We start from the raw sequence: 57,671 nt of genomic DNA, 5'->3' as shown, positions 1-57,671 counted from the left end.
TGGATCTGCCGTGCATTTTCAAAACCTTCTTGCGCATGCATTTTGGCAGGCAGTGCGGTGGCGAACAAAAGAAGGACCATGACCACAGGGGTAACCCATTTCGGGTCGGGTTTACTCATCCGTTCCGAACGTCCCTCAACCCATTGGTAAAAGATGGGTAGGATAAAGAGGGTCAAGAGGGTCGAAGTTATCAAGCCACCAATGACCACGGTGGCCAAAGGTCGCTGTACCTCTGCCCCGGCCGAAGCCGAAACGGCCATGGGAAGAAACCCTAAAATATCCGTAAAGGCCGTGAGCATAATGGGACGAATCCGTCTTTTGGTGCCTTCTATAATTCTACCTTTAAGATTGGTCACGCCTTCTTCCTTCAGTTCATTGAGACCACTTATCATGACGAGTCCGTTCAGAACGGCCACGCCAAAAAGCACGATAAAGCCGACCCCCGCGGAAATACTAAAGGGCATATCCCTTAACCAGAGGGCGAACACACCGCCAATGGTGGCCATCGGGATGGCGAGGTAGATCATCAAGGTCTGTGGAAAGGACTTTAGCGCAAAATAAATCAATATGAAAATCAGGAACAAGGCAATAGGGACCACAGTTTGCAATCTATTGCTGGCGCGTTCCAGATTTTCGAAAGCTCCACCATACCGAATGTAATATCCTGTGGGCAGGTCAAACTGAGCATCCAATTTTTCTTGGATATCCTCTACAACGGATTTTACGTCACGGTCGCGAATATTGATGCCCACATAGGTCCGCCTATTGGTATTGTCACGGCTTATCTGCATGGGGCCGGGTTCATAACTTACCTCGGCAATTTCCCGTAATGGGATTTGCGAACCATTGGGCAGGTTGATAAACAGGTTCTGGATGTCCTCGATGCCTTGGCGGTTTTCCTCTTGAAGCCTTACGACCAGGTCAAACCGTTTTTCACCCTCGAAGATTACGCCTGCCTTTCCTCCTGCAAAGGCGGCCTGTACCACTTTATTGAGCTGTTCGATCTTTAGACCGTACTGTGCCAATTTATTGCGGTTATAGTCAATGGTGATTTGTGGTAGGCCGTCCGTGGCCTCAACTTTCATATCTGCCACACCGGGAACGGTGGCAATGATTTCCCCCATTTCCTCGGCCTTGCTTGCCAATATGCCGAGGTCTTCCCCGAACAATTTAATGGCCACATCCTCACGAACACCCGTAAGCAATTCGTTGAAGCGCATTTCGATAGGTTGGGTAAACTCAAAATTCACACCGGGAACGATACTGATGGCCTCCTTCATTTTTTCCACCAATTCATCCTTGCTTTCTGCAGATGTCCATTCATCCGTTGGTTTGAGGATAACGAAGATATCGGCGATATCCATGGGCATCGGGTCCGTTGGTACATCGGCGACACCGATACGGCTGAGAACGGTTTCCGCTTCGGGAAATTCGGCCTTCACGATACGTTCAATCTTTGTCGTGGTTTCGATGGTTTCCGACAGGGAACTGCCGGGTTTCAAGATCGCGTGAAAGGCAATATCGCCTTCGTCCAATTGCGGGATAAACTCACCACCCATTCTCGTAAAGACGAAAATGGCAATGGCAAAAATGGCAATGGCAATGCTTACGACCACTTTGGCCTTGGAAAGTGATTTGGTCAACAACGGTTCATATTTCTGCTCAATCCAATGCACGAACCTATCGCCATAGGATTGTTTTTTGGATTTTGGCGGCCGTAGGAACAATGCCGAAACCATGGGCACATAGGTAAGGCACAATAGCATGGCCCCGATCATGGCGAAAATGAAGGTGAGGGCCATGGGCCGGAACATTTTCCCTTCGACGCCCTCCAAGGCTAAAATGGGCAGGAACACGATCAGAATGATCAGCTGGCCAAAGAAAGCGGCGTTCATCATTTTTTTGGAGGCCTTAGCGGCGATGTCATCCCGTGTTTCTGCACTAACGCCATTCTTTTTGACCACATAGGAGTACATTAAAAAAACGGTGCCCTCTACGATGATCACCGCACCATCCACAATGATTCCAAAATCGATTGCCCCCAAGCTCATCAAGTTTGCCCATACGTCAAAAACATTCATCAGAATAAAGGCAAACAAAAGGGATAAGGGTATGGTCGAAGCCACAATGAGTCCGCCACGCCAATTTCCCAATAACAAGGCCAACACGAAGATCACGATAAGCCCACCTTCCAAAAGGTTCCCCGTTACCGTGCCTGTTGTCTCGGCGATCAATTCGCTGCGGTCAAGGAAAGGTTTGATGGACACTCCTTCAGGAAGGGACCGTTGTATCTGTTCCACACGTCGGGTCACGTTCTCGATCACCTCGTTGGAATTTGCCCCTTTGAGCATCAAGATCATTCCGCCCACAGCTTCACCCTTTCCATCTTTGGTAAGCGCACCATAGCGTACTGCACTTCCCATGCTTACCTTACCTATATCCTTCACTTTGATGGGAATGCCATTAACGGCCTTGACCACCATGTTTTCAATATCCGATATGGTCCTGGCCAGTCCTTCACCACGAATGAAGTTGGCTTGGTGGTTACGCTCGATGTAGGCCCCACCTGTATTCTGGTTGTTGTTTTCAAGGGCCGAGAACACTTCTGTAATGGTAATACCAATGGCGCGAAGTTCGTCCGGGTCAACCGCCACTTCGTATTGCTTTTTGTTTCCGCCAAAGGCGTTTACCTCAACCACGCCGGGTACCATGGCCATCTGTCTCCGTACAATCCAGTCCTGCATCGTTCGCAGTTCCGTTGCCGAATATTCACCTTGATGTTCATCATCTACTTCAAGGGTATATTGGTAGATTTCGCCCAATCCCGTTGAAATTGGCCCCATAACGGGTTTGCCAAAGCCAGAAGGGATCTGTTCCTGAACCTCGGGCAGTTTTTCGGCTACAAGTTGTCTGGGCAAATAAGTGCCCACCTCATCGTCAAATACAATGGTCACCACAGAAAGCCCAAAACGGGAAACAGAGCGGATTTCCTTGACATTGGGTAGGTTGCTCATCGCAACTTCCACGGGATAGGTCACGAATTGCTCAATATCCTCTGTTCCCAGATTAGGTGATTGAGTGATGACCTGCACTTGATTATTGGTGATATCCGGTACGGCATCGATGGGAACTTGGGTCATGCTATAAACGCCCGCACCAATCAATGCGAGGGTCAGCAGACCTATAATAAATTTGTTATTGATTGAAAAATCAATGATTCTGTTGATCATATAAAATGTGTTTTAATTCAGTTGAACCAATGCAATAGGGTTGCAAGTATGAGGGAACAGGTCTTTGAAAAGTTCAAAGTCCATAAACCTCATAATCGGATATAGCTATCCTGTAAAACTGAATTAAACCTGTGGAGGTTGAAATAGTGGGTCGGTAAATTCCTTGCCCAATCCTTCAAAATGGGTGAAATCCTCTTCAAGGTAAGTCTCTTGAAGCGGCTGGAATCGAGCTATACCAAAATCCACCGTGTGCACATGGCAGCAATGGCAGTGGCAAAATGGTGAGCATAGTTCACAATTCTCGCTGTGTTCACCATCAAATTGAACCAGATAAACACCTTGGGAGTCTTCTGTTACGTTACCCGCATCACTGCAAGGAACCACATTGAGTGCCAACACGTAGATGGATAATATGACGGTAAAAAATTTCACTTTGCAAAGATAACAGAACTTTGGTGCAACTGCATTGCAAAATCCGGAAAGGACCTATTGAAGATTTAGTGTGTGGAACCAAGAGCATTCCATTTCAAATTTCAAAGGATGATCAAATGGGGCAATCCGGACCATCCAAAATTCAAGACAGGAAATTTCCAATCCATACCGACCCCCAAAAGGCTATGGCTTTACCAGAGTACGTCCCAATCCCAATTCGTCTGGAAAAAATCAAAGTATCCAAGAACGCTCATGATAGCCGAAAAAATAAATCACTGCTGGAACAAGCCACTACAACTGCCATGGATCACGAAACAAAGTACAGTTGGCAAGTGGAACAAGCAAACGTTCCTTGTAATGGACAGGTGTCCAACTGACCGTAATAAACGGTCTTAATCATAGTACAAAATGGTGGCCTAAAAGATTCAATTTATGTAGCGGGCAGTACTAAAGGCCACGTGGGATGTATAAAAGTCCTATTCAAAAGGGGGAAGTTGACCTGTAATGGGATGCTTCCTTGAAGGATAAGCCAGTCGTTCCATAAACCGGTCATAAAAAAACAATTTATTTAAGCATTTGCTTATATAATGATATAACCTTATCTTTAATAAAATTTTTATCATGGCCCTTGAAATAAGTTGCACCCGCGCCGAGGCAGACCAAAAGCAGTTGATGCGCTGTCGCGAGACACTACGGATGAGTTCGAATTCAATCAACACTATTGGTAAGGTACTGGCCCTAGCAGGAAATGAGACCAGATTGAAGATTCTTTTCCTGCTGAACAAGGAAGGTGAGCTCTGCCCTTGTGATTTTTCAGATATACTGGAAATGACCGTACCCGCAATTTCGCAGCATATCCGTAAGATGAAGGATGCTGGTCTAATTACCTCCAGACGGGAAGGCCAAACCTTGTATTACTCACTGGTAAAAGGCCAAAGCGAGGTGTTGGAAGGCATATTCAGCAGGCTTCAGGAAAACAAAAAAGTTGCATAGAATGAACATAGAAAGATCATCATATTCAGCAATGTTCACTGGAGTTTTTACAGCGATCACAGCTTCATTATGCTGCATCACACCTGTGCTTGCATTGATTGCGGGCACCAGCGGAATGGCATCTACCTTTGCATGGCTGGAAGCTTTCAGACCATTTTTTATAGGCCTGACCGTATTGGTACTTGGATTTGCCTGGTACCAGAAGCTAAAGTCAAAATCGCAGCAAGAAATTGATTGTGCCTGTGAAAATGATGTAAAACCTTCTTTTCTACAATCAAAAAGGTTCCTGCTGTTTGTTACCCTCTTTGCGGGACTGATGCTGGCATTTCCATATTTCTCAGGGCTTTTTTATGCCCAACCGACCAAGGAAATCATATATGTGCCCCAGGACAACATGGTAGATATAACCTTTACAGTGGAAGGAATGACCTGTTCCGGCTGCGAAAACCACATTGAGAGCGAGGTCAACAAATTGGACGGTATCGTTTCAGTAAAAGCAAGCTATGAAAAAAGCAATACTACAGTTAAATATGACCGTACCAAAGTTACGGAGCAACGAATCATAAAGGCCATCAACAATACGGGCTATAACGTTTCCGAATAATATGGATACAAAAATATTATCTACCATTACCTGTCCGAAATGTGGGTACCAAGAAGAGGAAGAAATGCCAACCGATGCTTGCCAGTACTTTTATGAATGTAAAAACTGTCACGAAGTAATTCGACCTAAAGAAGGCGATTGCTGTGTTTTTTGTTCCTATGGCTCTGTCGCCTGTCCACCCATACAGAATAAATCTTCCTGTTGTTGACGAGAATAGTGGTAGACCAACCTTTTCACAACCATATATTGCAGATAAAATATAAATTATGATACCAAAAGATTTAAGCCAGGACATCAAAACGAGACTTCAAAGCATCAATGGACAGGTAAACGGTTTGGTCAGGTTATTGGACGAAAGTTCCGACCCCGAGAAGATTTTGGTACAGTTCAAAGCAGTGAAGAACGCCTTGGACAAGGCACATCACCTGCTCCTCGATGAGACCTATCGAAAGACCCTCGCCATCAAGATATCTGAGACTGTCGAGGCCTGTCCAGGAAATTGCGGCAATGAAGAACGTATCGAATTTATACGAAAGCAATTTCCAGATTTGGAATTGGACAGCCTAACGGAAAAGATGAAGGAGATAGATGCGCTCAAGGCCAAACTCGAAAACCACAAAAATGCCTGACCTCCCCATAATCAGAACCGATTTGATGGCCTGCACGATGCGGGCTTTTTTTTTGAAATTTTATTTGGAGACCACCCTACCCATCATTCTACCTTTGATGCATTGTTTGAATTCCATGTCGTGTACAGGAAATTTTAAACTATTTAAAAAACAGAAACATGAAACGTCAAGTAGAAGTATTTACGGCCAATTGTCCGGTCTGTGACCCCGTGGTCAAAAAGATAAAGGAACTGGCCTGCGATACATGTGAGGTAACGACCTATGATCTGGTCAGGCTATGTGAGGACAAGACCTGTCTTGATAAGTTGGATGAATACGGCATCAAGAAAGTGCCTGCTGTGGTCGTGAACGGTGAGCTCTTGGAATGCTGTAAGGATTCGGCCATTACCGAAATGGAATTGGTGGAAGCAGGAATTGGGCAGTCATAATTGAAAAGTGTTTGCATATGATTTGCAGAATATCCCTGAACATTCGCTATGTCAAATTGATATTGCTATTGGCCATATCAGGATCGGTGATGGCCCAGGGCCACGGCCCCCTCTATGGGCTACAGACACCGACCCTTGCCAAAGGCGGTGTGGATTTGAACGTGGCCGGGATGAGCCTAGGCACAGAAACCGAAACCTCCTATATGTTGCGCTACCTATTTTCCTATGGCATTACAGAAGATCTACAGGTAAACCTTACCACGCCCACACTGATAGAACGGTTGGGCGAGACGCCAAGGACACGGGGCAATAGCAATATGCCCGCCAATGGGGATATCGAGGCTTCCCTTTGGTACCGTTTTTTCTCGAACGCCTTTGGTGTGGGAAAGCGGTTTGAGTCCACTGCCATCGTGGGTGTTTCCACTCCTACCGATAATGTCAGGGGACAGGTCAATGTCGGCAACGCTATACATGCAGCCATTTCCACGGGCTATGCCTCACGCACTTGGTATGCATGGATCGGTGGCGGTTACCAATATTATTTTGAAAGAGATGACGAACGATTGGGCGACCTGCCCTATGCGAGTGCCGTTGTGGGGTACCGGCCCAATATCTTTTTGGGTGATTACCCAAAACCCGATTGGCGCATCTTTATCGAATCATTGGCCGAATTCCCTGGAGTCAATAAAATTGATGGACAACTGGATTTGAGCGATACGCGCAGTACAAAGGTTTTGGTGGGACCTTCTTTCCTAGGACTTTACGGTGCTTGGGGCATATCCTTTGGTGCGATGGTTCCAGTAGTACAGGATTTGACACCCGGTTGGGTAAAAGAAAGGTATCGGATTGCCGTAAATTTAAGTTATTGGTTGTAAACACAGTATAAATTAAAAAGCACATATAATGAAAAACATCAAAATGATGGCCCTGATCGGTATTCTTGGAATAGGCACGATAAGCGGCCAAATCGCCAGGGTTGACCAAGAAGTCTATGGAATGGACTGCGCGCCCTGTGCCTATGGATTGGAACGCGGGTTGAAAAAGATGGACGGGCTTCAGGAGGTTCGCGTCAGCCTGAACGATGGAAAAGCGTATTTGGGATTGGCCGAAAAAAATGACCTTACCTTACGTAGCATTCAGGAAGAGGTCAAAAAGAACGGTTTTTCGGCAAAGAAAGCCGAAGTGGTTCTAATGGGTAACGCAACGAAAGAGGATGGCCAATGGTACATCGAGACCGATAACGAACGGTTTGCGGTATCGCAGGATACATCAATCGAATTGGTTCAAAAATTGGCGGTGGGCAGGACAACGCTAAGTGGCACGGTACAGGATGAAGATGATGATAATCTCTCGGACCAATGGGAGATCATACTGTCCAAAATAGAATAGGCCTTATGAAAGTAATTCTCAAAATGGTATTGGGCACCAGCTTGGTAGCGGCCCTTCTTCCGGTAATGTGCTGTTTGGCCCCGACCTTGTTGTCGGTCGTGGCGGGACTGGGTTTCTTGGGTGGGAATTTTGAATGGGTACATCCCGTGCAGCCCTATCTGACCACTATTTCGGCAGGAACGCTTGGGTTCGCCCATTTTAAAAACATCAAAAATGAAAGGAAATGTGGGAATGCAGGTCCTTGTCAAAACCATGGACAAAAGCACCACATTAATTCGTGGACGCTTTGGACCGTTACATTTCTGGTTTTAATACTTACGATAGTAAACTATGGATATGAATATTAGACCCGCACATATTATTCAGGTTGTTTTTTTACTGTCCCTTATGTCAAGTTGTGAGCAGCCCGAGAAACAATGGCAGTTCGAACGGAAGATCATGCTGCCCGAGAAAGCCCGACCCTTGGCTTTGGCCAAAGATGGTGATGCGATATGGTTTTCCGATCCTGATTATTTTAGGCTTTACAAGATCGACCGGGACGGAGAGCTGTTGGATTCGATTACTGGTATCCAGCGACCAATGAACATCCATACTGACAATGGCACCCTGTTTATTCCCGAATTTTTGACGGACACCATCTGGCAATATAGAGATGACAAAAGATGGCCTTTGAAACTATCCAAAAGACCACAGGCCCCAGCAGGGGTTTCCATTTACGGAGATACAGTTCTTGTAGCCGATTTTTATAACCACCGAATCATCGTACAGACACCGAATGAATGCTTCACTATTGGTAGGCAGGGGCACAAAGATGGGGAGCTGTACTATCCGATAGACGTAAAGATGAAGGATAACAGGATATATGTGGCCGATGCGTACAACAGCAGAATACAGGTCTTCGGGTTCGATGGAACACACCTAAAAACCATTGGTGGAAATGAAAAAATGAACGTCGCTTCCGGTATTGCAATGGGGGGAAGGGAGTTCGCAATTACCGACCAAGAAAATGGCCGGGTGTTGATTTACAACTTTGATGGATCATTGCGGCAAGTCTTGACCGAAAGCATCAAGTATCCAACGGATGTGCAATTCGACGGGGAATACCTATACAGCACGAATTTTAAGGAGAACGCAATTTTAATCTGGTCCAGAAAATAGTGGGGACATTGGACAATTCACTTGTTCCTTAAAAAGTTCGCTTTACAAAACGACCATCCTTTAAACTGAGCGGGAAACCGATTAAGCCATTACTGAAAACAAGATTCCCAGAATCATGTTTTTGTCCCAAATTTCAAGGTTCACTTTCCCGCTTGTTGTTTGAACAATCCAATCGAAAAACGTAAATGATCGAACCTTCATTGATTTAAAATATCAGAACCATTGTTCTACGTATACGGACCAGGACCCTTGACCTCTTTAATCAAAAAAATCCAATGTGTTTCTAAGTATGCCGTATCATCTGTGAGCCCTATCGTAGGGAGTCCGAACCATCATTCCATGAAGTCGGCATTGTATTGGGCCTGTTTGACCCAAGTAGGGTTTGACGTATGCCAATTGTTATATTACTGAAACAAATAATAAATCCTTAAATCTTAATTTTTATGAAGACCCTTTTGAAAAACTTGGGAATTATCTTTGGAACAATGCTTTTGATAGTATCCTGTAGTGACAACAATGAAAATGACAATGTAGAGAAGGAATCTTATCAAACAACCCTTAAAATGACCGATGCACCCATTGACAATGCGAACGTGGAAGCTGTGTTCATCACGGTCTCCGATGTAAAGGTGGACGGAAACTCCATTGAGGGGTTCTCCAAGACCACTTTTGACCTTTCGGCCTTGGTCAACGGGCAGACCAAAACTTTGGGCAATCTTGACATGGAAGCGGGAACCTATTCCAATTTGGAACTTGTACTGGACTATGATTCCGATATGGATGGCAATGCCCCGGGATGTTATGTGGAAATGGCCGATGGGACCAAGGACAAGATCGCGTCGACCTCACAGTCCATCAATATCACTGATAGTTTCGAGGTCTTTGCCACCAATACCAATGAGATCATCATCGATTTCGACCTGCGAAAGACCATAAAGGAAGAACAGGGGACCTTGGAATCAGACTTTGATTTCGTGACGCTTTCAGAGCTTTCCGCAGGTATTCGGACCGTAAACAAAGAAGCGACGGGAGAGATTTCGGGTACGGTCAACGATTCCCAAGATACTTCCGATAAAATTGTGGTGTATGCCTATGAAAAGGGCACATACAATGCCGAAGTGGAGACCCAGGGCCAGGGTGAGAGCAGTATCAGGTTCGCCAATGCCGTGACCAGTGCTGAAGTGGGCGGAATCAACAACTCCTATAGCCTTAACTTTTTGGCCGAAGGGGAGTATGAACTCATCTTTGCTTCCTATACCCAAGATGGTACTGAGTTTTATTTCAACTCACAATTGGAAGTGGAGTCCACCACAGGTCTCGACCTGGGGGCCATCAATATCACATCGGCCCTACAGTTGAGCGCCAATGTCACCGTGACCGGGACCGCTTCGCTATAGGCAATCCCATCGATTATAACAAGAAAAGCCCCAGAACGGGGCTTTTTTTATGGTCAAAGGTTTTATTTGCCACCATTGGCCTGTAAATCTGCCAAACAGGCTGCATCCAATCCTGGAATGGTGCCGCCACTAATCATATTGATGAGCCCCTCACCGGTTTCCGCTGTCCAATACATCAGACAATCCTCAGTGGTACAATGCTTTCCGTGTGTCTCATCCTGATGCGTACTTTGCAATGGGGTACCGGCATTTACCAATCCCAATAGATGTCCAAACTCATGGTCAAGGACCGTGGTCTCCAGAACCGTAGTGCTCGGGGCCAAGGGTTGTCCGCTAAATTCCCGGATGGTATCTGCAAAGATGACAAAGGAGGTGTTCCTGTAGGCTACCCCCAATACGGAACCGTTTTCCGTGTTCTCGGAATATTCCCCATCAATAAAAAGGCCAAAAACCTTTAGGATACCCTCTTGGTTATAGGCTGTACGTATATCATCCTCCAAGTTCCTGATATCCGTAATGGAATAAACGGCCTGCCCCGAGGATGAAATCTCTGTAAGCGCAATGGTAACCCCATCGGGTTTATGGAGCCGTTCCATCAAGAAGGACTCAAAATTGTCCAAGGTTGTTGCACTGGGCTTTAGACCTTCCACATAGAATATTTCAAGGTGCAGTGCTGGAAAACGGGAACCATCCAACAGATCTGCGGCCGAATCCCCGACGGACTTACGGTTCTGTGAAACATCCATTGTGTCGTTCAATCCATTTCCATCATCCGCTTGTCCCGAGTCGGCACTGCAGCCAAGACCCAAAATACCAAGCAATCCCATTAAACAAATGGAACAAAATCTTTTTCTTACATGTAATTCCATATTTACCCAACGGCAGATAAAAAAGGATAGTATGCCCTTGTCCCGTTTATTTTTAAACCATATTCCCTCGACCTAACGTTTCGAAAGACCTTTTTGGACAATCGCCTGAGCACCACCTTGCGGTGGCAAAATATCGATCTTTTGCTTTTGGGCAGCAAAGAGTAGCTTTCACGACCTTTGGGGAAGGGGAATTTTTTACCACCATCAAATATATCATTGTGGTGGACATAATTATCCCAAGTCTATCCTATACCTTCAGTAACGCAAAGAACAAATCGCGGTTCATTGATAGTGAGTTTGGCAAAAAAGAATTTTAAAAGTAATACCCTAGATAAAAAACATGTCCCCCACTCTTTTTTTGGTGTCCATGCCCATAATGGAACCATAGGTTTAATTAAGGGAAGGGATAAAGGAAGCTATCCCATTACCTTGGTCCATTCAGTAGAACCCTGGGAGCACAATAATCAGTTGGACATTATAGCTTACATAACGATGTAGATAAACAATGGATGTCCAAAAAAAAGAGACCTGGTGACAGGCCCCTTCCATCAATCTTTGTTAATCCTCAATTGCCTTGGCCTGCCGTTCCAGAACTATAATCCTTTCCTTGATCCTTGCTTCACGCTTTTGACGACTTTCTGCATATGTTTCTTCAATGGCCGAGATCTTTTTTTTGTAAAAGGATAGCATCGCCACATAGAAAGATTGGTTGGTCAGGTCATTGGTATGGTTGCTTTCCCCAAGGTGTACCTGCCGGGTCAACAAAAACCGTATCAGTTTATAGAAGGTCTCTTTCTTGAAGTTTTGTTTGAACCGGGCCACCAGCTCCTCTCGGGACAATTTGGAATCCTCCCCAATGAACCCCTCAAAATGTTCCCTTTGACTATAATATCCAATGTTGTTCTCGAACAGTGAGATGGAGATGGCCACCATTTCATCCGTGGTCAAAGGTTTGTTCCTATTGATGTAATCCGTTTCCCGGATCATATCCACCACTTCCTTGAACTGGTGGTTGTTCTCGATCTGTTTTTTCCTAAGTTCCCGTGCATGAATCTTGATGATCTGTTCCTCTGGGGAACATTCGGCCATCTTCCGTTCCTCCAAGGACTTGGCACCTGAACTTCCATTATTGGTTTCTTCCCTGACCTTTACAAAAATGGACTGTGTCAAGTAGGTATCCGTTTCCAGTAGAATACCCTTTTCAAATCCATTTTCCACGGCCTTGTCCCATGCCTCCTTTTCCTCGGTGAAGGATTCCAAAGCTTCGTCAAGGAATTCAGCCAATTCTTCCTCGGTGTATTCATAGTGCCGGTGCTCTTCTTTAATGCTTTTCATGGTAGGCTCAAGAGGCTCCTTTAAAATTTCCAGTTCATTGGTCAAATGTACCTCAAGACCTTCTTTTTCCATTTGGGCCATGACCCATTGGTTGTGTTCCTCATCCACCCAATATTTGCTGATGTTGGGTACCAGTTTCAGTCCCTCCTTTTTCACCCTTTTCAAGAGTTGCATAAATGTCTTGGTCTTTTTGTTCTCAAAACAGGATGTCCGGGTACAGACCATCTTCCCTTCCCCGAACAAGTTACCTTGGTTAGCGGCATTGAAGGGACAGACAACACATGCCCCTGCTTTGGGCACCAAAGTTTTGTCCGTTACATCAAAGCAGGCTTTGGTCAGGTCAAAGGTCCGGCTTTCAATCATCCGTTTGATCCGATGCCCTTGGTATTCTCCTTCAAGGCTTTCTAGCATCATCTGTTGTTCCCCAGGTTCAAAAAGGGCCACTGCCACCCCAAGGGAAATGGTCATTTCCCCATTTCGGACAAAGACCCTAAACCCTTCGATCAAGCCTGCTAGTTTGATGCGCTGGCGGATATAGTTCTCGGAACGACCCAACCGTTTGGCAATCTCGTTCGGTTCGTAGCGGTCCAACAGAAACTGGATGGCCTCTGCCTCCTCTGTGGGTTCCACATCCTTCCGTTGCAGGTTCTCAATGATCTGCACTTCCAGAACTTCCGTATCGACATAGTTCCTTACCATGGCAGGGATAGTGGACAATCCTGCCAATCTACTGGCACGGAACCGACGTTCCCCCATGACGATGATATAGCCATCATCTGATTTTCGTACCGTGATCGGCTGTAACACCCCATGTTCGGCAATGCTCTGTGCCAAATGATGGAGACTTTGCTCATCAAAGGTCTTTCGGGGTTGTGTCGGATCTGGAGAAACCGAACCGATTTCCAACATCTGGATTTGTGGAACAGCATTCCGTTCCTTCTGCGGTGTGGGTCGCTTTACTTTTGATGATTGCTTGGCGTTTCCCTTGCGTGTCGCTCTTTGTTTTGTTTGTGCTTCCATGATTTTTGGATTTTGGTTAAACAATATTTGAGCAAAAACCAAGCGGAAGACAAAATTTTGGGGTGGCAAGGAAACGGAATAAAAAGAGACTTACGGAACGGCTTTATGCCGTCCCTTGTCCGAGAAAATTATGCGAGCTTAACTTTCGGGAATATTGGTAAGAAAATAAAAGTTATAAGGCAAAATTCAAGCGTTGGTACCTGATGTGATTTATAATGGTTTCAAAAGCGCTCCTTGGGAACCCAATGGTTGCCCTTGCCATGCATATAGACAAGTTTAAGAATTTTGGCCCAAGAGCACACTGTTCATTAATTTGTTTATAACACACCGTCGACAAAGCCCCTACCCCATTGACTTTCTTCCTGGAAAAAACTAACTTCACTACATGGTAAACATCGGTGTTCACAATTCACTTGAAATATCAAAATAGCTCATGAACACCGATGTTTACCATGTGGAAAATTTGCCTAGTGCTGTTGGTCAAGACCAACAGCACTAGGTTTACACCCTCCATCTTTTGTGATTTTCACTCTTGTCTCCCCAAAAATTTATTCGTCACATTTTTTTACTAAATTTGTGACGGAAAATAAGTGACAAAATGCCCATACCCACTGAAAAACTTATAAAAAATTCAATTTCGAACCATAAGCGTGGAAAAATTTTTTTCCCGAAAAACTTTTCCAAATTCGGTACATCTGAAGCGATAAGGCAAGCATTGAAAAGGTTAGAGGACAAAGGTTTTTTGATCCGATTGGCCCAAGGCATTTATCTATATCCCAAAGAACACAAGCTACTTGGGACGTTATATCCGTCTTTGGAAGAAATTGCCAAAGCAATCTCTAAAAGGGATAAGGCCAGAATTATTCCCACTGGGATTCAGGCACTCAACCAACTGGGGCTTTCCACACAGGTACCTTTGAATTTAGTTTACTTAACGGACGGAACTTCCCGTACCATATCCGTTGGGGAAAATACAATAAAGTTTAAAAAGGCTTCCCCTAAAATTCTAGCCGTCAAGAGTGAGACCAATATCCTTATCATGCAAGCCCTGCGCCAATTGGGCAAACACAATATAGATGACAAAACCTTGGAAAAAATAAATATGATACTCCAAAAGGTTGACAGAGAATCAATAGTTCATGATATGAAACTAGCTCCTGTTTGGATTTCTGAAATTATGCAAAATTCACTATCAAAAAGGGAACCGACATGAAGGAATGGTTTGATTTATCCGAACAGGACAGAAGAGAAGTGATTGTTCAAACAAGTATTTTAAAAGGCCTTCCACAGGCGGCCATAGAAAAGGATTGGTGGGTGGTCGCTGTCCTTCGCACCCTATTCGAAACCAAATATTCAAACCATCTGGTTTTCAAAGGAGGTACATCCTTGAGCAAGGCATGGAGACTTATTGAGCGCTTTTCGGAGGACATAGATCTGGGTATGGATAAATCCTTTTTTGAATTTGAGGGAGATCTTTCCCGAAAACAGGTTAAAAAACTTAGAAAGGCATCATGCAAGTTTGTGAGCGAGATACTGCCACAAGATTTAGAGGATAAGCTTCATGAAATGGGCATCAAGGATTTTACCATCCATGTCCGCGATTTTGAAGAATCAGATACTGATCCCTTGGCCATTGAAATCCGCTATAAGTCATTGGTCGACAAGGTTCCCTATTTAGAACCCAGAATACTGGTTGAAATAAGCTCCAGGTCACTTCGGGGACCCTTTGAAAATAGAGAGGTTATATCGTTTATTGGGGAAATGTACAAAGGCCTATCCTTTGCTGATAAAGCCGTTTATATACCCACAGTTTTGCCTCAACGCACATTTTTGGAAAAACTGTTCCTATTGCATGAGGAATTTCAGAAACCAAAAGAACGGGGACCAATAAGAGGTCATCGAATGACAAGGCATTTATATGATGTATCCAGAATGATGGATACAGGATTTGGGGAATCGGCAATAAAGGACAAAGCATTGTACGACAAAATTGTGGCACACCGAGAAGTATATGCACGAATATCTTGGATCGATTATTCAAAGCATGGTTATAAAACTTTGAATTTCATTCCACCTGAAGAAGTTATGGCAGAATGGGAAGAAGATTATGCGGAGATGAAAGAGAGCATGTTCTATGGTAAAACGGAAAGCTTTAAAGATTTAATCAACAAGCTAACCGGCTTGAGAGATAGGTTTAATTCAGCCTAGTTCATTTTGATTCCAATTGTTCTCAAATAGCCCAGAAACAGGACTCAAATGTTAAAGTAGCGTTGAAGTAGAGTCCCTTTCCGCGACAGCTGACTTTTGACCCCTTGAAACTAAGTGTCCTGTCTTATCTGTTGAAGTCGAACTGCATTCGATATTGCGCATAAAACAACCCGCTCATCAGCAAAAACTGCTTTCCTGAAAGGTATTCTAAATAGAAATAACAATACCCCTACAGCTCTACCGTACAATTCTCAAATTGGGAACCCCACTGTTATCTTGAATTTTATGGCTGCTCTCATCCAATATGTTTTTCAATTGGGCCATGTCCTTACTGATTTTCTTTTCCACCACCCTTGCATACTTTTGGGTCGTGGAAAGCTTGGTATGCCCCAAGAGCTTGGAAACGGTCTCTATGGGTACGTCGTTCATAAGGGTGATTGTTGTTGCAAAGGTATGTCTGGCCACATGGAACGTTAGGTGCTTATCAATATTTGCCCTTTGTGCAATGATCTTTAGGTATTGGTTCACCTTTTGATTTGAGTACACAGGAAGAACAATATCTTCATTTTTGGGAAAATCCGCATACTTCTCCAAGATTTTCTTGGCTTTGGTCAATAGGGGGACCTTGACTTCGGTCTTGGTCTTTTGGCGCTTTACATCGATCCATAGTTCCCCATCGATGCCGGATACGATACCGTTGGGTTTGAGAAGTTTGATCTCAATGTAGCTCAGTCCAGTATAGCATGCAAAAAGGAAAATATCGCGGACCAGTTCCATCCCCTTTTCCTCGAATTTCAATTGGCCCAGTGCCAAGATTTCCTCCTCTTCCAGAAAAGCACTGTCATAATCCTCCATTTTCACTTTATAGAGGTTGAAGGGATTCTTGGGGATGCAATCAAATTTATAGGCCATGGTCACCAATTTCTTGAACCGTAGCATATGTTTCATGATGCCATTGTTGTTCAATGTTTGGAACGACTTGATGGGTTCGCAGTTCCGCAGGAAGTTTTCAAATTCAATCAAAAAGGCATAGTCAATGGAGGCCAACCCAATATCGGGCACCCGATATTTTTTGGCAATGAAACGTTTCAGGTAGGTCTCTGTAGAAGAATAGTTCTTGACTGTCCCTTTGGCCAGTTTGGGCAACTCATAGGTTCGGTTATACTCCAAAAGGTCCAATAGGGTGAGCATCACCTTGTCCTTCCCCAGATATCTAAGCTTGATGGATTGTGCCGTTATAAAGTTGCTCTCCGCACAGAGTTGTCGATGGCATTCCAGTAATTTTGCCCGGACGTCGTCCAAATATTTGTTGACAACAACGGATTCACTGGCCCTATGGTCCATTTTTCCCAAAATAGGACACCATCGTTCTTCAAAAGTTGATCGATGGACACTGAGATCTGCATTTTTTCCTTTACATCTGATTCGGACATAAATTGGAAAACGTCCATCTTTTTTTCTTCCTGATTTTTTCAGCCAAAAACTGATACTGAAGGCGTTAGAGGTATTCATGTGTTCTCGCTTTAAGTTAAACTTTGGATTAAGCGAAAGTCAAATCACACGAAAAATCAATTACAGAAGTACAATTTAGGGAATTTTTCCCGACAAAAATAGGACACTCTATAGGACATCCTCATCGATGGTTTCAGATGGAAATAAAAAAAACCAGAAAAAATTAATTTTCTGGTTTTCAATTAATTAAGGTTTTACTTAGTGTCATAAAACCATGGTTCGTCGGGATGACTGAATCATCGACTAAATCTTATTTCGCTGAAAATCATTGTTTTAACCCTGAAATCTTGAAGGTATTCCCGTTAAGAACACGGAAAGCAATAAACAACTTTTAAACACAAATTTTATGTGCTTTTACATAAGTAAAGTTATGAATAAAATTAATTTCTGTGATTACAAGAAATTATGGCCCAACATATCTAATGGATGAATAATTTCTATTTCATATGGAAAGCTGCAACATTGAAGTATTGGCGCAATATTGAACACAATATTTAAATGGAGTCTTGGAATATTGCCTACAACGAATTAAATGAATAAACCTACCTTTAAGATATAATTAGAGTTTAATGAAAAAGTTCAAAAAACTAAATAGTTTCTTAAAAAAATATCAACCCACTATACAAACATTAGGCATTCTTCTAATTCTAGCTAGTGTTCTTATTGCCATGTATCAAAACAAAATCAATCAAAATCAACTTGAGCTGACAATCCGTGAAAAACTCGAAGAGTCACAACCAAAATTAAGCATTTCGACCAAAGTTAAAAAAGGCTCATTTGTTGATGAATTAGTTATCAAAAATGAAAATCCCCAACATACTTTAAAAAACGTAAAACTTTTTTTTCTTGATGGAATAAAATTAATGTCAATCCCCTCTCTCAATAATATTATTAAAACTTCCGAATTAAAATTTGCCATCAAAGATGTTGCAATAGATTATGTCAAAGACTATGATATGAGCTTTGGTGAGTTCTCTCTTATTAAAACAAAGAGTGAAGTTCTCTCCTACCCTATTGTTATATCGTATAAATACTTCGAAAACAAACAAATCAAAATTTCTCAAAGTCTTTACCATTATAAGATGGAAATCTATTATTTTAGAAGTGGTTGGAGAATTAAGACCGTAGGCCTTGAGCTGATTAAACCAATTGACCCAGATTCTAAAAATATCTATGAAGCTCTAGTCTCCAATCTTCTGGAAAAGCCCTTATTTGGAAATGCTATACATAGGGAAAACTTAAAAATCGAATTAACAAAGAGTAGCCGTAAATATGCCGACATAATTGAATATATGAACATCAATTTAATGATGGATAGATATATTCAAGGCTTAGTTCTCATAGATGAGAGTAATTCAGATACAATTAATTTAGAGGCGATATATAGGAGGCCCTCATTTTTTAGAGACTCAATTATTTTAAAAGATAGATTAAAGATATTACAGTCTATATTGAATCAAAAAAATAAATATGGAGACGATATAATCAATCAAATACTAATCATGGAAGATTCATCTAACATGTTTACTAATAGAAAAATTCAGCTAACGGAACCCATCCCATTGGACAGTAAACAAATTGATCTTTTTGAAAATCATGAAGAATCGTGGATAAGATTAAATCAAACTCTTATGGATTCTTTAGTGGCGCAATTTAGCATCTCAGATCTGGCAACAGAAAATTTTTATTTCAACTAGAGTGGAAACGCCGGACATAGTATACCACACTGGCCTGTTAAAATGAGCACCTTTGAAACTAACCTAAAAATTTGATTTTCAAAACAGTAAATCCAAATATTGGTTGGGGTCAAATTTTCCGTTCTTGGTGGTCTCAACCATCTAGCTCATCCACCTTAGGGATTACTTAAAAACTTTCACATAATGTATTGAATGTTAAACCAACCTTGGTCATGGCAAATCAACTACAGCTAACATATAAATTAATTACAAATGGAATCTTCAAATCCTAAATCTTCGCATGCCTAAGATTCCATTTATGGGTAGCAGTAGTTTGAAGTTTACTGTTAGCTTCTACTAGCTCACTTAGATATTCAACAGCTTGACTATGATTTTCTATCATAGTCTGCCTATAGTTGGAAACCACAGAAGCATTAAAGAAGTAGCCTTGAAGTTCCTCTGCTATTTCCATAGCGAAAATAAACATGTCACCCTGATTAACAGTAAACCCCGATTCTCTATCCTCAAGTGAGTCGTTGCAATACTTCGTTAACACCATCAAGAAATTCGTCAATCTTAAAGCGGGGTGAGGATGAGTAGATTCTTTTAAATAGAACCTTTCAGTATTACCAGAGAATGAAAGTAGATACATGAAAATAGATATTGAGAATAGTACCACAAGACCTTGCAGACGCTCCCTAGTAAAATTTGCGCCAAATAACCTCTCACAATACTGAAATATATGAGTACCTAAACATAATGCACTAAAAGTATCTGCATCAATTTCCAATAAGTGCCTGTCAAAATTGAATCTTGAATTGAAGACTGGATTCTCCTCTACTGAATCATTTAGAAAGTTGGAGTTTTGAACTAAATGCCCCATTTCATGATAAAAAGTGTAATGACAACAGGCTTGATAGAATAATATGTTTATCGGATTATCTAAATACGGGGATAGTATCCTAAACAAATTAATATTTGTATCCTCAATCAATGCGGTGTTGTTTTTCAACCTTCTAACCAACCAATCAACAGTCCCCATATTAATTGAAACCAAGTAGACATTGTTCGGGGTTCTCTTTGCGGCTGCATTAAGGCTAAAGTCATTTTTAAAATATAAATAAGCAGGTTCGATTCCGAAATCATTATTATGTACTAATGCCTCTTGATAAAAGGAATACGTCTGTAGGTAATCATCAACTAAGGGAGAAAATTCTGGATTAAAAATTGAACCTGATTTAACATCCGTATTACAAATAACCTCTTTTATATGTGTTTCATAATTCAGTAAATTCATAGTTTTAAAATTAATAAATTAAATCCATGCCAACCAGACCTAACCAACATGATTTAGAGGATATTTCAAGAGCCAAATTCAGGCTTTGTCTTCCAAGGAAATGGGTGGTAAGGGACAAAAGCAATGACTATGGCATTGATTTAGAAGTCGAGATATTCGACAATGATGGAAACTCAACTGGTATCTTTTTTTGGGTTCAGCTTAAAGCAACGGATTCAAATAAACCTAAGAGAATTTTAAATGTAAGCTTTTCTCTAGACACTCTTAACTATTACAAAACCCTAGATGTCCCAGTACTTTTAGCAAGGTATTCAGCAAATCTTGATTCTTTTTACATAAAATGGATAAGCAATATTGATTTGTTTTTTGCAAAAAAGAATGCTGAATCTTTCAGAATTAAGCTTAACGAGGATAATTTATGGTCTACAGACACCTCTTCAAGTATTGAGAATTATCTTTTTAAAGTAAGAGCATTCAAATATGGGAATTTTGCTTTTCCCATACCTATATCAATCCATGTTAATCAAGAAGATGTAAAAGGAGAGTTAAGCTCAATCTTCCATAATAAACTTAAAAAAACACTAAATAAATTCAAGGAGTTTGTTCTAGTCACCAAATCAGAAAACGCTTTATTTTCGGTAACCTTTGAGAAAAACAGCTTAATTATTGCACCGCCTGAATTCTCGGGTTGCTGGTTTCATAATCTTGACAAAAGAAAGGATGAAGAATTTATTGAAGGTTTATCAGCGGATGTTTTAATAGGCATAGCTATTTGCCTGTTAAATGCCAACAAAAATGATATTGGTGCAAGTATAATATTTAAGGCAGGATTAAGTGAAAGATTAGTGATGAGACAAGAGATTTTCACATCTGTCTTTCAAGGTCTTTTGAATTCTAGCTATCAAGATGAAACCATTGAAATTGCAGGAAAATTACTCGATAACCAATCGATGGAAGCAACTGCTGTCACACAGCTTAATATTGCTTTTCTCGCAAATAACAATAAATCTAAAATAAAGTCTTACGAGAAATTCCTCAAGCAAAGGCTTGATAAGGCAGTCAATGATAATAAAAATGTGAGTATTGGAATTTGCCATTACAATTTAGGAAATTATTACAGTCATATTCACGAATTTACTTTCGCAGTAAAGCATTACAATCTTTGTAGAAAGTATGCGCCTATTTATTTGAACCATGAGTATTACTTCTCTGAACTAGCAAGTGTGTTATTTCGTTCAGAAAAATATTCCATTTCCGCAACTTTATATAAATGCTCTTTGGATATAAAGGATAATTCTAAAGTAAAAGGTCTTTTTGGCGATGCATTGATGTTTTCGGGACGGTATAAACAAGCGATATCAACATTTGAAGAATACCTAAAACAAGCAGAAAACCCTATAGATGAATTTTTTTTAAAACTCATCTGTTTAAAAGCATTATGCACCAAATTCGAAATCGAAAAACAAACTCGAAAAGAAAAAGACGCACTAAAGTATTATGAGTCAGTATTCGAAAATATCAATGTTGATGATGATTCTTTTGATATATTCTTGAAAGTATTAGATTTAGACTTCTTGTATCATTCCGCTTGGTATAACATGGGAGAATTATTAATCCGTAAAAACCTAAACGAAAATGCAACGATTTGTTTTTTGATGAGCGCCTTAATCAATCATGGAGATATAGAAGCATGGATAAATTCCACAATTGGTTCTATGTCCTCTGAAGAGTACATTAAGCTTTTACCCTCCATAATAAGAACGGCATTCTTTTTCAATAAAGAGGATTATTTAGTTGAACTTTACTCACATTTAGAAAGCAGCGGTCAAAAAGAAATGATTTTTGATTTAAGTAAATTTATCGATACGATACTTTCTGTTAATTCCGAAAAAAAGGAAAGACCAACCATGAGAATCCTAAACGGACAAAATAGATTTACAGAGATTGATGATTTAATTAGGAAATTAAAAGATAAATGACTGTAGTGTTCAGGTTATGTTATAAGTAGTAGGTTATAACCTATATTTATTAACTGAATATCTATCCTAGATTGAAGTCAAAAATTATAAGAGAGCCCACGCGTTGTATATGCTTTTGCATTTAGTGAGTGCCCATGACCTCACCTTACGGGTGTACAAGCACCCTCGACCATTCTGTTCAATCAATAATTAATTCAAGACCAGCTTTCTTAGCTTTGTACTCTATTTTGGTCATCAAATCATGATAGCTCCAATTTCTTAATACAAATCCCTCTTCTTTGGCAATCTCAGTTTTTTCCTCCTGATTCAAAAGTATGAGGGTTCCTGCTCTATGTTTAACACAAAAATCAATCAACCTCCGGCTATAGACATGCAAACGGTTATGGACATATTTACGTTCCGTTTGACCAAGTCTGTCAACTGCCTTTAGTTTTCTTTTGATACCCTTACCCGACTTGGAATAGGTTGCCCCGATCTTTGCCCGTTTGTGTGCCGATTGTATCGCCAATCTTCTATATAAAAATTCTTCCTTTGTACCAATGGTAAGCCTTGCCTTACCAACCTTTACAACAATGGGATATTCAAGGGACAAAGAGGCCTCTGCAATAATCTCTGGTCTTAGTTCATGGTTTTCTTTTTCAATTTCGAATACGGCTAATAAGAAAATCTTGCCTTCTTTTAGCTTTATGTGCGATGTGCACAGCTTAGTCTTACCCTCCACTACCCGCTCCAACAATGTCCTTTTATCCGTAAAATCCTTTCCTAAGTAGGTTTTAAATGGAATCTGAAACAAACTGAAACAAAAGGCTTTTTTTTCTTCGTTGTAGTGTAATCCACTCATACCTTCCAAATCAAAAGGGAAGGCCATATCCCTCCTGAAGTTTTTCAAAGATCGTTCACCGCTCCAATACTCTGGTCTGTTCTTTTTAAATGACGAAATCAATGCCTGGTTCAAATTGGACAATATGTTTGTGGGGATTTCTCCTTTAAAACGGTCCGAAACTACCCGATAGGTGGTGTTGATCCTGGAACGGTTTAGGATTCCTTGTTCATCCTTCTTTTCATCAGCCAATTTATATTTTATCCCCTCTGATAGATAAAAGAACTCCCTTATCATTTCCTGAATATAAAGATGTGTCACTATTAGGTTGGCCGCCCTAAAGCACCTATTCTGCCATTGGTACAGTTTATCCAAGGCCTCTTTTTTCTCATCTTTTGTAGGAAGGTCGATCAGTATTTGAATCTTTCGAGTGAGTTTTAGCGTTGACTTTTCCATGTTAGGCTGATTGCAATTGATGTTTTGCTTCCATTAGCCTATAGGCTATCATGAATTCCTGATGCACCTCCTTTTGGGAGAGGTTAAGTTCATTGGCTATTTTGGTAAAGGAATATCTTAGTTCGCAACGCATTTTAAGCACCTTTGTCTGCTCTTCTGTCATCTCGCCAGTAAACTTTATCTCATCCGTATTGTTATTTCTGGAATCGAGCTTATTTCCTTGATGAAGGATGGTTTTAATATCTTCAATAGCTTCTCTGATCTCTCTACAGGTTTCATTGATACCTTTTCCCATTGCTTTGGAAATAGCCTTATACTGAAAGCCATATTTCAGACACAGATTGATTACATGCCTCTTACTGTCATCCAATAAGGGCAGGACGCGTTTGATATTTTCGACCTTCTCTTGTTCTCCTTCCTGTAGTTTAAAATTCTTATTGTCTTCCGCAGGGTCATACCCGACCATATAGTCTTGGTAATTATCAAAACTCTCCAATGAGTAGACTTTCCTTAAAAACCTGTTTTTTGGACGCGTGTAGTATGTAATGCACTCCCTCTTCATGACAAACCGAAGGAAAAAATAAATGTGCTTGGGTGATTCCAATGTATCTCTATTCACCCACAACTTCAAGAATACATCCTGTACCAAAGTTTCCACAACAAAACCATCATCGAGAAAGCTCTTGCCCAACCAGAAAATCGGTTTGTAATATTTGGTATAGATTTCCGCAAAAGTTGAAGAGCAACCTTTCTTCAATAATTCAAGATGCCTGTTATTGATATTTGAAATCACGAGGATAAAATTTTAATGAATACTTACCAAATGTAATCATTTATTTATTAATCGTAATTATTTATTTATTATAAGTATATTTTACAGTACTATAAATGAATTACTTGTCATTTTAGGGTTAACAAATGCGCCCATGACAAAAAAAGATGATCATAAAGACCCTGCACTGGTTTCCATAGGTTCAATGTTCGAGACGGGAAAAATTCGAAAGATGTACACACTTGCAGAATTATATCCGACCCGAATAGCAAAATCGCTTGGTATAAATTATGGCAGGTATATGGTCAAGCTGAACCATCCTGACAAGTTCACGATGGGAGAAATAGTAAGGCTTGCTGATTTGTTGGATATAGAGCCTGATATGATTACCAAGGTCATTTATGCTGAATTAAAATAGCTCATACAATAACTTAAAAACATCTAAAAGCATAACTTTTCAAAAGCGAGCGGAACGAAGTGAAGTGCTGCAAGCGTCCCAAAACTTACCAAACTAATACTACTGAGCGAGGCATCTTTTTCTATTGATCAGGCACATACTCATATCAATAAAGAGAATCCAAAGGTCTGTTGGCTTCAAGTTTATATCTTTCCAATCTCCCTTCCGTTATCTCCAGCTTAAGATACCTCTTACCAAAACTGCCCTTGACAACTTTGACCTTTTCTAGGATATCCTTTAAATCCGTTTGGAGTGCAGCTGCCTTTTCCTCCAAATGTTCATACTTGATTCTGGGAACCGTTACCTCGCCCTCATAAACTGGGTATGGCTTTGGTGGATTCTTCTCAATCATGTCTTCAAGAAAATCATCCTCTTCCCCTTCATTGTCCAATTCCTGATTGAACAAAGCCTGCATCATACCAATGGTTGGAAGTGTCTGATTCTTTTCAATGTCCCTGATTATGGCAATGACAGCATCCGTCCGTTTCCTGTTCTTGATGATCTCTTGACCTATGCTCTTTTCAAACCTTTCCGATGGCAAGAACCCATGCCACTCAAAAAAATCCATGACCATATCCAAGGTATGGGAATAACTCTTGCCCACTTTTCTAGAAAATACCTTAAATCTGGAAAGCGTTCTTTTCTTTATCCTAACTGCTTTAAAATCGTCCATATTTACTTGTTTTAACGACGCAATTGTTACAATTCAGTTCAGTGTTTACAGGAAATCCTAGCAATATTGTGACAATGGTCGCCGTAATTCCTAGAATCAGAAATTCCCAAAAACCCTTATAAACAGGGCCTTTCCGAAGAAAAATGAATCAATAGCGCCGCTTTAGCGCGCTATCCTCTTGCTATTCCTACGTCCCGCAAGCGGGACCGAATGAATACAGCATGATTGAAAATCAGCTGCCACATAAATATTATTTGGTTTGTACGGACTTTTGGAAAGTCAAATCATATAATTACTGCCGTACTGAAGTGTTCAAAGACACTTTTTAAAGATAACCAATTTTATCCATTTCTTGTTTATTCTTCACTATTAGGGGTCTTTTCTAAAATGAGAGTTTGTTTGACAATTGAATGTGCCTTTATAGCAAAATTCAAATCTGATAAACATTGTTTTTATTCGTCTTAGGCAACTAGTTTTTGTACAAATTGACTCAATTCAGTTCCCAATTTCTTAGTCCAAATGTCCACTAAGGTAACTTCCCCATTTCCTTGATTTAAAACCAATCTAAATCCTGAGTTAAATTTATCGTAATTTCTTGATTTAGTTTTTATTCTACGAATTGAATTGAAGGAAATATTTCGTCTCTTGGTTTTCATAATGTTCTTCCGAAAATAATCTTGCGGTTCGATTATAACCAATCTTTTTTCAAGATCAATAATGACATTGATATTAGCTACGATTTTTTGGACTCGTTTATAAAAGGTTACAATAAACCAAACCGTTGCAATTCCAACTAGATAGAAATTCGTCGATATCGGTAATTGTTTATTGGTAATTACAATAGTTATAATAATTGGAACAATAACCACTATAAAAAGATTCCCAATCAAATTCATTTTATCAAATCCCTTGTTATAAGAGTTACGAGGTCGCTTTCTTGTTCCAACTTGGGGTCATTATACTCATTCCGATTTACAGAGAAGTATTTTATAAAACTATCTTTCTAGGTTCATTTAAATTGATGCCAACGGCCTCGGCTATGCGTAGTGCGGGATTTCAAGGCACGGAATTTTCCGATTAGCTTTTAGTTTTTTTAATGTAACTGCTTTCATATTAGCACTTTCGCCCGTATTACGAATAGCCAACTTTGTTGGCAGTAATGTTTTTATAATTCTTCTACAAGTTCAATATTATTCCCGCAAGTGTCATTAAATACCGCATATTTCCAAGTTCCCATCTGTGATGGTTTCACGCTGAATTCTACTCCAAGTTTTGTTAGTCGCTCGTATTCTGCATCAACACTTTTAACATCAAATTGAGTATAAGGCATTCCGGCTTTCATTAGTGCGTCTTGATAGATTTTACAAGGCTCAAAATGATTTGGTCCTGGTTCCAATAATAATTCTGGCCCATCCTGCCATTCTGGTGAAACTAAAGTCACCCATCGATTTCCACCTTCTAATGGTTTGTCCTTTTTTATTATGAAACCAAGTACTTCTGTATAAAACTTTAGTGCTTTTTCTTGGTCTCGAACGGGAATGCTAATTAGTGTTACTTTCATCTTGATAATTTTTATTCGTTTCCAAATGTCTGAACTCTGAACCCAATTTGCTTCTTGAAAATTGCTCTTTTTGAAATTCGCTTGGTGATTTTCCCGTTTTAGCTTTAAATAAAGTGCTAAATGAACCTAAACTCTCAAATCCAACAGCAAAACAGGTTTTAGTTACCGACATTCCATTTTTCAGCTGTTCTTTAGATTTTTCAATCCTCTTGTATATTAAGTATTGTTTTGGTGTTAGACCATAATACTTTTTAAATAAGCGTAATAAGTGAAACTTGGAAATAAAACGTAAACGAGATATTAAATCCAAATTCAAATCAGTGTCATAGTTGTTGTCAATATAGTTCCGAACGCCAATTACAGATTCTATTTGCTCTTTGTTCGAGTAAATAATGTTGTTAATTCTATTTATTTCTCTTTCGTAAAATGTCATTATTTCGTTTTTCCTACATTACTGCCAACGGTTAGTATAAGGGCAGTAGCGGATTCAAACGCAGCAACTTTCGGATAACAAGATACTTAATTAAAAGCAAAACGGTTTGAATTAAGACCCAAACCGCTATTGCTTTTATACATTGTTAGCTACTGTTTTTATTTTGAATAAGCACCCGAAGAATATGTCAATTCATAACTATGCGTGTAGATTTCAAAAACAATCCCGAATGGGTCTTCTACATAGCACATTTTATATGGTTTGTCATTTGGATAATATTCTTTAATTGGCATTCTTTGTTTTCCACCATAAGACAAAATTTTCTCAATCAGTTCTTCAATATTAGGGTCTTGCACACAAAAATGAAAAAGTCCTGTATTGAAAGGATTGAATTCAGGTGCTTCCTTTATTCCGTGTGGGAAAGAGAAAAGCTCAATTCCGACTCCGTCAGAAGTCGCCAAATGAGCAATTTCGAATTCAGACCATTCTTCTCCAAAAACGTCAATACACATTTGTCCAATAGCAGTTTCCTTTTCTTTTTTAACCTTTGAGGGCTTCATAATTACGTACCAGCCCATTACTTCTGAATAGAATTTCACAGCTTCATTTATATCAGGAACCGTTATTCCAATGTGTGAAAATGATTTTGGATAATTTATTTCTTTCATATAATTGTCGTTTCAAGTTTATACATTGTTAGCTACTGTTTATTTATAATAACTATTCAATAATATTGTTTATTTTTTTAATAATAATTCTGCTACCAATTCTGATGAAGCTGGGTTTTGACCAGTAATTAAATTTCCATCTTGAATAGCATAAGATGCCCAATCTTCTTTTTTAGAGTAGATTCCTCCGTTTTCTATCAACATATCTTCTACTAAAAATGGTACAACATTAGTTAGTCCAACTGCTTCTTCTTCAGTATTTGTAAAACCTGTTACTTTTTTACCTCTTACTATAGGCGTGCCATCTGCATTTTTTACACTTTTTAGTGCAGCTGGGGCATGACATACAAAGGCAATGGGCTTTTCTTGACTATTGAATTTTTCAATTAATGCAATGGATGTTTGATCGTTTGCTAAATCCCATAATGGACCATGTCCTCCTGGATAAAAGACAGCATCAAAATCGTCCGGATTCATATCTGCCAATACTTTTGTGTTTGCAATTCTTTCTTTTGCTTCAGCATCGTTATTAAAACGTTCTGTATCTTTAGTTGCAGCATCTGGCGAATCACTACTAGGATCTATTGGTGCAGCGCCTCCTTTGGGTGTTGCAATCGTAATAACTGCTCCTTTGTCTAATAAGGTGTAATACGGATTCGCAAATTCTTCAACCCAAAATCCTGTTTTTTCCCCTGTATCTCCTAATTTATCGTGAGATGTTAATACAAATAATATTTTCATTTCTTTTTGTTTTTGTAATTCAATTTTTTCTTCTGAAACTTTTTCAGAAGGTGTTTCCTTTTTTGTGTCTTTACAACTTGATGCTGTAACAACCGTTAGCAGTAATGCTATTATTTTTAATGGTTTCATAATTAACGTTAGTAAGCCATTTTTACAATTTTCTCTACGTTTTCTGGTGATAATGACTGATGTTCTCCAAGTCCTGTCCAACCACGATCTGTAAAACGCTTTTGAATTTCTTCTGCTGTACCTTCGTATTCGTTTGTGTAATCAGACAGTTTAGTGTCGATTCCTAAAGCTTTGAAAAATTCAGTTGTTTTTTCGATAGCTGCATAGGCTTTATCGTCAACACTTCCTTCTGTAATATTCCATACGCGTTCACCATATTGTACTAATTTTTCTTTTTTAGCTTCAAAATTATATGTGTAATGACTTTCTGTTATGATAGCTAATGTTCTTGCATGATCTATACCATATAAAGCCGTTAATTCGTGTCCCATTGCATGAATAGCCCAATCTGTAGGCACTCCTTTTTGAATTAATCCGTTTAATGCCATGGTACAACTCCACATAAAATTAGAAGCCGCTTTATAGTCAAAGTCATCTTTCAACACACTTGGTGCAATTTCAACTAAAGTCTGTAAGATGCTTTCAGCAAAACGATCTTGAAGTTTAGCATCTACCGAATAGGTCATATATTGCTCTAAAACATGTGTAAAAGCATCGGCTAAACCATTTTCCAATTGACGCTGCGGAATTGATTTTACGACTTCAGGATCTAGAATTGAAAATTGCGGAAACAAACCAGGTCCACCCATAGCTAGCTTTTCTTTGGTTTCTTTACGTGTAATTACAGCTCCAGAATTCATTTCAGAGCCTGTTGCTGGCAATGTTAGAACAGTTCCAAAAGGCATTCCTTTTTCGGTTCTAATGTTTTTAGTTAAAATATCCCAAGGCGTGTCTCCATCGTATATTGCCGCTGCAGATAAAAATTTAGTTCCATCAATTACAGAACCACCACCAACAGCTAATAAATAGGTGATATTTTTGGCTTTAATTACTTTTAAAGCCTCCATTAATGTTTCATATTCTGGATTTGCAGGAATACCTCCAAACTCAGTTATATCAACATTTGCTAATGCCGTTTTTACTTGGTCGTATATGCCATTCTTTTTAATACTACCTCCACCATAAAGTAATAATACTTTAGCATCTGTAGGAATTTCTTCTTTTAGTTTCTCTATTGTGTCCTTTCCAAAAATAATTTTGGTTGGGTTTTTAAATTCAAAATTGTTCATCTTCTTTTATTAATTTTTTATAGTATATTGATTATTCAATTACTGTTACTAAATCTTCTGTGCTTTTTCTAACCTTTACAAGATTTACCAACCAATCGCTATCGGCATCTCTGTAACCAATGGGTAGCATTACTGCACTACGCAAACCTTTCGCTCTTAAGTCTAATATTTCATCTAACTTATCAGCGTCAAAACCTTCTAAAGGTGTTGCATCTACGCCTTCGTAGGCAGCAGCTGTAATAGCTTGTGAAAATGCAATGTATGCTTGTCTGGCAGCATGATTAAAGTTTACTTCTGCATCTTGTTGCGGATACATTTGTAATAACTTTTGTCGGTAGTTTTCCCAACCTTCGTTTTTAAATCCTCTAATCTCGTTTGTTAAATCGAACATATAGTTAATTCTATCTTCTGTATAGGTGTCCCAAGCAGCAAAAACGAGCAGGTGAGAGCAGTCGGTTATTACAGATTGATTCCAAGCTATTGGTCTAATTTGTTCTTTAATTTTTTGATTTTTAACTACAATTATTTCAAAAGGTTGTAGACCACTTGATGTAGGAGCTAAACGAGCTGCTTCGATAATATTGTCAATTTTATCTTGAGATACTTTTTTGCCATTCATTGCTTTTGCAGCATATCTCCAGTTTAATTTGTCTAATAATTCCATTTTTTTAATTTTTTATTTATTGCTATTTTTTTTCTTTGATATTAAATATTTAAGTGCTCCTGTTGACCACAAAGCCCAGACAATTAAAACGGGTTGAAAAATCAATCTTATTAACCTTTGCCTATCCGTATTTAAGCCAAAAGAATCAATTTCATTTACATATTGATTAATATTTCCAGGAAAAATAAGAATGTAGAATATTGCTAATGAAATACCTGTTTTGATTTTTAATCTACCTCCCAAAATCATTAGTAAACCAAAAATAATTTCTACCACACCAGATGCTAACACTATAAAATCCATAAACGCTTCATCTGTTGTGATCCAAGTGGGAACTTGTGCCTGAAATTCTGTCCTAAGGAACGTTAGATGTCCTATTCCTGCATAGAGCATAAAAACACCTAACAAGATTCTCAATATGTTTTGAATGGTACTTGTTTTATTAAAATTTTTTTCCATAAGGTTTTATTTTTGAGTAGGTTTTCCTTTTGCAAGTAAGTTGATACTAGCAGATGTAATTATTGTTTTTGTTGAATTTGAATTTGCCAAGTTGATCATAGCTTGTGCAATATCTTCAGCTTCTGTAATTCTATACTTCTTTAATTTCCCGAAGAATAAAGGTTGTAGAAGTTTAATTAAAACCAACCCTATTTTTTCTCCAATACGTTTCTCTTGTCTGTCACCACCAATAATAGAAGGCTGTAAAATGTGTGTCTTTTCAATTTTTTCTGAAAGAACAGCTTGTTCCATTTCACCTTTTGTTTGGCTATAAAAAATAGAGCTTTTTGCATTTGCGCCTAATGAAGAAATGACTAAAAACACAGGCATTCCATTTGCCTTTGCAAGTTTTGCGGCAGTAACCGGAATTCCAAAATCTATCTTTTTGTATAGTTGTTTGTCTGGTGTTTTCTTGGCTGTTGTACCAATGCAACAGAATACTTCATCTGCAGTGAAATCCTTCTTGAAGTTATCTAACTCTAAAATATCTCCAACAAACTGTTTTACTTTTGAGGGCAGCCCATCAATTTCTTTTCTGGAAAACAATTTGATTGTTTTATACCTATCATCATTTAGTAGTTTTTCTAAAAGTATAGAACCTGTTAAACCAGTCGCACCTAATATAATTGCTGTTTTTTTCATTTTTAGAGTTTTATGCTGTCCCAAGCTGTTAGAAATGCTTCTTCGGTATTTGCTTTGGTCAATTGAAATTGACCTAGTTTTTGTGCCATCATTAAACTTGATATGGGATTTATCGAATAGGCATATAATATATAATCTGAAATGGGCTTAATAACTCCTTCATCCTTTCCTCGTTTCCATAGATCGAGTAGAGGTTGTAGGTGTTTTATACCTTCTTGTCTACTAGGCTCATCAATTATTGGCGTGTTATTACATTGGGTTAAAAAAAATGAATATTCACATTCATTAATATTAAATTCCGCAATTCGTTTCCAGATGAGTTCGAAGCCTGTTTTAATTGATGTATTCTCATCATAGGTATTAAAAACAAAATCTGTGTATTTCGTTTTTACTTCTAAATACGTTTGATTAACCAAGTCTTGTTTATTTTCAAAATATAAATAGATAGTTGCAGGTGAGACATTTGCCATTTTTGCAATTTTACTCATAGGAGTGGCATGGAAACCATTGTTATTTACTAATTCGATGGTTGCTTTTATAAGAGCGTTTCGTTTATCTATACTTTTTTGAAGTTTAGTCATGATGTTTTGTTTTAGGGTACAAAGATATAAAAAAATGAATATTCATTCATTTTTAAAAAAACATCAATAATTTGATTGAATTTAAAATGAAGTAAGAAATAGTAGCTAACTAGGTTATATGAATATAAAATACATCTATATACTCCTAAAATCGAATAAAATCGATGAATTTGATTAATTCTTACTGGAGAGCTTTACTTGCCTTCCATTTTTTTAACCAATATCCTCATATCTTCGCCAACTTTTTTTTCCAAGACCCTTGCATAAATTTGGGTGGTGGTTAGTTTAGTATGCCCCAACATCTTTGAGACGGTTTCTAAAGGCACTCCATTGGACAAGGTTACCGTTGTTGCAAAAGTGTGCCTTGCAGTATGGAATGTCACTTTCTTGTAAATCCTACAGGCTTTACAGATTTCCTTTAGGTAATAATTGACCTTTTGATTGCTGTAAACAGGTAGTAGGACTTTCATCACTTTTCTTTCAGGCGAGTCTTTATATTTCTTAATGATCTCCATTGCCTGTGGAAGTAAGGGGATTTTAAGTTTTTCGTCCGTCTTTATCCTTTTGGTGAATAGCCATTTATTGCCATCTATTCCTTTAAGTAGATGTTCTGGGGTCAATGCCTTGACATCAATATAGGATAGGCCAGTATAGCACGAGAAGAGAAACACATCTTTGCATTTCTCAACCCCTTCCCTTGTGAAAGTGGATTCTTCAATCAACCTCAATTCCCGTTTTGTCAAATATTCCCGTTCGGTTTTTTCAAAACGTAGTTTATAGTTTTCAAAAGGGTCTTTTGCTATCCAATCCAACCGAACGGCCAACCTCGACATTTTTTTAAGCCGTTCCATATGTTTCATGGCCCCGTTATTGGTGCATTTGGTTCGTGTAGATGGCCTGTACTTTCTTAGGTACTGCTCAAAGTCCAATATAAAACGGTAGTTCAATTTTTTGAGCTCTATGTCCTCAACCCCATATTCCTCTTTTAAAAATAGGCTCACGCATCTTTCTGTGATGTGGTAATTCTTTCTGGTTCCGGGGCGCAATGAAGTGTGCATGGTTCCATTGTGATAGGCAATCAATTGTTTCAATGTTTTTCCGCCCTCATCTTCCCCAAAAAATCTTGCTTTGATAGATAGTGGAGTGATTACTTTTTCTTCTGCCATCATCAATCTATGGGCCTCATGTAGTCCTGTATAAATTTGATCTAGGTACTTGTTCAGGGAAATCACATAACTGGAAAAACCCTTGCCCCTTTTACGATTATTATCCCATAAATTGGCTTTTATCTCCCGATTTATGCTGAAATCGGTGCGCTCACCGTCGATGGTGATCCTACAATAGACAATTAGGTTCTCGGATTGAACCTTGTGCTTTCTAGTAAAGAAATTGATTGTTAAACGATTGTTTTTCTGCATGTTGCAACCTTTTAGAGTGTGAATACTGTGAAAGTCAAAACACAAGAAAAATGGTTCTAAAAGTCATTTAAAGTTACAATAAGAAATGTAAGTGTTTGCTCCCGATGGGAACACGCTTGATATGATTTTAGGTGGTTTTAAATGAATTCAAACGATATGCCTAAAAACACAAAACACTGAAAATCATAAGATTAACAGTGTTTTGATTTTACTTGAAAAGGTTAAGTCGGGATGACTGGATTCGAACCAGCGACCACACGCACCCCATGCGTGTACGCTACCAGACTGCGCCACATCCCGAAAATGGATTGCAAAAATATAAATTTTGGTGAGATTTTAAACCAGACCCCCTAAAACTTTTAAGGGTTTAAAAACCTATTGAATCGGTTCTAAAAATGGAGGTGAAAAATGAACGTCATGAATTTATCTTTATTAAAATAAGTATGGCCCAAACGAACCAGCGCTATGGGCCATACCTTCAAAATTCAAAATTTTAATCGCCATAATTTTCGCTACTCTTTAAAGGTTTTAGGTACTGTCGCCTATTCCCACACTACCCTTTTTGTTTCAATTTAGTTTGTATGCTTTATGGGCTATAAAATAGTTAACCACCTAATTTTTTATAAAAACTCACCTTTATCATCCACTTTTACTCGAAGTACCTTGTCACCATTTTCCAATTTCAATTTGTATTTTTTAGTGACACCTTTCTTATCATAATAATGGGTTATATAAGAGTCTTTAGTGATTGTCCAACCTGGAAACCTATCCAAAACAGCATTTTTTACAGAAAGGGGTAGGTTCACATTATTGAATCTTTCGGCAGTACGGATAATTTTACCATCTTTGTCATAAGCAGCTAAAATTTTACCTTCTGGGATGTAGAAGTTGATGTTGTACACTTCATAATCATCTTGGTAATACTCAGAATTTTTTACATCGAAAGCTGCTACTTTACGTCTAAGCATTTCTACTGGAAGAGAAGCCTCCTCCTTGGTATCAATGCTGTTCAGATACTTGTAATTTGTGGCGTACACAATTACTTCTGACAATTCCTCTGTCTTAATGATTTGAGATTGCATAGGCGCTACAATTCCCATCACAAAAAGAACTAACAATAGCTTTTTCATGATCTTTGTTTTTAAGTTAAACCTCTTACGAAAGGAATATCGGAGCTCCACTATCCACAAGCAACCTAAAATAGGATATATACAACTGAAAAACAATGATATATATCAGGTTTTATTGCCTTTTTCAAGCAAAAATCAATAATAAAAACTGTAAATTATTACCACATAAAACTATTCACGATATAGGGTGAAGTGACCTACAAATTGTTGTTTTTCGATGTCGTGTACATTGACCACATACCAATAATCTCCAGTTGGCAATGGGTTTCCATTGTAATTGCCATCCCACTTTTTTACTTGGTCCAACTCGGCGACAACTCGACCGTAACGATCATAAATAATGACCTCAATATTGGGGAAATATTCTCGGTTCTCAGGGTACCAATAGTCATTTAATGCGTCTCCGTCCGGGGTAAAGAAATCTGGCATTTCTGGCATTCCCTCAAAATTGAAGGGCATTACGATATTGGCAGTACAACCATATTGATCACGGACCATTATACTGATATTGGAATCTTGAATAACATTGAAAATATTTACATCTCCAAAAGATTCCCCTTGGAAAAAGAATTCATACTCCCCAAATCCGCCTGTGGCGATAGCAGTAATCTCATCGGGCCCTGTTTTGGTCGCTTGAAGCGTCAAGGGTTCATAAGCCTCAACCTCAAATTCCACAAAGGTGACACAACCATTGGAATGATAAATATAAACGGTATGCTCCCCTGCAGGTAAATCCCCAAAAACACGTTGGTCCGTTGCCGTTAATATGTCGTCCACATCCAAGGAAAATAGTAAATCGGACAATTGCGAACTGTCTTCGATCTCTACTGTGACGGTACTGTTTGGGAAAATACCCTCACAACCGTATTCCACAATTGGTTCAGCCACAATATCGATTCCTATTCCGATTTCAGCGATAACATTCGTTTGGCATCCATTGGCATCGCGAATAAACACAACATAAGTTTCTCCACCTTGAAGGTTATCAAAGAAAAGGTCATCATTCTCTACAAAATTGGCCTCTTCTGTTGAATTGAAACTTGTATAATACGGTGCTGTACCCCCATTGATTTCTAGCGTCATGGAGCCGTCTCCATCACCCAAACAGGTTTCGGGCGTAGTTTCCAATACTCCTGCCACCAATTCCATCGGCTGGGTAATTTCAACTGTTCTTGTGATGGTACAACCTAAATCATCTTGAATAATGATGTCGTAAGTTCTAGGCGATAAATCCGTGAATGTTTTTCTATTTGGATTTTCTGGGTCATCCCCCTCAAAGAATTCACTCAAGGTATCAGAAATCGAATATCTGATTTGACCTGTGCCACCACTGGCTTCAATTATGATTTGCCCATTGGTATCTCCAGCACACATAACAGGGACAGCCTCTAAATAATCCAATACCAAAGGCTCTTTGGGCTCAATAAGAATAGGGTCGGATATGGCTTCGCAGCCACCGCTTTGGGCATACACATAATAAGTTCCTGGGTTCAATTCCCTAAAAATACCTGAGCTTTGAGCTGGACGCACAATTGTCGCTGCTGTAGGTGGCATTGCATTCGAATTTACCAATGTGTACACATAGCTTCCTATGCCACCGAAAGCTTCGGAACGGATAATTCCTGTGGCTTCTCCAGCACAGTTGATGGTCGCATTGGTCAAATCCAAGGCAATTACCAAAGGAGCCGCTGGGTCTAAAGATATTTGGTTTGATTTCTCAAACGGACATCCGTTGGAGTTTTGCACATCATATTGGAATGGTCCTGGATCTAAAGTAATATCAGCTGCAATCTCCACACTGGTCATTCCAGCGCCAAAAGGCTCGAATGGATCTGTTGTGCCAGCTCTACGGTAAAAATAATCCACCCCTGGTTCTGGATTGGTCACCGTAAGTTCCATTCTTCCCAAATCGCCACAACCTGGAGGTTGCAACTCCACCAATTCAGCCACCACAATTTCAGGGTCTTGTACTGTAATTGGCACCGTGGTGAAACTACAATTCCAACCATCAAAAATGGTAATGGTATAATCTCCAGAGGATAGATTTCCAAAAGTTGGTGTGGTTTGCAAACCACTATTGGTGCCGTCCGTAATTCGGTTCAATTGGAACAAATAATTCCCTGGTCCTTGTCCTCCAGACACATTAAAAGCTTCAATGGCTCCGTTGTTGTCGTTATTACAGGCCAAAGGCGTCACTACTTGAATATCTGCATAAATAGGTGTCGGCAACGGTAAATCTATTTCTGTAAAGGATTCACAGCCTCGTACATCCAACACATTTATCGTATAGGTATCGGTGGAAAGGTTTTCAAAAACAGGATTGGTATTCGGGTAATCTACCAAAATGGTTCCATTGGAAGCCACCAATTGGTACTGATAGGTGCCCCATCCACCATCACCTGCAACGGTAATTTCACCATAACCAGGTACATTACAGGTTACGGGGGAAGTTTGGGTTGCATCAACCGTTAGTGCTCTATCTGGAGAGCGAACCGTGGTTACGTTACTCACCACATCACAAAATGGCGAATCCAAAGCTTCGATGCGCACCACCAAATTACCTGCTGGCACATTTTGAATAAGTTCAGGACTGTTTATCGGCGCATTGGTGTCGAAAGTTCCCGATACTCCTGTTGAAGTTTCAACTCCTGCATTGTCCCTAGAGAATACTTCGTAATTGTAAACTCCACTATAATTGTTGATTTCCAAACTGATAACCCCATCACTTCCATCAAAACAGGTTACGGGTTCCACTTCTGCAATTGTTGCTTCCATGGTGTTGTACTCGGGCATATTAATAGTGGTCGTCAAATACGTACAGCCTCCACTGCCCACATCGGTTACCGCAAAAATGTAATCTCCTGGTGTAGCGATATCCCAAGTTACACGGTCGGAACCACCTGAACTTCTGGCTGGTTCAGAACCTAAAGGTAGAATTTCCACTTCGTAATTTCCATGCCCCTCATTTATGATGATGTCAATAGTTCCTGGGCTCACTCCGCTTCCTGAAGCATCACAGGTGATTTGGTTCACATTATAACTGAACGTAATATCTGTTGGTGAGTTGATGGTCACGGTAGCTGACTCTTCACAACCATTTTGGTCGCGAGCAGTCACCACAATGGTTTGATTGGTTCCATTATCGATCACCTCAAAGGTGTTACTGGTTTGAAAATTGGTGCCATCGAACTGTGGGGTGCCATCGTTCATGCTATACGTGTAGGGTCCAGTTCCTGTGAAAGGTCCTGTTCCGTTTCCGTTCGAATCCGTAAAAATGGTAATGGTAGCCGTACTGAATTGATTGCTGGATGGATTACAGCTAAATTCAGTATTCGTAGCATTGACCAGCAATTCGGTAGGTTCTGTAATGATAATATTTCCTGAACGATCAGTACAACCTCTATCGGAAACCACCTCAACTTGATACGTATTGGGTGGTAGATCATCAAAAACTGGAGATCCTTGAGGTCCAGCCAAAACAGTTGTGGTTGCACCATCGTACAATACATAACTCAAAGGTGTATCGGTATCGGTTCCAGGCATCAATTCAACCGAAATGGTTCCGTTTGCCGCTCCGTAACAAGTTACATCACTCTCAGGTGTAGCACTAATTATTGGAGAATTTACTGTTGAAACGTTCACAATGGCCTCATCTGAACACAGTGGTGAGGTATTGGAATCCAAATCGGTCACCAAAATATTGTAATCCCCTGGGTTCACATTCGCAAACTCGTTGCTGCTTTGCGCTGGTCCTATATTTGCCAAGGTACCTGCATCACGCAATTGGTATTCAAAATTACCACTACCTCCAGTGGTATTTACCGTAATTACCCCATCTCCAGCATTACAGGTTGGGTACGAAGTGGCATCAGCAGTAATTGAGAAGAAATCAAAAACCTCAGCAGTAACCGTATTGGTACATCCATTGCCATCCCTTACTACGATCACGTAGCTTCCTGGGTTCGGCACTATAAAAGTGGTTCCATTTTGGAATCCACTTCCCAAATCATATTGGAAGGTTTCATCTGGTAATCCTGAACCTGTAGACAATGGTGACACAATGTTAATTTGATATCCACTTGTTGCAGTACACTGGTTGATCACATCAATCACAGGATCTGGAACTCCAGCTTCTTGGGTAATGGTCATTGTTGTGAAAGCGGAACATCCATTCGCATCTTGCACATAAAAATCGTAATCAGCTGGGTATGGTCCTGCTATTTCAAAAGTAGTTTCTGTGCTAAAAGTGGTTGGTGCAGGGTCACCTGATGGTACATATGCATATCCATAAGGTTCGGTGCTTCCAAAACCTCTAAGAGTCACCAAGGCTCCTGCATTACAAGTGGCTTCAACAAAATTATCAATGGAAATAGAAACAGAACTGATATCCACAAAGGCCAAGGTACTTCCACTACATCCATTTACATCATCGCGAACAATGATTTGATAGTTCCCTGGAGCCAATCCAGTAACCGTTCCATTGTAAGGAATGGTTTCACCTGTAAACGATTGGGTTGAAATTGTTGCTCCCGTATCTGTATTTTGAACTGTTAAAGTGAAATTACCAGCTCCTGAAATTCCTGAAACTTCAAAATCAATAGATCCACTTCCAGCTACATTACAAGATGCTGCGACCGAAGTAGCCGATACTGCTACTGGATTACTTGGACCGATGGGGTCGATTTCTTCAATATAGGTACAGCCATTCGCATCGCGCACCTCAACAAAATAGGTCACCCCTGGAATCACCTGACCTGTGAAGTCGTAGGTGTCACCACCTGAAGTTGCTGGGTTAAAAGTTGACTCACCCACCAATCTAAATTCGTAAGGTGCAGTTCCTCCTGTAGCTTGAACGCGATATGGGAACGAAGTATCGGAACAAATGGCAGGATCTGAATCCAATGGAATCAAATCCAATTGGTTTTGATCAATAACAATTTGGTCCCGATCCTCACAACCTTGTGCATCTCTGGTGATCACAGTATAATTACCTAAAGGTAAATTCGGGAAGTTTACCGTAGTACTCATGGTACCATTGGAGGATGCAATCGTTCCTCCAAATTCATCGACCAAAACAAAATCAAATGGGGCAACCCCATTATTTATGGTCGCTGAAACAGAACCATTAACTACTCCCGTGGCACAAACAGCATCGGTTGGAGTGGCTGTAGCATCCAATGGGGTACTTGCCGCAATGGTTGCGAAATACTCTGGACTTACACATCCCCTACTATCACGAATCACAAATCCGCCGTGGGTTCCTGGTCCATATCCTGAGAAAATATTTTGGGAACTGAATGTTGTTCCACCATCATTACTGTATTCGTATGGAGGTACTCCTTGTGAAAAATCAGGAACCAACTCTACAATTCCACTGGTATTGTCGCCACATTGTGTATCAGTGGCCACTGCTGAACCCGCAATGGTTTCAGGTGGTGAAATGGTCACTATATTGGATTCTGTAGTACACCCTTGGGCATCAGTAATCAAAAATTGATAGGTGGTATCGGTGATGATAGAACCATCATTTGGAACGGAATAGATAAATGATGCTCCTGATATCGCATTGTTATCCGAAGTATAAGGTGCTCCGTTGATACTCACTTCATAGGTATCATAATTTCCAGCTGATGTATAGCCATTGCTTATATTCACTTGTATTTGACCATCAGGACCAGCACAATCCAATTCTTGAATGGTGGTGGCATTGGCCATTACCTGAGGTTCAATGGTAGTGGTGACGGTATCTCTACAGTCATTTGCATCAACTACTTCAATAGTGTAAGTGCCTGGGGTAAGTCCTGCAAAGGAATTACTTGCTCCCAAAGTGCCGTTATTGATTCGATATTGATAAGGTGCCAAACCACCTGAGGCATTCACCGCTAAAGTGGCTGCTGTAAAATTGTCATAACATAGATCTGAGGCTCCACTATCCAAAGTCAATGTTGGGGCATCCAAAATTGTTAATGTAAAGCTATCGGTAACCGTACATCCATTCGCATCGGTAACACTAACCTGGTATAATCCATCCTGTGAAAGATTGGAGAAAGTACTACCATTTTTTGGGCCCCTGGTGGAACCATCAGGTTGTGTCAAGGTATAACGATTACCACCCCAACCTCCAACGGTATTGATACGAACGGCTCCTATATTTCCATTTTGACAGCTCATATCCGTTACGCTCAAACTTGAAATAGCAAAAGCAGTCGATGGCTCTTCAATAACCAAAGTCGCCGTATCGGTACAATTGGTTTCTTCATCGGTCACAGAAATTACATAGCTTCCCGCTGCTAATCCACTTAACGGAATGATACTTGTATTTTGTCCAGTGATGACCGAGCCTCCATCGATGCTGTAACTGTAGGTGGAATTGAATCCATCCACTAAAAAGCGTCCCTCACCATCAGTATCACCCACACAGGTGACCACTTTGGTTTGCTGGGCCTGAACTCCAATGGAACTGATATCTGTAATTGCATAATTTTCATCGTAGGAACAGCCCTCAGTATCGGTTACCCGAAAAGTATAAGTTCCCAATCCCAAGCCAGTAAATGTGCTATTGCTTCCATTATTCATTGCACTAGCCGCAGGGGCAATAATTTCAAAAGTATAGGGTCCCGTTCCTCCCGTTACGGTTAAATCCAAGGAGGCAGTTGTGGTTATACAATCCAAACTCGAAATACTGAAATCCAAATTGGTAGGTTTGTTCAGTGCATTGAATTGGATATTGGGCAGTGCTTGCACACAACCGTTGGCATCACGGATCAAAGGCGTATAATTTCCAACACCCAAATTTGGAAATATAGGGCTACTTCCAAATCCTGCTCCGATTGAATATTCGTAAGGTGCTGTTCCTCCAGAAACTCCCGAAATTGTAATTTGTCCACCATTTTCATTCAAACATGTAGGTTGTGAATCTGGTGTTGCTGTAGCTGAAATAGTAGTTGGTGTGCCAATAGTTGCAGTTTGAGGGGTTGTTGTACAGCTAAAGGCATCCTGCTCGTAACGCAAAACCACATCATAAGTACCAGGCGCTAAATTGGAGAACACATTACTGATCTGAAAAGTTGCACCATTATCTATACTATAGGTAATCTCATATCCATACCCATTGGTCACATTGATATTGATTCTACCATCATCGGCTCCTCCACAATTCGCGTCCTCTTCAGTAAAATTGAACACGGGTGGCGGAATATTCTCCACATCCACAGCTGCGGTTCTTTGACAACCGTTGGCATCTTCCACTACAATATTATAGGTGCCAGCTGCATTTACCGTAAAACTAGTGGTGCTATTATAGGTTGAACCAAAAGCTCCTCCATCCACACTAAAGCGATACGGTGCAGTTCCGCCTGAAGTACTCAGATTTACATTTACCGAAGTGGCTCCACATCCAAAACTGTCGGAAGCCGTTGCAGAAACCGCCAAAGGACTTATGCCACTTCCAATTTGAATGGGATCTCCATCAATGTCAGTGGTCACGGTTTCAGAACAATTATTGGTATCCACGCGAATACTATAGGTACCAGGACTTACGTTCGCAAACGTATAAGAATCTGAACCATTGGGACCAAAAGTATCTACGGTAACGCCATTTTTCACCAAACGGTAGGTGTAAAAACCAGGCACACCAGATACTTGAACGTTTATACTTCCCAATTCACCACTACACAAAATATCATTGGTAGTTACATCTACATTGATGTCCAAATCACCAACAGTCAATTCGTTGGATGGAAATACACAAGCTGTCTCTGAAACGTTTTTCAAACGAACATAAACACGATAGTCTCCAGAAGCAGTAATATCAAAAAATGGATCATCTTGGTAAGGTCCCGAAGCACTGTTCAAACTATATTCGTAACCTGCTGGCACATTGGTTACCTCTACTCTACCTGCATTCCCACAGATGATATCCTCTTTGATCAACTGAGGATTCAACGGGTTCAAGGTTGATTTGAAATAATAGTATTGTCCAGAATTTACCCGTACACGAAACTCTCCAGCTGTGGATAAGTTGTAGGTGGCATTCGTTCCTACGGTATTCCACGTACAAGCATTGTTAATGGTAGGGCAGTCATCCACTACGGTTGGTGCACAAGAATTAGGATCCAGCTTTTGCCATTCGTAGCTACTCCCAGATATGCTCAACGTTAAATTTCGGATATCACTTGTACCGCAAAGGAAGAATTTTGCCAAAGTACTACCATCGTTGGAACACACCACTTCCTCATTCGCACCATTTAAAATGGTGGCAAACATAGGAGTTGGGTCAAACACGTCGGAAGAGTTTACCTCGTCTATTTCTAGGGTTGAATCAGCAACATCTGATTGTGATTCTGATTTTTCTACTGTCGATACAAAATTGGTTAGTATCGTTCGTGCATGGGTTTTTGCTAATACCGTGTAACCTGAGATTGATATGAGCACCAACAACATGACATATAGCAGATGCCTTGTTTTCTGTGGGAGCATAGGTTAAGTCTTGTTAAGAAGAATATGTCAGATTTGGGACCTTAATATTCTAAATAGTAATTATCTATTCTTATAAAATTCTCTTTATCTTAATACCACCCGACTATACAAAATGTAGCCGTTTATCTATAAAATCTGTTATTTCAACGTGAAATTATGCAAAAAAGTCTCTTACTTCCCTATTTTTTCGTTGTACTGCTTAGTACATCTTGTGCCCAAAATTCAGATAAGGGCATAAATATTCCCAAAACCCTTGATTTTACTGCTGATTTGGTGGTTGGAGACCTTCAAAACCCGTGGGGCATGGTTTTCTTGCCAAACAATGCTATTTTAATCTCTGAAAAAACGGGGAAACTGATTCTTTTCTCCTCTGGAAAGACCACCGAAATTGAAAATCCTCCCGAAGTTTACAATAGAGGCCAAGGTGGGCTGATGGATATTGAACTACATCCAAATTATGTAGAAAACGGCTGGATCTATTTTTCACACGCCTCCCCTGAAGGCAATGACAAAGGGGGAAACACGGCCATAATGCGAGCAAGGCTTAAAAACAACAGGCTGATTGACCAAGAAGTTTTGTACAAAGCAACTCCCAATTCAACAAGAGGACAGCATTTTGGTTCTCGAATTGAGTTTGATAACGATGGTTTTCTCTATTTTTCCATTGGCGAAAGAGGAAATCGTGATGTAAACCCACAGGATATTACCCGAGATGGTGGAAAAATATATCGCCTGCACGATGATGGCAACATTCCAAAAGACAATCCTTTTATGAATGAAAAAGGAGCCAAAACCGCCATCTACAGTTATGGGCATAGAAATCCTCAAGGATTAACGCTTCATCCTGAAACAGGAGTTTTATGGGAACACGAGCACGGCCCTAGAGGAGGAGATGAAATCAACATTATCCAGAAAGGAAAAAACTACGGTTGGCCCATAGTCACATATGGCGTTAATTATAGTGGAACCAAAATTACCAATGACACCTCAAAACCTGGCATGGAGCAACCTTTTTATCAATGGACGCCCTCCATTGCTCCATCAGGTATGACTTTTGTGACTTCCGACAAATATCCCAAATGGAAAGGCAGTTTATTGGTGGGGTCTTTGGCCTTTCAATATTTGGAGCGTTTGGAAATTAAAGACAACAAGGTTGTTTACCGAGAAAAATTATTGGATGGATTGGGTAGGGTTCGCAATGTACGAAAAGCACCCGATGGCTATATTTATGTTGCAATTGAAGGCAAAGGCATTTATAAATTGACGCCCAAATAATTCCTTTTATTTTAAAGCATCAATAGCCAATTTCACTGAACCATATTTTATAAGGGCTTTTTCGGCAGCTTCGTAGTCCAACCCCGTTTCTTCCATAATATAACGGGTACCGCGGTCTATCAATTTAATGTTGCTCAGTTGCATGTTCACCATTTTGTTTCCTTTCACACGACCAATTCGAATCATCACCCCTGTTGAAATCATATTCAACACCATTTTTTGACTCGTACCACTTTTCATTCGGGTACTGCCCGTTAAAAATTCTGGCCCAACATTTACCTCAATGGGAATATCTGAAGCTTGCGCCAAAGGCGAACCAGGGTTGTTTGTAATTCCGACAGTTAAAAGTCCATGTTGCTTGGCATCTGCAATCCCTCCTAAAACATAGGGCGTAGTTCCAGAAGCTGCGATTCCGACCAAAACATCGTTACTGTTGATATCGTATTCCAACAAATCTTTCCAAGCTTGTTCCGTATCGTCTTCGGCATTCTCAACTGCCTTGCGTATAGCATTATCTCCACCAGCAATCAAACCAATTACCTTATCATAAGGCATTCCAAAGGTTGGCGGAATCTCCGAGGCATCCAAAATTCCAAGTCGACCACTTGTGCCCGCACCTATATAAAATAACCTTCCTCCTTTTTCAAATCTTGCTGCAGTTTCATCTACCACTTTGGCCACTATTGGTAACACGCATTCTACAGCCTCTGCCACCTTTTTATCTTCATTGTTAATATTGGCCACAATATCCAAAGTTTCCATTTCATCCAATTTATCATAATTAGATGGTTCCTCCGTAATCCTTATATGCTTATCTACCACTGTATTATACAATTTGAATATTTAAATTTTTAAATGCATCTAATTTTACATCCCATGGTTCCAATTCGGTAATCAACACGTCCACTTCTTCTACCCCACATATTTTATAGCGCTGTGTGGAGCCCAATTTTTCCGAAATACAAGGGGAAACTACTTTTCTGGAACTGTGTATCATTGCCTTTTTCATTTGAACAATTTCCCAATCAAATTCAGTAAGTCCTTCCATAGGATGAATGGAATTGGTTCCCAAAAAACAAATATCCACCTTAATCTCGGAAAGCATATTTATGGCACTCCCCCCTACGGTAATCTGCGAATCCTTAGACAATCTTCCTCCGATAAAAATCACCTCTATATTGTTCTTTCCTAATAATTGCACCGCAATGGGCAGGCTTGGCGTAAAACAGGTCAACTTTAATTTCGGTGGAAGCATTCTTGCCAATTCCAAGTTGGTGGTACCTCCACTGATCAATATTACCTGTCCATCTTTAATAAGACCAAGCGCCTTTTCCGCAATTTGCGATTTTTTATCTAGGGAATATATCTTTTTTCCTGTAGGATTATAATTATTGAATCCTAATGAAACCGCTCCACCGTGTACCTTTTTTAAGAGTTTGGCAGCATGAAGCTCCTTGATATCCCTACGGACAGTATCCACAGACACATTAAGTTGATCGGCAATATCCGTCAATAGTACCCTATTATGGATACCCACCTCATTAAGAATAAATTGTTGCCTTTCTTCTTTTAACATTGGATGCGTTAAAGTTAAATAAATACTAAAAACATCGACAATAACGGCAAAATACCGCAAAAATTCGCAGTCGTCCAGTTTTTTTTAACAAAAAAAGCATCTTATTGCATGATTTGCAGTTTTTTGCATATATTTGAAATTAACTTTTCAGCATTTTGCTAGAATATTATTTATTTTCTTATGTACGAGCCTTATCAGGAAGAATTAAGATTTGAAAAAATTCACACAATTATCCATGGCGATTCAGAAACAGCTTCATTATCTGTAGCTAACGAAATTGCCAGCTTGATTAAGCAAAAACAAGAACAGGGCACAAAAGCTGTTCTAGGATTGGCAACAGGATCCACACCTGTAAAAGTTTATGATTACTTGGTTCAATTTCATAAAGAAGGAAGACTGAGTTTTAAAAACGTGATCACCTTTAACTTGGATGAGTATTTCCCAATGGAACCAGACTCTATCCATAGTTATGTTCGTTTTATGAACGAGCACCTTTTCGACCACATCGACATTGAACCCCACAACATCCACATTCCCAATGGGAATATTGCTATGGATGAAGTAAAAAAGTTCTGTGAAGATTACGAAGAAAAGATCAAAAATGTAGGCGGTATCGATATTCAGATTTTAGGTATTGGTCGTACCGGACATATTGGTTTTAACGAGCCAGGTTCTACATTGAGCAGTAAAACCCGTTTAATACGTTTGGACCGAGTTACAAGACTTGATGCCGCAAGCGATTTCTTCGGAGAGGAAAATGTGCCAAAAAGAGCCATTACCATGGGTGTGGGAACCATTATGGCTGCCCGCAAAATCATCTTAATGGCGTGGGGAGAAGGAAAAGCAAATGTTATAAAACAGGCTGTTGAGGGAGAAATTAAAGAATCTGTTCCTGCAACTTTCTTGCAACATCATGAAAATTGCGACTTTGTATTGGATGAAGCTGCTGCCTCTTCCTTAACAAGAATTAAAACCCCTTGGTTGGCAACTGAATGTGAATGGAACGAAAAATTGATCAAAACCGCGACCATTTGGCTTTCAGAAAAATTGGACAAAGCCATTTTAAAATTGACCAATGAGGATTATAACGAATACGGAATGGGAAGCCTTATCGCTGAGGTAGGTTCTGCCGAACAGATAAATCTTCAAGTATTCAACCAACTACAACGAACTATTACTGGTTGGCCCGGGGGTAAACCCAATGCTGATGATAGCCAAAGGCCCGAAAGAGCACAACCCCATCCTAAAACTTCATTAATATTCAGTCCCCACCCCGATGATGATGTTATTTCCATGGGAGGAACATTATTACGATTGGTGGATCAAGGGCACAATGTGCATGTGGCTTATCAAACCTCTGGAAACATTGCGGTTTTTGACGATGAGGTAATTCGCTTTTTAGACTTCGCTACTGATGTTCAAAAGGATAACAAGGACCTTAAGAAAAAATTCAAGGAAGTGCGAAAATTCTTGGCAAGCAAAAAGCCAGGAGAATTGGATAGTCCGGAAGTTCAAGAATTTAAAGGCTTGATCAGAAAAGGTGAGGCTTTGGCAGCATGTAGGTATTGTAATGTACCTGAAGAAAATGCCCATTTCCAGAACTTACCTTTCTATGAAACAGGTGCGGTTCGTAAAAAACCACTTTCGGATGAAGATGTACAACTAACTTATGACCTTCTAAATAAAGTCAAACCGCATCAAATATTTGCTGCAGGAGATTTATCAGACCCCCATGGAACACACAGGGTATGTCTTCAGATCATTTTCAAGGCCTTGGAAAAATTGAAGGAAGACAGAGTCGAATGGTTGAGAAACTGCTACGTGTGGCTCTACAGAGGAGCTTGGCAGGAATGGGATATTGCCGATATGGAGATGGCCGTACCGATTGGACCAAAAGATATGGCCAGAAAAATCAATGCTATTTTCAAGCACCAGTCCCAAAAAGACAGTGCTATGTTCCCCGGTAACGATGAAAGGGAGTTTTGGCAACGAGCGGAACAACGAAACAAGGAAACAGCAAATAGATACAACGCACTTGGCATGGCCGAATATGAAGCAATGGAAGGCTTTGTGCGTTACCACTTTTAATTCAGACAGACTCTAAACTCGAAAACTAAACTCAATTAAATTTAACTACTCTTTTTATGCTAAAACTTCATGACTATTTAGGATTGAGGTTCCGGTTGGTGCTTTTTGCACTCTTGGCATCTACGCTCTCTGCGTTTGCCCAGAGTCAATACACCTTTTCTGGAACCGTTACAGAAACCGGCACCAACCAACCGTTGGCTGGTGCTTCGGTATTTATTGAAAACTCATCATTCGGTACAGTTACCGATTTTGATGGGAACTACAGCTTTACTGCAACATTGGAATCAGGGGAGCATAACTTGGTGTTCAGTTCACTAGGTTTTACCTCTCAAAAAATTGTGATTTCTGCAGGAGGAAGCCTTACCATTACCAACGACGTTGCACTTGCGGAAGACCTTTTGAGTCTGGACGAAGTTATTGTCACAGGTTCTGGAGCAGGAGTTAACAAAAGAACTCTTGGTAATGCAATATCTTCGGTAAAAGCTGAAGAATTGACCGATAATGGGGCCACTCAGATCGATCAGGCCATTGCGGGTAAAATTACGGGTGCTCTGGTACAACAAAACTCTGGAGACCCTGCTGGTGGTATCAGCATCCGATTAAGAGGACCTAGTACCATTGCGGGTAACTCAGACCCGCTGTACATTGTGGATGGAATTATTATCAGCAACTCGAGTAATGAGTTGGTAGACCTTGGGGGTAATACGCAAAACAGACTGGCGGACATTAACCCTAACGACATCGAAAAAATCGAGGTGATCAAAGGGGCTGCCGCTGCTGCAATCTATGGCTCTAGAGCAAGTAATGGTGTGGTTCAGATTTTCACCAAAAAAGGTCGTACAGGTGATCCAAAATTCACTTTCATGACCAATGTTCGGGTAAACGAACTAAGAAAAGAAATCGATTACAACACGGTTCCACTTGCTTGGGAAGTTCCTGGTGACAGAACAAATTTGGACACTTATGAAGTAGAACGTTACAACCTTCAGGACGCTTTCTTTGACACTGGATATGGAATTGAAAACTACTTGTCCATGACTGGCGGTTCACAAACTACATCTTACTATCTATCTGCATCGCATTTGGATAATGATGGGATTGTGGAGAACACCAATTTCAAGAGATATGGATTTAAAGCCAACTTGACTCAAAAAGCTTTTGATTGGTTGGATATTACTGGAGGTTTCAACTATGTTCGCAGTGTAAGTAAAGATGTGCCCAATGGAGGGATCAACAATGCATACGGTGCCATTACTGGATTTGTATTTAGTGATAACTCCATAGATCCTTCACCTGATGAATCAGGTGTGTTTCCTATTACTTCTCCAGCGGTACCAAGAACCAACCCTGCTGAAGCAGTTGCCCGTTTCGATTTTGGTCAAAAAACAAATCGTTTTATCACAAGTATAGCTTTAGATGCCAACTTCAATAAGCATTTGAGTGCCAAATACACTTTGGGTATGGATTATTACAACCAATCGGCTACAGCTTATATTCCGATTGGAAACACTTCTCCAAACCCTGATGGATATGCAAGAAGAGCCGATTTGAACAATTTCCAATACAACTCGGACCTTAATGTAACCTATAAAACACAACTTACTGATGCCATCAACTCCACTTCAACATTAGGTGGTTCTTGGCAATATGAGGAGCGTGATCGTGTTGGAATCAATGCAACAGGACTTCCACCCGTCGTACAAACTGCTACAGGCGGTAGTATTTTGGAACAAGGTGAAACAAGATCCCAAATTTCGTATTGGGGAGCATTTTTCCAGCAATCGTTCTCTTTCAACGATAAAGTATATGTAAACGGTGCTGTTCGTATGGACGGTGCGTCAACATTCGGAAAAGACGAACGTAATCAGCTGTATTTCAAAGCCAGTGGATCTTACGTGATTTCTGATGAAGATTTTTGGTTGGATACCTTCGGAGAAACCTTCAACCTATTTAAAATTAGAGCCTCTTGGGGGCAAGCAGGTAACCTGACTGCTTTGGGTGCATTCGACAGATTCTCAGTTTACAACCCATCTGCATTGACAGGCTCGGTAAGTCTTATTCCTTCTACAGCTCAAGGTAATGAAAACCTAAAACCAGAAAGACAGGACGAAATTGAACTTGGTTTTGATGCTGGTCTTTTTGAAAATAGATTGGGTATCGAATTTTCATACTACAAACAAAAAGTAACAGACCTATTATTGCCAAGAGTCTTGGGTCCATCTAGTGGATTTAGCTCAAGATTTGAGAATGTTGGAAATTTGGAAAACACAGGTTTCGAAGTGCTTTTGAAAGGTGCTCCAATCAGAACTCCTGATTTTAATTGGGACGTTACCGCTACTTTTTCAACCAACAAAAATGAGGTGACCAGTGTTGCAGGTGGTGGCCGATTAACGTTAGCGGGAAGTTTCTCTACCAACTACGTTATTGAAGGTGAGCCTCTAGGTGTATTCTATCGTCAATTCTATGCAAGAAACGAAGATGGATCTATCGCTTTGGATGAAAATGGTTACCCATATAGAGGTACAACCGAAGATGGTGAAGCTTCCAAAGTAATAGGAGATCCAAACCCAGACTGGTTCGGTTCTTTGATCAATGAGTTCACCTACAAAGATTTTGGACTTAGAGTTCAGTTTGATGCCGTACAGGGTTACGATGTTTTCAACTGGAACAGAAGATTGCTGGATAACGTTGTGTTCGGAGGAGGATATAATGTTGGACAAGAATTGTTGGGCAACCGTCCTAAAGGCTACGGAAGTGCACAGGCAAACATTTTTGAAGAATTCGTAGAAGATGGATCATTTGTAAAACTTCGTGAGGTAGCATTGAGCTACAACCTTAAACCAAGCTGGGAATATATCGACAACATTAAGTTCAGCTTAGTGGGTAGAAACCTATTCTCTTGGGACGATTACTCAGGATGGGATCCAGAAGTAAGTGCTGCTGGACAGAGCAACGGAGTACGTGGATTTGATTTTGCAACAGTGCCAATTCCGAGAACTTATCAGTTAGGCGTTAACGTAAGCTTTTAATCTTAAAAAAATTGACAATGAAATTTTACAGATATAACACATATAAGCTGATGTTCTTGCTAACCACTGTTTTGGCACTTACATCATGCGAAACCGATTTTGAAAACCCAAATGCCGCAACCAGCGATCAGGTATTCTCCTCAAGAGAGGGAATCTTGGCCGCTACCATAGGAATGCAAGAACTGTATTCCACCTCTGGGGTTCGGTATATAGTAGAAACTCCTGCCATCACTACAAGAGAGGCAGGAATTACCACCACATTCCAGAACATGATCGATTTGGAAGATGGTGGTGACATTCCAAATACAAACTCAAATGTGGTTGGTTTATGGACCACCATGCTAAGAGTAATTGGAATAGCTGAGGATATTTCTGCCAATGCTTCCTTTATCGATATTGACCCAGGAACACAGAGCGGATTGATTGCCTACGCAAATCTTTATCATGCAATGAGTATTGGTGCCATGGCTCAAAACTACGAGCAAGTAATTGTTGCCACATCTGAGGACAATCCTCCATTTATTTCACGTATTGACGCATTCAACACAGCAGTGACGTTATTAACAGAGGCTAAAAACATTATTGCGTCCAATCCTATTTCAGCTGAATTCGAATCGGAGATTTTGCGTGGTGAAATCGATTTGGAAAACACCCTGGATGCCATGTTGGCCAGATTTAACCTGTATGCAGGCAACTACGATGCAGCTATTGTAGCTGCTTCCGAAGTAGATCAAACCTCAACTTCCGTATTCACTTACGATTCCCAAAACTTGAATCCTATTTGGAGCCGTGTTTACCAAAACGGTACACCAAACTTTAAGCCTAGGGACAAATTTGGTTTACCAGATAGCTTTGTGATTGATGAAAATGACGGAAGGATTGATTTTTATTTGATTCCTTTGGATGAATTGAACCTAAACCAACTTCCAATTGAAGATTTGGCTGGTTTCTTTCTAACCGAATCAGATGAAATTCCTTTGTATTTGCCAGATGAAATGAATCTAATCATTGCCGAAGCAAACCTAAGAATCGCTTCGCCAAATACTGGAGCAGCGGTAACTGCATTAAACTTGGTGCTTACCGATACCGATGATGCATTTGGAATCAATGCAAATTTACCAACCTATGCTGGTGACACTTCGGTGGATGCTTTATTGGATGAAGTTTATAAAAACAGAAGAATTGAATTGTTCTTAACTGGAGCCAGCTTGGAAGACAGCAGAAGGTTTGGAAGACCTGAACCTACACCTTCAGTTCAAAATTTTGATGAGGAACGCAATAGAAACTTCTATCCTTACCCTAACACGGAAAGAGATAACAACACAAGCACTCCTGCTGATCCAGTTATTTAAAACATTATGTTTTTAAGTTGTTAGTTGTTTAATTAATCTTGAAAAGGCCTACATTTAATGTATACGTAGGCCTTTTTTTTAGCTTATATATGCGTCGATTTATATACATACTTCCTTTCCTGTTTCTATTGTCTTGCGCTACGACCAAGGCTCCACAAAAAGAATTTAGAGGTGTATGGATAGCTACAGTGGCCAACATAGACTGGCCAAAACATCCAAACGATGATGTTGCCAAAAAAAAACGAGACTTCATCGAAATCCTGGACTTTTATCAAAAATTGAATTTCAATGCCGCCATCGTTCAAGTAAGAACGGCGGGCGATGCACTCTACCCTACCGATTTTGCCCCTTGGTCTAGATATTTGACAGGCAAAGAAGGTTCAGCTCCAGAAGGTTTCCAAGAACCTTTAAAATGGATGATCAAAGAAACCCACGCAAGAGGCATGGAATTTCATGCTTGGCTCAATCCGTACAGAGCCACCGTAAGTCTTGACACAACACTACTCTCCAAAAATCACGATTACTATCTTCATCCCGATTGGATCGTTACGTACGGAAACAAAAACTACTACAATCCTGGACTTCCTGAGGTCAGGTCAAAATTCAATAAAATTATAGAGGAACTGGTCATAAATTATGAAGTGGATGCCATTCACTTTGATGATTATTTCTACCCCTATAAAGTAGAAGGCGAAACATTCGATGACGCCGAAACTTTTTCAACATACGGCCTCGAAGGTCAATCTTTGGAAGATTGGCGCAGAAGCAATGTGGACTCTCTGGTGCAAAATGTGCATCAAACCATAAAAAAACACAAACCTTGGGTACAATTCGGAATCAGTCCGTTCGGGGTTTGGAAAAACAAAAGTACCGACCCCATGGGTTCCGAGACCAAAGCTGGGCAGACCACTTATGAAGATTTATACGCAGATCCTTTACTTTGGGTGCAGAAAGGCTGGTTGGATTACTTGGCGCCTCAAGTTTACTGGAGTATGGAGTATCCCGTGGCATCCCATAAAGTCATTACTTCATGGTGGAACCAACACACCCCCAACACCAATTTATACATTGGGAACGGCACCTATAAAATCAAGAACAATGCCGACAAGGCTTGGAATAAAAAGAATGAGATTCCAAAACAATTGAACATGGCAAGGGAATTGGACCATGTTGACGGAAATATTTTCTTTAGCGCCAAATCTTTGATTGGGCAACATGAAAAAGTAAATACGAAACTCAAAAAAAGGTTTTACAGCTATCCCTCTGAAAACCCTGGCCCACTTAACAAATTAGTACGCGATGTACAATTGCCAGCTATCAAATCAGTACAACAAAACCAGCAAATTTTAGAGATCTGTATTTCACATACCGATAGTGTACCAAGATTCATCAACATTTACAATTTCCAAAAGGGTGACCATCAACTCATCGGAAAAGAATATCTTTCTGAAAGTGATACCGAAGGATGTTATCAATTTCAATTGACCAAAAAACAGTTACGCAACAATATTCAAATCAATATAAGTGATGCTTTTGGTAATGAAAGTACCATGCAGCAACTAAACATAAATTAGACCCATATGCAGGACATGCTTGTACGACTTTTGGACCTACCTGATATCTCCGAAGAGGAAAAATTCCTTTTCAAGAATGAAGGTATTGTCTTTAAAAGACCCATAAGACCAGAAAAAAGCATTGTTGTGGATTGGGTTGGAAAACACTTCAGCAAAAATTGGGCGGATGAGACCGAAGCCGCCTTCTATTCGCTACCTGTAAACTGTTTTATCGCCCAACGGAGACAAGAAATTCTTGGTTTTGCTTGTTTTGAAAGTACCGCTAAAAACTTTTTTGGCCCTACAGGTGTTTTAGATGAAGAAAGAGGAAAAGGAATTGGCAAAATCCTATTGGTAAAATCATTGGTGGCACTAAAAAAAATGGGATATGCCTATGCCATTATCGGTGGGGTCGGCCCTGCCCCTTATTATGAAAAAACGGTAAATGCCAAGATTATTGAAGGTTCAGAAAAGAGCATTTACCAAAACCTTTTAAAACAACCCAAATGAATGTAGCTCCTAAAGACAAAAATGCATGGTTGTGGATTCCATTTTTATACTTCACACAAGGTATTCCGTACATTCTTGTGGTTACAGTTTCTGTGATCATGTACAAGAGATTGGGTATTGGGAATGCAGAAATAGGTTTGTACACCAGTTGGTTGTACTTACCTTGGGTCATAAAGCCACTTTGGAGCCCCATTGTAGATCTTAACGGAACCAAAAGAAAGTGGTTTTTGAGTATGCAATTGGTCATTTCATTGGCATTTTTGGGCATTGGACTCTTTTTACCTTCCAACTCTTTCTTCACGATCACCCTCGCTTTCTTTTGGATGGCAGCCTTTGCTTCTGCAACCAACGACATTGCTTCGGACGGTTATTATATGATTGGTCTAACACAAAAAAAACAATCTTTTTTCATAGGACTTCGAAGTACATTTTACCGTTTGGCGATGGTAACAGGACAGGGACTATTGGTAATCTTTGCAGGCTACATGGAAAACAAATACGGAGACAATACAAAAGCATGGTCCATCACCATGATCTGTGCAGCCGTTTTAATGATTGCCCTTACGATATCCAATTTTTTCACCACACCCAAGTTTGAAGAATCAAACACGGAATCCAAAGAGAAACCTGCTGGTTTTTTTGAAGTTTTTGCCTCCTTTTTTAAAAAACACCAAATTGGACTTGTTTTAATATTTATCCTCACCTATCGCTTGGGAGAATCGCAATTGGTAAAAATGGCATCTCCATTTTTATTGGATAAATTGGCAGTGGGCGGATTGGCCTATTCCACCGAAGCCGTAGGAACCATTTATGGCACTGTGGGCATTATTATGCTGTCACTCGGTGGGATTTTGGGCGGCATCCTAATTTCTCGCGATGGATTAAAAAAGTGGATGCTTCCCATGTTATTGGCCCTTAATTTACCTAATGCGCTGTATGCCGTTCTTGCCATCACACAAACCACAAGTCTGTATGCGGTTGTGGGAACCGTTGTGATTGAACAATTTGGTTATGGCTTTGGATTTGCGGCCTTTATGATGTACTTGATCTATGTGGCCGAAGGGGCATCCAAAACCTCCCACTACGCCATTGCAACTGGATTTATGGCTTTGGGAATGATGTTACCCGGAATGCTGAGTGGCTATATTCAGGAATGGTTGGGATATGATGGCTTTTTTATATGGGTGGTAATTGCCGCACTACCCGCTTTCTTTGTATTGCGATTTTTAAAATACCCAGCAGATTACGGTAAAAAAACGGCCGAACCCAATGACTAAAACAGAATCAAAATATACACTTCCAACTGAACCGTTGACCCTTAAGCAAAAAGTAGGTCAACTGTTTATGCCTGCAGTTTTCATCAACGATACCGAAGAAGAGGTACAGAAAATGGAAAAGCTCATTAAAGAGCAATATGTGGGATCTGTTTGCTTTTTTCACAGTAGAGCCAGTGCAGCTACTAATTTTGAAGGAAAAAAGAAGATTGTATACAACGAACAGAGCTATAATCGATTATTGGAATTGATCGATCGATACCAAAACGCAGCATCAGTTCCATTATTGATTGCCATTGATGCCGAGTGGGGACTCGCCATGCGCATTGAAAATACACCACAATTACCTTACGCAATCACACTTGGTGCCTTGACCAACAACAATGATCTTATCCAAAAAGTCGGACAGGCCATTGGAAATGATTGTAGGGCAGCTGGTGTGCAATGGAACTTGGCACCTGTTGTGGACATCAACAACAATCCCGAAAATCCTGTAATTGGGCACCGCTCCTTTGGAGATGACAAATCTAGTGTTCATGAAAAAGCACAGGCATTCCTTAAAGGAATGTCCTCAAGCGGAACCCTAAACTCTATAAAACATTTTCCTGGTCACGGGGATACAGCGACTGACTCCCACTTGGGTTTGCCCGTTATCGATAAATCCATGGAAGAACTCATGGAGAATGAGCTGTACCCTTTTAAAAAATTGATTGAATCAGGTATAGATTCGGTTATGGTAGGGCATTTACTATTACCACAACTGGATAAGGAGCACCCTTCTACAACCTCTTCCAAAATAATATCCGATGTATTGAGAAAACAATTGGGTTTTGACGGTGTGGTGATTTCAGACGCCTTGAATATGCATGCCGTTTCCAAAAAATACCCTGAAAAAGGAAAACTGGAACATGCCGCATTTATGGCTGGAATGGATGTGCTTTGTTTTAGTGAGAATGTCGTAGAAGGCATAGAACAAATACTAAATAATGCAACAGGAGAACGCATTAATGAAAGCTTTGAAAGGGTTTGGCAATTAAAAAAGAAAGCTTTTGAACTACAGCATCCTGCTGAAACCAAAAGTCTTAGTGCACCTTATGAATTAAATCGAGAAATTGCAGTACAGGCTATTACAGAATTATATGGCGACCCTTCTAAAATCAACAAGATAAAAACTGGCAATTTTCTTAATGTTTCCGTCAATTCTGATAAAGAAAACAGTTTTGCAAAGCAAATTTCGTCGAATTTTGGACCAGAAGTCATGGATTTGGAAGACCTAACCGTTGATAATGACCAACAAATTGTATTGAGCATCTTCCCTCCCGCTGTAAAACCAAAAAATCAATTCGGTTTTGACAACAAAATATTAGGGAAGATTCAAGAGGTTATTGCAAAACACGACCCACTAATTTACTTGTTCGGTAATCCTTATGTTTTGGATATTTTAAAATTGAAACCAAATTCAAATGTGGTCTTGGCATATCAAGATTTCACTGCATTTCAAGATATTGCGTTCAAACACTTTTTAGGAGAAATCCAAAGTAAAGGAAAGCTACCCATTCAACTAAAGA

General features: G+C 40.0%; 47 protein-coding genes and 1 tRNA gene (2 of these 48 only partly in view). 24 read left to right on the top strand and 24 right to left on the bottom strand.

The window, feature by feature from the left end:
• Both BLQ18_RS09470 and BLQ18_RS09465 read right to left on the bottom strand, forming a co-directional pair.
• A protein-coding gene (locus BLQ18_RS09470; protein WP_090294757.1) for a CusA/CzcA family heavy metal efflux RND transporter crosses the window boundary here: on the bottom strand, positions 1-3,230 show its 5' portion. Its footprint begins 1,144 nt before the window's first position; the window shows 3,230 of its 4,374 coding nt (coding positions 1-3,230); its start codon is at positions 3,228-3,230; the stop codon falls past the left edge of the window.
• Positions 3,231-3,353: 123 nt separating this feature from the next.
• On the bottom strand, positions 3,354-3,662 hold the full coding sequence (locus BLQ18_RS09465) for a DUF6660 family protein (RefSeq protein WP_090294754.1): 309 nt from the start codon (positions 3,660-3,662) through the stop codon (positions 3,354-3,356).
• A gap of 68 nt (positions 3,663-3,730) precedes the next feature.
• On the opposite strand from BLQ18_RS09465, the gene BLQ18_RS09460 reads away from it, so the two are divergent.
• From BLQ18_RS09460 to BLQ18_RS09410, 11 genes are all read left to right on the top strand, one after another.
• Positions 3,731-4,039: a hypothetical protein gene (locus BLQ18_RS09460; protein ID WP_139150384.1), complete on the top strand. Its 309-nt coding sequence runs from the start codon at positions 3,731-3,733 to the stop codon at positions 4,037-4,039.
• Positions 4,040-4,358: 319 nt separating this feature from the next.
• Positions 4,359-4,655: an ArsR/SmtB family transcription factor gene (locus BLQ18_RS09455; RefSeq protein WP_369885153.1), complete on the top strand. Its 297-nt coding sequence runs from the start codon at positions 4,359-4,361 to the stop codon at positions 4,653-4,655.
• A gap of 1 nt (position 4,656) precedes the next feature.
• Positions 4,657-5,259, top strand: a complete 603-nt coding sequence (merTP, locus tag BLQ18_RS09450; RefSeq protein WP_090294745.1) for a mercuric transport protein MerTP — start codon at positions 4,657-4,659, stop codon at positions 5,257-5,259.
• Position 5,260: 1 nt separating this feature from the next.
• Positions 5,261-5,467, top strand: a complete 207-nt coding sequence (locus BLQ18_RS17100) for a GDCCVxC domain-containing (seleno)protein (RefSeq protein WP_072882309.1) — start codon at positions 5,261-5,263, stop codon at positions 5,465-5,467.
• 58 nt (positions 5,468-5,525) lie between these two features.
• Positions 5,526-5,888 (top strand): metal-sensing transcriptional repressor, encoded by a 363-nt coding sequence (locus BLQ18_RS09440; RefSeq protein WP_072882308.1) that lies wholly within the window; start codon positions 5,526-5,528, stop codon positions 5,886-5,888.
• A gap of 158 nt (positions 5,889-6,046) precedes the next feature.
• The gene (locus BLQ18_RS09435) at positions 6,047-6,316 is read left to right on the top strand and encodes a thioredoxin family protein (RefSeq protein ID WP_067036165.1); all 270 of its coding nucleotides are present in this window, start codon (positions 6,047-6,049) and stop codon (positions 6,314-6,316) included.
• Between the two features lie 17 nt (positions 6,317-6,333).
• Complete coding sequence (locus BLQ18_RS09430) at positions 6,334-7,191, top strand: hypothetical protein (protein ID WP_067036161.1); 858 nt, start codon at positions 6,334-6,336, stop codon at positions 7,189-7,191.
• Positions 7,192-7,234: 43 nt separating this feature from the next.
• Entirely contained in the window at positions 7,235-7,705 is a 471-nt protein-coding gene (locus tag BLQ18_RS09425) for a heavy-metal-associated domain-containing protein (protein ID WP_245668100.1), read from the top strand.
• Positions 7,706-7,710: 5 nt separating this feature from the next.
• Positions 7,711-8,052 (top strand): hypothetical protein, encoded by a 342-nt coding sequence (locus tag BLQ18_RS09420; protein ID WP_067036155.1) that lies wholly within the window; start codon positions 7,711-7,713, stop codon positions 8,050-8,052.
• A complete protein-coding gene (locus tag BLQ18_RS09415; protein ID WP_067036222.1) occupies positions 8,042-8,863 on the top strand; it encodes an NHL repeat-containing protein in 822 nt (273 codons plus the stop codon). The genes BLQ18_RS09420 and BLQ18_RS09415 overlap by 11 nt, the downstream gene beginning before the upstream one ends.
• Positions 8,864-9,306: 443 nt before the next feature.
• Positions 9,307-10,260: a DUF4382 domain-containing protein gene (locus BLQ18_RS09410; RefSeq protein ID WP_067036152.1), complete on the top strand. Its 954-nt coding sequence runs from the start codon at positions 9,307-9,309 to the stop codon at positions 10,258-10,260.
• A 62-nt stretch (positions 10,261-10,322) separates the two neighbouring features.
• Here BLQ18_RS09410 and BLQ18_RS09405 read toward each other — a convergent pair whose 3' ends face one another.
• Both BLQ18_RS09405 and BLQ18_RS09390 read right to left on the bottom strand, forming a co-directional pair.
• Positions 10,323-11,129 carry a membrane metalloprotease gene (locus BLQ18_RS09405; RefSeq protein ID WP_245668099.1) on the bottom strand — a complete coding sequence of 269 codons (807 nt, stop codon included), beginning with the start codon at positions 11,127-11,129 and terminating at the stop codon, positions 10,323-10,325.
• A gap of 558 nt (positions 11,130-11,687) precedes the next feature.
• Complete coding sequence (locus tag BLQ18_RS09390; RefSeq protein WP_090297488.1) at positions 11,688-13,484, bottom strand: ParB/RepB/Spo0J family partition protein; 1,797 nt, start codon at positions 13,482-13,484, stop codon at positions 11,688-11,690.
• A gap of 598 nt (positions 13,485-14,082) precedes the next feature.
• Between BLQ18_RS09390 and BLQ18_RS09385 the strand changes: the two genes are divergently transcribed.
• The gene (locus tag BLQ18_RS09385) at positions 14,083-14,697 is read left to right on the top strand and encodes a DUF6088 family protein (protein WP_067036133.1); all 615 of its coding nucleotides are present in this window, start codon (positions 14,083-14,085) and stop codon (positions 14,695-14,697) included.
• A complete protein-coding gene (locus BLQ18_RS09380; protein WP_090294737.1) occupies positions 14,694-15,692 on the top strand; it encodes a nucleotidyl transferase AbiEii/AbiGii toxin family protein in 999 nt (332 codons plus the stop codon). Before BLQ18_RS09385 ends, BLQ18_RS09380 begins: the two co-directional genes overlap by 4 nt.
• 237 nt (positions 15,693-15,929) lie before the next feature.
• Here BLQ18_RS09380 and BLQ18_RS09375 read toward each other — a convergent pair whose 3' ends face one another.
• Positions 15,930-17,204 (bottom strand): site-specific integrase, encoded by a 1,275-nt coding sequence (locus tag BLQ18_RS09375; protein WP_067036128.1) that lies wholly within the window; start codon positions 17,202-17,204, stop codon positions 15,930-15,932.
• 569 nt (positions 17,205-17,773) lie between these two features.
• On the opposite strand from BLQ18_RS09375, the gene BLQ18_RS09370 reads away from it, so the two are divergent.
• Entirely contained in the window at positions 17,774-18,901 is a 1,128-nt protein-coding gene (locus BLQ18_RS09370) for a hypothetical protein (protein ID WP_090294734.1), read from the top strand.
• Between the two features lie 268 nt (positions 18,902-19,169).
• On the opposite strand, the gene BLQ18_RS09365 is transcribed toward BLQ18_RS09370, so the two are convergent.
• Positions 19,170-20,177 (bottom strand): hypothetical protein, encoded by a 1,008-nt coding sequence (locus BLQ18_RS09365; RefSeq protein WP_090294731.1) that lies wholly within the window; start codon positions 20,175-20,177, stop codon positions 19,170-19,172.
• Positions 20,178-20,203: 26 nt separating this feature from the next.
• Between BLQ18_RS09365 and BLQ18_RS09360 the strand changes: the two genes are divergently transcribed.
• Entirely contained in the window at positions 20,204-22,156 is a 1,953-nt protein-coding gene (locus tag BLQ18_RS09360; protein ID WP_090294727.1) for a DUF4365 domain-containing protein, read from the top strand.
• Between the two features lie 178 nt (positions 22,157-22,334).
• Here the strand turns inward: BLQ18_RS09360 and BLQ18_RS09355 are convergent, their stop codons facing one another.
• Together BLQ18_RS09355 and BLQ18_RS09350 are read right to left on the bottom strand one after the other, a co-directional pair.
• Positions 22,335-23,432, bottom strand: a complete 1,098-nt coding sequence (locus tag BLQ18_RS09355) for a hypothetical protein (RefSeq protein ID WP_090294725.1) — start codon at positions 23,430-23,432, stop codon at positions 22,335-22,337.
• A 1-nt stretch (position 23,433) separates the two neighbouring features.
• On the bottom strand, positions 23,434-24,225 hold the full coding sequence (locus BLQ18_RS09350; RefSeq protein ID WP_245668098.1) for an RNA polymerase sigma factor: 792 nt from the start codon (positions 24,223-24,225) through the stop codon (positions 23,434-23,436).
• Between the two features lie 211 nt (positions 24,226-24,436).
• On the opposite strand from BLQ18_RS09350, the gene BLQ18_RS09345 reads away from it, so the two are divergent.
• On the top strand, positions 24,437-24,622 hold the full coding sequence (locus tag BLQ18_RS09345) for a hypothetical protein (RefSeq protein WP_139297723.1): 186 nt from the start codon (positions 24,437-24,439) through the stop codon (positions 24,620-24,622).
• A 145-nt stretch (positions 24,623-24,767) separates the two neighbouring features.
• On the opposite strand, the gene BLQ18_RS09340 is transcribed toward BLQ18_RS09345, so the two are convergent.
• From BLQ18_RS09340 to BLQ18_RS09270, 14 genes are all read right to left on the bottom strand, one after another.
• The gene (locus BLQ18_RS09340) at positions 24,768-25,334 is read right to left on the bottom strand and encodes a BfmA/BtgA family mobilization protein (RefSeq protein WP_090294721.1); all 567 of its coding nucleotides are present in this window, start codon (positions 25,332-25,334) and stop codon (positions 24,768-24,770) included.
• A 1,165-nt stretch (positions 25,335-26,499) separates the two neighbouring features.
• Complete coding sequence (locus tag BLQ18_RS09330) at positions 26,500-26,895, bottom strand: VOC family protein (protein WP_090294716.1); 396 nt, start codon at positions 26,893-26,895, stop codon at positions 26,500-26,502.
• Positions 26,876-27,328, bottom strand: a complete 453-nt coding sequence (locus BLQ18_RS09325) for a helix-turn-helix domain-containing protein (RefSeq protein ID WP_090294714.1) — start codon at positions 27,326-27,328, stop codon at positions 26,876-26,878. The genes BLQ18_RS09330 and BLQ18_RS09325 overlap by 20 nt, the downstream gene beginning before the upstream one ends.
• 158 nt (positions 27,329-27,486) lie before the next feature.
• The gene (locus BLQ18_RS09320) at positions 27,487-27,996 is read right to left on the bottom strand and encodes a VOC family protein (RefSeq protein WP_090294712.1); all 510 of its coding nucleotides are present in this window, start codon (positions 27,994-27,996) and stop codon (positions 27,487-27,489) included.
• Positions 27,997-28,065: 69 nt separating this feature from the next.
• Positions 28,066-28,866, bottom strand: coding sequence for a type 1 glutamine amidotransferase domain-containing protein (locus tag BLQ18_RS09315; protein ID WP_175443742.1), 801 nt, complete (start codon positions 28,864-28,866; stop codon positions 28,066-28,068).
• A gap of 8 nt (positions 28,867-28,874) precedes the next feature.
• Positions 28,875-30,035, bottom strand: a complete 1,161-nt coding sequence (locus BLQ18_RS09310) for an iron-containing alcohol dehydrogenase (protein WP_090294709.1) — start codon at positions 30,033-30,035, stop codon at positions 28,875-28,877.
• A gap of 31 nt (positions 30,036-30,066) precedes the next feature.
• Complete coding sequence (locus BLQ18_RS09305) at positions 30,067-30,699, bottom strand: NAD(P)H-dependent oxidoreductase (protein ID WP_090294707.1); 633 nt, start codon at positions 30,697-30,699, stop codon at positions 30,067-30,069.
• A gap of 12 nt (positions 30,700-30,711) precedes the next feature.
• The gene (locus BLQ18_RS09300; RefSeq protein WP_090294704.1) at positions 30,712-31,158 is read right to left on the bottom strand and encodes a DoxX family protein; all 447 of its coding nucleotides are present in this window, start codon (positions 31,156-31,158) and stop codon (positions 30,712-30,714) included.
• Positions 31,159-31,164: 6 nt separating this feature from the next.
• Positions 31,165-31,839 carry an NAD(P)H-binding protein gene (locus BLQ18_RS09295; RefSeq protein ID WP_090294701.1) on the bottom strand — a complete coding sequence of 225 codons (675 nt, stop codon included), beginning with the start codon at positions 31,837-31,839 and terminating at the stop codon, positions 31,165-31,167.
• Between the two features lie 2 nt (positions 31,840-31,841).
• A complete protein-coding gene (locus BLQ18_RS09290; protein WP_090294699.1) occupies positions 31,842-32,420 on the bottom strand; it encodes a TetR/AcrR family transcriptional regulator in 579 nt (192 codons plus the stop codon).
• 194 nt (positions 32,421-32,614) lie between these two features.
• On the bottom strand, positions 32,615-33,838 hold the full coding sequence (locus BLQ18_RS09285; protein WP_090294697.1) for a site-specific integrase: 1,224 nt from the start codon (positions 33,836-33,838) through the stop codon (positions 32,615-32,617).
• A 226-nt stretch (positions 33,839-34,064) separates the two neighbouring features.
• Positions 34,065-34,138, bottom strand: a tRNA-Pro gene (locus BLQ18_RS09280).
• Positions 34,139-34,458: 320 nt separating this feature from the next.
• A complete protein-coding gene (locus BLQ18_RS09275) occupies positions 34,459-34,968 on the bottom strand; it encodes a nicotinate-nucleotide adenylyltransferase (protein ID WP_090294694.1) in 510 nt (169 codons plus the stop codon).
• 171 nt (positions 34,969-35,139) lie between these two features.
• The gene (locus tag BLQ18_RS09270) at positions 35,140-43,446 is read right to left on the bottom strand and encodes a T9SS type B sorting domain-containing protein (protein WP_090294692.1); all 8,307 of its coding nucleotides are present in this window, start codon (positions 43,444-43,446) and stop codon (positions 35,140-35,142) included.
• 156 nt (positions 43,447-43,602) lie between these two features.
• Between BLQ18_RS09270 and BLQ18_RS09265 the strand changes: the two genes are divergently transcribed.
• Positions 43,603-44,721 carry a PQQ-dependent sugar dehydrogenase gene (locus BLQ18_RS09265; RefSeq protein WP_090294689.1) on the top strand — a complete coding sequence of 373 codons (1,119 nt, stop codon included), beginning with the start codon at positions 43,603-43,605 and terminating at the stop codon, positions 44,719-44,721.
• 6 nt (positions 44,722-44,727) lie between these two features.
• On the opposite strand, the gene murQ is transcribed toward BLQ18_RS09265, so the two are convergent.
• Together murQ and BLQ18_RS09255 are read right to left on the bottom strand one after the other, a co-directional pair.
• Positions 44,728-45,555, bottom strand: a complete 828-nt coding sequence (murQ, locus tag BLQ18_RS09260; RefSeq protein ID WP_262492764.1) for an N-acetylmuramic acid 6-phosphate etherase — start codon at positions 45,553-45,555, stop codon at positions 44,728-44,730.
• A complete protein-coding gene (locus BLQ18_RS09255) occupies positions 45,548-46,297 on the bottom strand; it encodes a DeoR/GlpR family DNA-binding transcription regulator (RefSeq protein ID WP_090294687.1) in 750 nt (249 codons plus the stop codon). Before BLQ18_RS09255 ends, murQ begins: the two co-directional genes overlap by 8 nt.
• 180 nt (positions 46,298-46,477) lie before the next feature.
• Between BLQ18_RS09255 and nagB the strand changes: the two genes are divergently transcribed.
• The 7 genes from nagB to BLQ18_RS09220 form a co-directional block, all read left to right on the top strand.
• Positions 46,478-48,385 (top strand): glucosamine-6-phosphate deaminase, encoded by a 1,908-nt coding sequence (gene nagB / locus BLQ18_RS09250; RefSeq protein ID WP_090294684.1) that lies wholly within the window; start codon positions 46,478-46,480, stop codon positions 48,383-48,385.
• A gap of 56 nt (positions 48,386-48,441) precedes the next feature.
• Complete coding sequence (locus BLQ18_RS09245; RefSeq protein WP_090294682.1) at positions 48,442-51,414, top strand: SusC/RagA family TonB-linked outer membrane protein; 2,973 nt, start codon at positions 48,442-48,444, stop codon at positions 51,412-51,414.
• A 17-nt stretch (positions 51,415-51,431) separates the two neighbouring features.
• The gene (locus BLQ18_RS09240) at positions 51,432-52,766 is read left to right on the top strand and encodes a RagB/SusD family nutrient uptake outer membrane protein (protein ID WP_139150382.1); all 1,335 of its coding nucleotides are present in this window, start codon (positions 51,432-51,434) and stop codon (positions 52,764-52,766) included.
• Between the two features lie 89 nt (positions 52,767-52,855).
• Positions 52,856-54,340 carry a glycoside hydrolase family 10-like protein gene (locus BLQ18_RS09235; RefSeq protein ID WP_090294678.1) on the top strand — a complete coding sequence of 495 codons (1,485 nt, stop codon included), beginning with the start codon at positions 52,856-52,858 and terminating at the stop codon, positions 54,338-54,340.
• 6 nt (positions 54,341-54,346) lie between these two features.
• Complete coding sequence (locus BLQ18_RS09230) at positions 54,347-54,829, top strand: GNAT family N-acetyltransferase (protein WP_090294675.1); 483 nt, start codon at positions 54,347-54,349, stop codon at positions 54,827-54,829.
• Positions 54,826-56,106, top strand: coding sequence for an MFS transporter (locus BLQ18_RS09225; protein ID WP_090294673.1), 1,281 nt, complete (start codon positions 54,826-54,828; stop codon positions 56,104-56,106). Before BLQ18_RS09230 ends, BLQ18_RS09225 begins: the two co-directional genes overlap by 4 nt.
• Positions 56,099-57,671, top strand: partial view of a glycoside hydrolase family 3 protein gene (locus tag BLQ18_RS09220; protein ID WP_090294670.1) — the 5' portion only. Its footprint extends 17 nt past the window's final position; the window shows 1,573 of its 1,590 coding nt (coding positions 1-1,573); it begins with the start codon at positions 56,099-56,101; its stop codon lies beyond the right edge, outside the window. Before BLQ18_RS09225 ends, BLQ18_RS09220 begins: the two co-directional genes overlap by 8 nt.

Origin of the sequence: Flagellimonas zhangzhouensis (assembly GCF_900102925.1) — a bacterium.
Taxonomy (GTDB): domain Bacteria; phylum Bacteroidota; class Bacteroidia; order Flavobacteriales; family Flavobacteriaceae; genus Flagellimonas; species Flagellimonas zhangzhouensis.
This window is presented reverse-complemented; position numbering and strand designations above follow the sequence as displayed.

Coding starts and splice junctions, on each gene's coding strand:
- BLQ18_RS09455 (WP_369885153.1), top strand. CDS start 4,359: ATGAGTTCGAATTCAATCAACACTATTGGTAAGGTACTGGCCCTAGCA.
- merTP (WP_090294745.1), top strand. CDS start 4,657: ATGAACATAGAAAGATCATCATATTCAGCAATGTTCACTGGAGTTTTT.
- BLQ18_RS17100 (WP_072882309.1), top strand. CDS start 5,261: ATGGATACAAAAATATTATCTACCATTACCTGTCCGAAATGTGGGTAC.
- BLQ18_RS09440 (WP_072882308.1), top strand. CDS start 5,526: ATGATACCAAAAGATTTAAGCCAGGACATCAAAACGAGACTTCAAAGC.
- BLQ18_RS09435 (WP_067036165.1), top strand. CDS start 6,047: ATGAAACGTCAAGTAGAAGTATTTACGGCCAATTGTCCGGTCTGTGAC.
- BLQ18_RS09430 (WP_067036161.1), top strand. CDS start 6,334: ATGATTTGCAGAATATCCCTGAACATTCGCTATGTCAAATTGATATTG.
- BLQ18_RS09425 (WP_245668100.1), top strand. CDS start 7,235: ATGATGGCCCTGATCGGTATTCTTGGAATAGGCACGATAAGCGGCCAA.
- BLQ18_RS09420 (WP_067036155.1), top strand. CDS start 7,711: ATGAAAGTAATTCTCAAAATGGTATTGGGCACCAGCTTGGTAGCGGCC.
- BLQ18_RS09415 (WP_067036222.1), top strand. CDS start 8,042: ATGAATATTAGACCCGCACATATTATTCAGGTTGTTTTTTTACTGTCC.
- BLQ18_RS09410 (WP_067036152.1), top strand. CDS start 9,307: ATGAAGACCCTTTTGAAAAACTTGGGAATTATCTTTGGAACAATGCTT.
- BLQ18_RS09405 (WP_245668099.1), bottom strand. CDS start 11,129: ATGGAATTACATGTAAGAAAAAGATTTTGTTCCATTTGTTTAATGGGA.
- BLQ18_RS09390 (WP_090297488.1), bottom strand. CDS start 13,484: ATGGAAGCACAAACAAAACAAAGAGCGACACGCAAGGGAAACGCCAAG.
- BLQ18_RS09385 (WP_067036133.1), top strand. CDS start 14,083: ATGCCCATACCCACTGAAAAACTTATAAAAAATTCAATTTCGAACCAT.
- BLQ18_RS09380 (WP_090294737.1), top strand. CDS start 14,694: ATGAAGGAATGGTTTGATTTATCCGAACAGGACAGAAGAGAAGTGATT.
- BLQ18_RS09375 (WP_067036128.1), bottom strand. CDS start 17,204: ATGAATACCTCTAACGCCTTCAGTATCAGTTTTTGGCTGAAAAAATCA.
- BLQ18_RS09370 (WP_090294734.1), top strand. CDS start 17,774: ATGAAAAAGTTCAAAAAACTAAATAGTTTCTTAAAAAAATATCAACCC.
- BLQ18_RS09365 (WP_090294731.1), bottom strand. CDS start 20,177: ATGAATTTACTGAATTATGAAACACATATAAAAGAGGTTATTTGTAAT.
- BLQ18_RS09360 (WP_090294727.1), top strand. CDS start 20,204: ATGCCAACCAGACCTAACCAACATGATTTAGAGGATATTTCAAGAGCC.
- BLQ18_RS09355 (WP_090294725.1), bottom strand. CDS start 23,432: ATGGAAAAGTCAACGCTAAAACTCACTCGAAAGATTCAAATACTGATC.
- BLQ18_RS09345 (WP_139297723.1), top strand. CDS start 24,437: ATGTACACACTTGCAGAATTATATCCGACCCGAATAGCAAAATCGCTT.
- BLQ18_RS09340 (WP_090294721.1), bottom strand. CDS start 25,334: ATGGACGATTTTAAAGCAGTTAGGATAAAGAAAAGAACGCTTTCCAGA.
- BLQ18_RS09330 (WP_090294716.1), bottom strand. CDS start 26,895: ATGAAAGTAACACTAATTAGCATTCCCGTTCGAGACCAAGAAAAAGCA.
- BLQ18_RS09325 (WP_090294714.1), bottom strand. CDS start 27,328: ATGACATTTTACGAAAGAGAAATAAATAGAATTAACAACATTATTTAC.
- BLQ18_RS09320 (WP_090294712.1), bottom strand. CDS start 27,996: ATGAAAGAAATAAATTATCCAAAATCATTTTCACACATTGGAATAACG.
- BLQ18_RS09315 (WP_175443742.1), bottom strand. CDS start 28,866: ATGAAACCATTAAAAATAATAGCATTACTGCTAACGGTTGTTACAGCA.
- BLQ18_RS09310 (WP_090294709.1), bottom strand. CDS start 30,035: ATGAACAATTTTGAATTTAAAAACCCAACCAAAATTATTTTTGGAAAG.
- BLQ18_RS09305 (WP_090294707.1), bottom strand. CDS start 30,699: ATGGAATTATTAGACAAATTAAACTGGAGATATGCTGCAAAAGCAATG.
- BLQ18_RS09300 (WP_090294704.1), bottom strand. CDS start 31,158: ATGGAAAAAAATTTTAATAAAACAAGTACCATTCAAAACATATTGAGA.
- BLQ18_RS09295 (WP_090294701.1), bottom strand. CDS start 31,839: ATGAAAAAAACAGCAATTATATTAGGTGCGACTGGTTTAACAGGTTCT.
- BLQ18_RS09290 (WP_090294699.1), bottom strand. CDS start 32,420: ATGACTAAACTTCAAAAAAGTATAGATAAACGAAACGCTCTTATAAAA.
- BLQ18_RS09285 (WP_090294697.1), bottom strand. CDS start 33,838: ATGCAGAAAAACAATCGTTTAACAATCAATTTCTTTACTAGAAAGCAC.
- BLQ18_RS09275 (WP_090294694.1), bottom strand. CDS start 34,968: ATGAAAAAGCTATTGTTAGTTCTTTTTGTGATGGGAATTGTAGCGCCT.
- BLQ18_RS09270 (WP_090294692.1), bottom strand. CDS start 43,446: ATGCTCCCACAGAAAACAAGGCATCTGCTATATGTCATGTTGTTGGTG.
- BLQ18_RS09265 (WP_090294689.1), top strand. CDS start 43,603: ATGCAAAAAAGTCTCTTACTTCCCTATTTTTTCGTTGTACTGCTTAGT.
- BLQ18_RS09255 (WP_090294687.1), bottom strand. CDS start 46,297: ATGTTAAAAGAAGAAAGGCAACAATTTATTCTTAATGAGGTGGGTATC.
- nagB (WP_090294684.1), top strand. CDS start 46,478: ATGTACGAGCCTTATCAGGAAGAATTAAGATTTGAAAAAATTCACACA.
- BLQ18_RS09245 (WP_090294682.1), top strand. CDS start 48,442: ATGCTAAAACTTCATGACTATTTAGGATTGAGGTTCCGGTTGGTGCTT.
- BLQ18_RS09240 (WP_139150382.1), top strand. CDS start 51,432: ATGAAATTTTACAGATATAACACATATAAGCTGATGTTCTTGCTAACC.
- BLQ18_RS09235 (WP_090294678.1), top strand. CDS start 52,856: ATGCGTCGATTTATATACATACTTCCTTTCCTGTTTCTATTGTCTTGC.
- BLQ18_RS09230 (WP_090294675.1), top strand. CDS start 54,347: ATGCAGGACATGCTTGTACGACTTTTGGACCTACCTGATATCTCCGAA.
- BLQ18_RS09225 (WP_090294673.1), top strand. CDS start 54,826: ATGAATGTAGCTCCTAAAGACAAAAATGCATGGTTGTGGATTCCATTT.